Genomic DNA, 56725 nt, shown 5'->3' with positions numbered 1-56725 from the left:
GCGCTTTTCCGGACATAACACCCTATCCACTGAAGGTCTTGGCGGGCAAAAAACAAGCCGGGGATTATACCCGAGCTATGACCTCACACGCCAGTTGAGGTCGGGGTTTGTGCAGGAACTTTGCGATTTAACAGGTTGAGCAGCTGAACTTTTTCTTCTGCGCTCAGGCCTGACTGCCGTTCCTTCCTGATCAATTGCTCCAGATGTCGCTCGCGTTGGCGGGCAGACAAGCTAGTTATAGTGTCGAAAAACTGTTGTTCAAGGTTATCGGCCGAGATCAGCCATTCCTTTTCTGCCAGTTGACGCAATAATCGTCCTTGATCGGTGCCATGCCAGCGGGCAATCAATTGCATCGTTCGCAGCTTCGGGTTTTTCTGTGTGGCGTCAATCAGCGCCACCAGGAGCTGCGAATACACGTTCTCTTCATCGGCGAACGTACTGGCGTTTGCTACCTGTGCTGACAGTTCAGGGTGATGCAGCAACGTTCTGAGTGCTGTCAGCGCCGGCGGCTCAACCGTCGCCGGTGTGCGTGGTCCGCGAGGTTCGAAATCAGGACGCTTGCCGTTCTTGTCCCATTTCTTGCCTTTGTCCCACGGCTTCTTGTCCCATTTCTTCTGCTGACCGCCCGGCGCATTCGGTGTCCATTCCTGTTGCGCCTGGTAATCATGCTGCTGGTAATCGCCGTAATCCGGCACGGCCTCGTAATCGAAGCCGGGATCGTAGCTGGGCTGAGCTTCCGCCGGGGCGGACTGCATCAACTGGTTGACCGCAGCGGTGTCCAGCCCGGTAATTTCTTTGAGGCGTCGACGCATCAGCTCGCGCAAATTGGCGCCCGGCACTTTTTCGATCAGCGGCGCGGCCAGTGTCACCATGTGCGCCTTGCCTTCCAGGGAGCGCGGATCGGCCTCCTTGGTCAGCTGCTCGAAAAAATAGTCAGCCAGCGGTTGAGCGTGCTGGTTGATTCTCGCCTTGAACGCGTCAGTGCCTTCGGCGCGTACAAGGGTGTCGGGATCCTCCCCCTCGGGGAGAAACAGAAACCTCGCGCGCCGGCCGTCCTGTAGACCGGGAATCGTCGCTTCCAGTGCGCGCCAGGCGGCGTTTCGGCCAGCCTGATCACCGTCGAAGCAGAACAGCACGTTCGGTACCACACGAAAAAGCCGCTTCAAATGCTCTTCACTGGTCGCCGTACCCAGCGTCGCAACGGCGTTGCGCAGACCTTGTTGGGCCAGTGCAATAACGTCCATGTAGCCTTCGACGACGATAATCTCGTCCAGGTTACGGTTAAATTTGCGAGCTTCGAATAAACCGTACAACTCCTGACCCTTATGAAACACCGGGGTTTCAGGAGAGTTCAGGTATTTGGGCTTGTCGTCGCCCAGTACCCGCCCGCCAAATGCGATCACACGGCCCCGACTGTCGCGAATGGGGAACATCACCCGGTCGCGAAAACGGTCGTAGCGTTTGCCGGTTTCGGCGTTTTCGATCAGCAGGCCGGCATCGATCATCGCCTTCTGTTGAAGGGTATCGCTGCTAAGGTGTTTGTAGAGGTTGTCCCAGCCAGGAGGGGCGAAGCCCAGTCCGAAGTCGCGGGCAATCTCGCCTGACAGGCCGCGGCCTTTCAGGTATTCCACCGCAGATCTTCGCGTTGGATGGCTCTTCAGCGCAGCCCGGTAAAAATCGGCGGCGGCTGTTAATAGAGGGTAGAGCGGCGAATCGGTAGGCTGCCGGGGCTTTTGCCCTTTTACACCTTGTTCGCGAGGGACTTCCATCCCGGCCGCTTTGGCCAGGTCTTCGACAGCCTGAGGGAAATCCAGGTTGTCGTGGTCCATGATGAAGCCGAGGGCATTGCCACCCGCACCGCAGCCGAAGCAGTAATAGAACTGTTTGTCCGGGCTGACGCTGAACGACGGTGTCTTCTCTTTATGGAAAGGACAACAGGCGCTGAAGTTCTTGCCGGTCTTTTTTAATTGAACGCGTGAGCTGACAACATCGACGATGTCGGTGCGGTTCAGGAGGTCGTCAATAAAACCTTGGGGAATCAGTCCGGCCATGGCGTTCTCATCATCAGGCGCCCCGCCAGGAATATCGTGGCGAATCCAAACCGTAACGACGGTTGCTTGGTCAGTGTAGACGGGCCAACGCGGCCTGAATCAGGCTGGAGGAAATCGACGGGGTGTGTCTCGGTCGCATCTGCGGCGTCAACAGCCTCTGTCTTGTGTTGCTTGATCGGTGTTGCTTGAGGCTAAAACTGCAACTGCCGACAGCCCGGCTTTGAAGGCCGGGCAAGGCAGAAGCTTGCGTCAGACGTCTGTATTAATACAGACGAACGGCGCGGCGCTGTTCGCGCTGTACTTTCTTGGCGTGACGCTTAACAGCAGCTGCTGCTTTACGCTTACGCTCAGAAGTCGGCTTCTCGTAAAATTCGCGGCTACGAACTTCAGCCAGAACACCGGCTTTTTCGCAGGAGCGCTTGAAACGACGCAGAGCTACGTCGAAGGGTTCGTTCTCTTTAACTTTGACGGCTGGCATCCAGAGCTACCTTCATTCATTACCGGGGTCAACGCTTACTGCAACGCTTGCACTAAGTACGTCGGTTTTTAAGGGTTGCGGATGTTAACCCCTTGCTTCGCGGAATGCAAAGCCTCTGATCGAAAAGCACTGGTCGCAGGCATGAGCGGCGACTATTATGCGCGCCTTCGAATTCAGCCCCAACAAGGCGTACCCCATGCTAGTACTGGGAATGGAAACTTCCTGCGATGAGACCGGTGTCGCGCTGTACGACAGCGAACGCGGGCTGCTTGCCGATGCATTATTCAGCCAGATCGACCTGCACCGCGTCTATGGCGGCGTGGTCCCGGAGCTCGCCTCCCGTGACCACGTAAAACGCATGCTGCCCTTGATTCGTCAGGTGTTGGCCGAGGCCGACTGCGACGTGACCGAGATCGATGCCATCGCTTATACCGCAGGCCCGGGGCTGGTAGGGGCTCTGCTGGTGGGGGCCTCATGCGCACAGGCTCTGGCGTTTGCGTGGGACATCCCGGCACTGGGCGTCCACCACATGGAAGGGCATTTGCTGGCACCGATGCTGGAGGGAAATCCTCCTGAGTTTCCGTTCGTCGCTTTGTTGGTTTCAGGCGGCCATACGCAGCTGGTTCGCGTCGATGGCATTGGTCTTTACGAGCTGCTTGGCGAAACCCTGGACGACGCCGCCGGCGAAGCCTTCGACAAAACCGCGAAGATGATGGGCCTGAATTACCCCGGCGGTCCGGAGATTTCACGTCTGGCGCAATCCGGTGTGGCCGGGCGTTTTGTTTTCCCGCGTCCGATGACGGACCGCCCCGGGCTGGATTTCAGCTTCAGCGGCTTGAAAACCTTCTCCCTGAACACCTGGCAGCAGTGCCAGAGCGCCGGGGACGACAGCGAGCAAACCCGTTGCGACATCTCGCTGGCCTTCCAGCAGGCGGTGGTGGACACTTTGACTATCAAGTGCAAACGCGCGCTGAAGCAGACCGGACTCAAGCGTCTGGTCATCGCCGGCGGCGTGAGCGCGAACAAGGCGTTGCGCCTGTCGCTGGAGCAGATGCTCGATGGCCTGGGTGGGAATGTCTATTACGCCAGGCCTGAGTTCTGCACCGACAACGGCGCGATGATCGCCTTTGCCGGCTGCCAGCGTTTGCAGGCAGGGCAGAGGGAAAGTCTGAGCATTACGGTTCAAGCGCGCTGGCCGATGGAGCAGTTGCCAGGTCTTTGATGGCACGGTGGTGCAAGCGGCTGGATAGGGTCGTGACAGTGTGTCGCTTCAGAAATGCCGTTCGCGCCCGGCAAACAGGTCGCGTAGATTGCCCCGATGGCGCCAGACGATGAGTAGCGTTAACACGCTCATCGGCAGCAAGGCGTGGGGCTCCTGCCATGCAAGCAGCGGCAGCGTCAGCGGCGTGGCAATCAACGAGGCCAGTGAACTGGTGCGGGTCAGGTAGAACGTCAGCAGCCAGGCGCCGATGGCGAGCAGGGCGGCTGGCGGATACAACGCCAGCAACATGCCGGCGGCAGTGGCCACGCCCTTGCCGCCACGAAAACGGAAGTACAACGGGAACAGATGCCCCAGTACGGCGCACAGTCCGATCCAGGCTTGCAGCCGCGGGTCCAGGTCCAACCCTCTGGCAATCAGCACCGGAATCATGCCTTTGCAGACGTCGCCAATCAGGGTCAGCACCGCGAGTTTCTTGCCGGCCAGGCGCAGCATGTTGGTGGCGCCGGCGTTGCCCGAGCCACTGGCGCGCGGGTCCGGGCGACCGGTTATGCGGCTGATCAGGATGGCGAAGGACAGTGAGCCGAGCAGGTAGGCGAGGACCGCCAGTAACCAAAACATGGTAACCATTCCGGGCGAGGGTGCCTTGATTCTAACGGCGCATCGCGCCCTTGTCGTGCAGCGGAGAGATAGGCTTGGACAGAGTTTTCATTGAAGGTCTGGAGGTCGATACCGTCATCGGCGCCTACGACTGGGAGCGTGGCATTCGCCAGTGCCTGCGTCTGGACCTGAGTTTTGCCTGGGATAATCGGCCTGCAGCCGCAGGCGATGACCTGAGCAAGGCGCTCGATTACGCCAGTGTGTCCGCGCGTATTCAGGCATTCGCCGAAGCTTCTCAATTCCAGCTGGTCGAGACCTTTGCCGAGCGACTGGCCGAAGTGCTGATGAGCGAGTTCAACATTCCCTGGCTGCACCTCAAATTGACCAAGCCGGGAGCCGTGCCAGCGGCGAAGGGCGTCGGGGTGGAGATCGAGCGCGGATGTCGCTGACACGGATTTTTCTGGGACTGGGCAGCAATATCGAGCGGGAGCGCCATCTGTGCGCCGGCCTCGACGCCCTTGCCGGCTTTCTCACCGACATGACCTGCTCGCCGGTGTTCGAAAGTCATCCGGTGGGGATCAAGAGCGGGCCATTTTTCAATCTTGTGGTTAGCGCGCTGACGGACCTGCCGCTGACTGAACTGGACCGCCGCCTCAAATTCATCGAAGCCGATAACGGCCGCTATGCCCCTGATCGCAAGGGTCTACCGCTGGATATTGACGTCCTTCTGTATGACGAACAGGTCGGCAATTTCGACGGCCTGATTCTGCCCCGCGCCGAAATCCTCAAGAACGCGTTCGTGCTGTGGCCGTTGTCGCTGATCGCGCCGCAGCGTCTGCACCCTGAGGCCGGCGTGTCGTTCGCCCGGCTTTGGACCGACGCGAACATCGATCAAAAACTCTGGCCGGTTGCCTTCAAATGGCGCGGTGAGCAACTCACCCCGGCTCTCCTGCTGGCCGCGGTATAACAGGCCTCCTACAGGTGGCTCCACTAAGCCGCAGCTAACTCGGCGGCTTAAAGCTGATACGACGCCTTGTACACCTTCAGCGTATCCAGCCGCTCCCGCTTGAGCGCTTCGCCCAGTTGCTGGCCCTGAAAACCTTTCTCCAATAGTGGCTGTACCGCCACTTGCCGGGCCGCCTCGGCAGCGCCGCGCAGATATTCGGCTTGCGGGTACGTCCGCTCCTCGAACCCCTTGCGGCCTCGGGCGTCCATTTCGCAGGCGGCGATGAATTCCTCGAAACGCTGCGGCCGGCGATACACGTCAAAGCTCTGCAGCAAATCCAGCAATGTCGACGGCTTCAATTCCAGCGCGCGATGGCCGTGGGTGTGGTATTCGCCCACCAGCAGCGCCAGTTCCTGACAGTCCCTTGGCACCTTAAAACGCTGGTTCATTGCCTTGATCGCTTTGAGCCCTTTGTGCTCATGGGCGATGTGGCGGGGCCATTCCTCTTGCGGCGTGAGTCCCTTACCCAAGTCATGCAGCAGGCACGCCCAACGCACGCTTAGCGGCTGCCGGTGCACGGCAGACTGATGCAGTACGCTGAGGACGTGCACACCGGTGTCGATTTCAGGGTGATGGGCTTCCGGCTGAGGCACGCCAAACAGCGCGTCGACTTCTGGCATCAGCACTTTCAGGGCGCCGCATTCACGCAGGACCTCAATGAACACCTGGGGCTCTTTTTCCATCAGCGCGCGGGAAATTTCCTTCCAGCTGCGTTCCGGTGTCAGTGCTTCCAGTTCACCTGAGCTGCTCAGCTGACGCATGAGATCGAGGGTTTCCGGGGCGATAGTAAAACCATCAGGGGCATAGCGCGCGGCGAAGCGAGCCACGCGCAGGACACGCAGTGGATCTTCGGCGAACGCGGGGGAAACGTGACGCAATACTCGGGCTTCCAGGTCCTGCTGGCCGTGATAAGGATCAGTGAGTTGGCCGTTTTTGTCTTCGGCTATAGCATTGATGGTCAGGTCGCGGCGGATCAGATCTTGCTCCAGCGTGACGTCCGGATGGGCGTGAAAAACAAAGCCGCCGTAGCCTTTGCCGGTCTTGCGCTCGGTGCGGGCCAGCGCGTATTCCTCACCGGTCAGCGGATGCAGGAAGACCGGGAAATCCGTTCCCACCGGGCGGTAGCCCTTGACCAGCATCTCTTCGGTCGACGCACCCACTACTACCCAGTCGATATCAGTGACCGGTTTGCCAAGCAGGCGATCGCGTACTGCGCCGCCAACTTTATAAATCTGCATAAAAAAGCCTCCGTGAGGGCGACAGGATAAACCTTAAGTCGCGATCGCGGAGGCTGGAAACACTCAGGGTTTATAAGTGGACGACCGCCAGGTCCAGCCGGGGATAGTCACTGTCAGCGTGTTCGCTTCTCGGCGGCACATGGTGGACTTTCATCACCTGGTCGCCTTGCAGCGTTTCCAGATGGATATCAAAACCCCACAGCCGATGCAGGTGCTTGAGCACTTCGTCCGTGGAGTCACCGAGGGGTTTGCGGTCGTGCTGCTGATGACGCAGGGTCAGCGAGCGATCGCCGCGGCGGTCAATGCTGTAGATCTGCACGTTGGGTTCGCGGTTGCCGAGGTTGTATTGCGCGGCGAGGGTTTCACGAATGACCTTGTAGCCGGTTTCATCGTGAATGGCAGGCACGAGGAGATCGTCTTTCTGATCATCGTCGAGGATGCTGAACAACTTCAGGTCACGAATCACCTTGGGCGACAGGTACTGCAGGATAAAGCTCTCGTCCTTGAAACTGCTCATCGCAAACTTCACCGCCGTCAGCCAGTCGGTGCCGGCCAGATCAGGAAACCATTGACGGTCTTCCTCAGTCGGGTGCTCGCACATCCGCCGGATGTCCTGATACATCGCAAATCCCAGCGTGTAGGGATTGATACCGCTGTAGTAGGGACTGTCGAACCCCGGCTGGTAGACAACGCTGGTGTGAGAGGTCAGGAATTCCAGCATGAAGCCGTCAGTCACCAGCCCCTCGTCGTACAGATCATTCATAAGCGTGTAATGCCAGAACGTGGCCCAGCCCTCGTTCATCACCTGAGTCTGACGCTGCGGGTAAAAATATTGGGCGATCTTGCGCACGATGCGCACGACTTCACGCTGCCACGGCTCCAGTAACGGTGCGTGCTTTTCGATGAAGTAGAGGATGTTTTCCTGAGGCTCGGCGGGGAAGCGTGAGAAATCCTCCTTGTCATTCTTGCTCGCGCTTTTCGGAATCGTGCGCCACAGGTCGTTGATCTGCTTCTGCAGATGCTCCTCCCGGTCCTTCATGCGGCGGCGTTCTTCTTCCGCCGAAATCGGGTAGGGCCGCTTGTAGCGATCGACGCCGTAATTCATCAGCGCGTGGCAGGAATCCAGCAGATCCTCGACCGCATCGATCCCGTGACGCTCTTCGCACTGCATGATGTACTGCTTGGCGAACACGAGGTAATCGATGATCGAACTGGCGTCGGTCCAGGTACGGAACAGGTAGTTGCCCTTGAAGAAGCTGTTGTGCCCGTAGCAGGCATGGGCCACAACCAGCGCCTGCATGCAGATGGTGTTCTCTTCCATCAGATAGGCGATGCACGGGTCGGAGTTAATGACGATCTCGTAGGCCAGACCCATCTGCCCGCGCGAGTAGGATTTTTCGGTACTAAGGAAGTGCTTGCCGTAGGACCAATGGTGATAACCCAACGGCATGCCGACGGACGCATAGGCGTCCATCATCTGCTCGGCGGTGATCACCTCGATCTGGTTGGGGTAAGTGTCCAGCGCATAACGTTCGGCGATGCGGCTGATCTCCCGGTCGTACGCCTGGATCAGTTCGAACGTCCACTCTGAACCCGTGGAGAGGGGTTGGCGCTTCTGCTCTCTAGCGGTCATGTCACTAACCTGCGCTGGAAGAGTTCACGGAACACCGGATAGATATCACCGGCAGAGACCAGCTGCTGCTGGGCGAACGTGTTGGCGAAGGCTTCGCCGATGCGCTCGTATTCGAACCACAGCGCCTGATGTTCGCGCGGGGTGATTTCGACGTAGGTGTAGTACTGCACGAACGGCATGATCTGTTTGATCAGGATGTCGCGGCAAATGGGTGAGTCATCGTTCCAGTTGTCGCCATCCGAGGCTTGGGCTGCGTAGATATTCCATTCGTTGGTTGGGTAGCGCTCGGCCATGATTTCCTGCATCAGCTTCAATGCGCTGGAGACGATGGTGCCGCCGGTTTCCCGTGAATAGAAAAACTCCTCTTCGTCGACTTCCCGCGCACTGGTGTGGTGGCGGATGAAGACGACCTCGATCTTGTCGTAGTTACGCTTGAGGAACAGGTACAGCAGGATGAAGAAGCGCTTTGCAATGTCCTTGGTCGCCTGGGTCATCGAGCCGGAAACATCCATCAGACAGAACATCACGGCTTTGGAGCTGGGGTTCGGCTGTTTGACAAGCAGGTTGTATTTGAGGTCAAAGGTGTCCAGATACGGGACGCGACGAATGCGCGCTTGAAGCTTCGCCGCCTCGATTTCCAGTTCCTGAATGTCACCGAAGTTGTCGGGCTCCTCGATCCTCAGCCGTTCAAGTTCAGCCTGAACCTGGCGGAGTTTGGCCCGGCTGCTGCCAGACAGCGCGATACGCCGCGCATGTGCCGAGCGCAATGTGCGGATGATGTTGATCCGTGAAGGGTTGCCTTCGTTACTGATGCCCGCGCGAACGGTCTTGAAGGTGTCAGTGCCGCTCAGGTTGCGCTTGACCAGATTGGGCAGCTCCAGGTCCTCGAACATGAATTCGAGAAATTCTTCCTGAGTGATCTGGAACACGAACTCATCCATGCCTTCGCCGGAATTGCCCGCCTTGCCAGGCCCTTTGCCACCGCCACCACCCTGAGGACGTGCGATGTGCTCACCGGTGGTGAACTCTTTGTTGCCCGGATGAACAACCGTTTGTTTGCCGCCGCGACCATGGTGCAACACCGGCTCGTCGATATCCCGCCCCGGAATACTGATCTGTTCGCCGTGTTCCATGTCGGTAATGGAGCGCCGGCTGACGGCTTCTTCAACTGCCTTCTTGATGTGGTCACGATAACGGCGAAGAAAGCGCTGCCGATTCACCGTGCTCTTGTTCTTGCCATTGAGACGTCGGTCGATCACATAGCTCATAGGCCCCTCCGGGGAGCTTCAAGTTGTGAGCCCCAAGCTGCAAGTAGAAGCAGTCATCCGGAAATCAGATTTGATGTGCTTGTCCTTGCAGCTCGTAGCTTGACGCTTGCAGCTGCCTTACTGCGATTTCCGGACCCGTAGGTACCATTCGGAAAGAAGCCTTACCTGTTTATCGGTGTAGCCCCGCTCGACCATTCGTGTGACGAAGTCGTTGTGCTTCTGCTGATCCTCTTTGCTTGCCTTGGCGTTGAAGCTGATGACTGGCAGCAGATCTTCGGTATTCGAGAACATTTTCTTCTCGATCACGACCCGCAGCTTCTCGTAGCTCAGCCATGTCGGGTTCTTGCCGTTGTTGTTGGCGCGGGCACGCAGCACGAAGTTGACGATCTCGTTGCGGAAGTCTTTCGGGTTGCTGATCCCCGCCGGTTTTTCGATCTTCTCCAGTTCTTCGTTCAGGGCAACGCGATTGAGGATCTCGCCGGTTTCCGGGTCGCGATATTCCTGGTCCTGAATCCAGAAGTCCGCGTACAGCACGTAGCGGTCAAAAATGTTCTGACCGTACTCGCTGTAGGACTCGAGGTACGCAGTCTGGATTTCCTTGCCAATGAACTCGATGTACCGCGGCGCCAGATATTCCTTGATGAAGCGCAGATACCGCTCGCGGGTTTCAGCCTGGAACTGCTCCTGCTCAATCTGCTGCTCCAGCACGTACAGCAAGTGAACCGGGTTGGCGGCGATTTCGTGAGGATCGAAGTTGAAGACCTTCGACAGGATCTTGAACGCAAACCGTGTTGAGAGGCCGTTCATGCCTTCGTCGACACCGGCGCTGTCGCGGTACTCCTGAATCGACTTGGCTTTGGGGTCGGTGTCCTTGAGGTTCTCGCCGTCGTAGACCCTCATCTTCGAATAGATGTTGGAGTTGTCCGGCTCTTTAAGCCGCGACAGGACGGTGAACTGCGCGAGCATTTTCAGGGTGTCGGGCGCGCAATGGGCTTTGGCCAGTGAGCTGTTGAAAAGCAACTTGTCGTAAATCTTGATCTCGTCACTGGTCCGCAGGCAGTACGGCACCTTGACGATGTAGATCCGGTCGATGAAGGCTTCGTTGTTCTTGTTGTTGCGGAAGCTGTGCCATTCCGACTCGTTGGAGTGGGCCAGCAGAATACCGGTGAACGGAATCGCGCCCAGGCCTTCGGTACTGTTGTAGTTACCTTCCTGGGTGGCGGTCAGCAGCGGGTGGAGCACCTTGATCGGCGCCTTGAACATTTCCACGAATTCCATCAGGCCCTGATTGGCCCGGCACAGCGCGCCCGAATAGCTGTAAGCGTCGGCGTCGTTCTGTGGGTATTCCTCGAGCTTGCGGATATCGACCTTGCCCACCAGCGCCGAAATGTCCTGGTTGTTCTCGTCCCCGGGCTCGGTTTTGGCGACGGCGATCTGGTTAAGAATGGAGGGGTAAAGCTTCACCACCTTGAATTGACTGATGTCGCCGCCGAACTCGGCCAGCCGTTTGGTCGCCCAAGGCGACATGATTGTGTTCAGGTACCGGCGCGGGATGCCGTAGTCCTCTTCGAGGATCGTCCCGTCTTCGGTGGGTTTGAAGAGGCCCAAAGGAGATTCGAAAACCGGCGACCCTTTGATGGCGTAGAAGGGTACTTTTTCGACCAGCGTTTTTAGTTTTTCAGCCAGGGACGACTTGCCGCCACCTACCGGGCCGAGCAGGTAAAGGATCTGTTTCTTCTCTTCCAGGCCCTGCGCGGCGTGGCGGAAGTACGAGACGATTTGCTCGATGCAGTCCTCCATGCCGTGGAAATCCTCGAACGCCGGATAGCGCCGAATGACCTTGTTGGAGAAGATTCTGGACAGCCTGGAATTGGTCGAAGTGTCGAACAACTCAGGCTCACCGATGGCCATCAGCAAACGTTCTGCGGCGGAAGCGTATGCGCTGCGGTCGGTTTTGCAGAGCTCCAGATACTCCTGTAGCGAGAGCTCTTCCTGCCGTGTCGATTCAAAGCGTTGTTGGAAGTGGCTAAAAATACTCATGACGTCACCTCGCTCGATACGTGGAGCCGGCGGCGGATCGTCAGTCGATGCTGGATGGAAGCCGATCACGCGGCTGCCATTACCCCCCAAACACCATAAAAGTAGCTACCGATGACCCACGCGCCGGTGTACCGGCTCTCCCCTGATTCGGATGGCCTGAGGCTAAGAGTAGTTCGGATTCGGGCACAGAAAGAAGCAATGGGGATGAAGAGGGCATACCCGTTCGTCAGATGAGGGCGCGAGCCCGCGTAGGACGCGGGATAGCGGTCAGCAAAAATATTTTTCGATCAGCCTTGCGCGGTTTCTTCAGGAAATTTGCTTTTCCACAACTCGAAACCGCCATCCATGCTGTAGACCTCGGAGAAGCCCTGACCTACAAGATAGGCTGCTGCACTCTGGCTTGAGTTGCCGTGATAGCAGAGGACGACCAGCGGTTTATCCAGATCGGCCTGGCGAATGAAGTCGGCGATGGAATGGTTGTCGAGGTGATGGGAATCTGGAATGTGCTGGGTCGCATAGGTCTGCGCGTCACGTACGTCCACCAGCACAGCGCCTTGTTCGCGCAGGGCGTGGACTTGTTCGGGTGAGATGCGTTTGAAGTCAGTCATGGCTCGGGCTCCTGGGCCGTCGGGTCCTCGAACGGTCGAGAACGTAGGGAGAATTTACTGCTGCAGTGGAATCGGCGGGATGACGGGGGATGCCACAGGGGCGGGCGCCTTTACGTTGCCACGCTCGTCGCATTCGCAGCGGATCAGCGCGCGGGTGTCGACATTGAGCATCGTCATTGCGCCACCCCAGACACAGCCCGTGTCCAGCGCATACACACCGGGTTCGTCACATCGGCCTTCAAGCGCGGCCCAGTGGCCGAAAATGATACTCACACCTTTGGTCTTGCGCTCTTTGTGCTTGAACCATGGCGCGTAACCGGCCGGCGCGCTGTCGAGGCCTTCCTTGCTCTTGAGATCGAGCTTGCCGTCGCTGGTGCAAAAACGCATGCGCGTGAAGTAATTGGTGATGACGCGCAGTCGGGTGACGCCCTGCAGATCCTTGTCCCACTTCGCAGGCTCGTTGCCGTACATGCCGTCGAGAAAGGGTTCGAACCGATTGTCATCGCGCAACGCCTGTTCCACTTCTTCGGCGCAGCGCAGCGCCTTTTTCAGCGTCCATTGCGGCGGGATCCCGGCATGCACCAGTGCGATGTCGCGCTCGGCATCGTAATGCATCAGCTTCTGCTGGCGCAGCCAGTCGAGCAGCTCGACGGCGTCCGGGGCTTCCAGAATCTCCCGCAGCGTGTCGCCTTTCTTCAGGCGCTCGATATTGCGGCCGGCCGCCAGCAGGTGCAGGTCATGATTGCCCAGCACGCAGACGATCGAATCGCGCATGGCGTAGAGATAACGCAGGGTTTCCAGTGATTGCGGTCCTCGGTTGACGAGGTCGCCGACCAGCCAGAGCGTGTCCTTGCCGGGCTCGAATGCAACGCGCTCGAGCAGGCACTTCAACGGTTCAAGGCAGCCTTGCAGGTCACCGACTGCGTAGACCGCCATCAGTGAAGCGCCCCCGGGACGGCCAGACGGAACGGGGCGATGACGGCGTCGAAGCGCTTGCCGTCTTCTCCGAGCATTTGATAAGTACCTTGCATGTTGCCCACCTTGGTGGTCATCACGGTACCGCTCGTGTAGGTGTGGCTTTGTCCGGGCTGGATCAGCGGCTGCTGGCCTACGACGCCGTCGCCGCGAACCTCTTCAACCTGACCGTCGCCGTCGGTGATCACCCAATGGCGTGACAGCAACTTTGCGGGCAGTTCGCCGTTGTTGTGTACGGTGATGGTGTAGGCGAAGGCGAAGCGATTGTGCTCAGGCTGCGATTGTTCTGCTAGGAAACGGGTCTCGACGCTGACGTCGACCTGGTAACGAGAATCAGACATGCAAGAGGCCTTAAAAGCGAAAGCGGGGAAAGCCGAAAGTGGCCAGGTTGAAAGTCAGTCTAGGACATGTCACGGATAAGCAAGCACTGAGGCTTTGACCGGACATGTCCCGAGAAGGTCAGGCGACGACAGGCTTTTCGGTGAGCTTGTCGGCCAGGCGTACAAACGCCGCGAGGTCCAGCTGCTCCGGACGCAGGCTGCCATCGACACCGGCTTCGGTGATTTCTTCGCTGGTCAGCAGGGCTTTCAATGTATTGCGCAGTGTCTTGCGGCGCTGGTTGAACGCTTCACGGACGACGCGCTCAAGCACGCGGTGATCTTTTGCCGGGTGCGGCAGGGTGTCGTGGGGCACCAGGCGAACGATGGCGGAATCCACTTTCGGCGGCGGATTAAACGCGCCGGGGCCAACGTTGAACAGATGCTCCACGCGGCAGTGGTACTGAACCATGATCGACAGGCGACCCCAATCGCCGCCACCCGGACCTGCTGCCAGTCGCTCGACCACTTCTTTCTGCAGCATGAAGTGCATGTCGCGGATCAGGTGGGCGTTCTGCAGCAGATGGAAAATCAGCGGCGTCGAGATGTTGTACGGCAGGTTACCGACGACACGCAGGCTATTGGGTGCAGCATTCAGGCTGGTGAAGTCGAACTTCAGCGCGTCACCCTGATGCAGGCTGAAGTTCGGTTTGCTGCCGAACTGATGCATGAGGATCGGCACGAGGTCTTTGTCGAGCTCGACGACGTCCAGTTGTGCGCCGCTGCTCAGCAGGCCTGCGGTCAGAGCGCCTTGCCCCGGGCCGATTTCCAGCATGCGGTCTTCGGCCTTGGCGCGAATGGAGCGCAGGATTTTGTCGATCACGCCAGCGTCATGCAGGAAGTTCTGGCCAAAACGCTTGCGCGCCTTGTGTTGGAATTGCTCGTTCATGAATGGGTCTCGGCCATCTGATAGGCGGTTTCCAGAGCGACCCTGAGGCTGCCGGTGTCGATCTTGCCGGTGCCCGCCAGATCCAGCGCGGTGCCGTGATCAACGGAGGTGCGAATGATCGGCAGGCCCAGCGTGATGTTGACCGCGGCGCCGAAGCCTTTGTACTTCAGCACGGGCAGGCCCTGGTCGTGGTACATCGCCAGCACTGCGTCGCAGTGCTCCAGATATTTGGGGGTGAAGAGCGTGTCGGCAGGCAGCGGGCCATGCAAATCCAGGCCCTCGCTGCGCAGACGCGCCAGAGTAGGTTCGATGATGTCGATTTCTTCGCGGCCCAGGTGGCCGCTCTCACCAGCGTGCGGGTTCAGGCCGCAGACCAGAATTCGCGGGCGGGCGATGCCGAACTTGTTGACCAGATCCGCGTGCAGGATGCGCGTCACGCGCTCCAGCCGTTCAACGGTTATTGCGTCGGCAACGTCACGCAGGGGCAGGTGAGTGGTCACCAGCGCTACGCGTAGATCACCGGTTGCCAGCATCATCACCACTTGTTCGGTGTGGGTCAGCTCGGCAAGGAATTCAGTGTGGCCGGAGAACGCGATGCCGCTGTCGTTGATCACGCCCTTATGCACCGGCGCTGTGATCATGCCGGCGAAGTGGCCGTCCAGGCAGCCCTGGCCGGCGCGGGTCAGGGTGTCGAGCACGAAACTGCCGTTGGCTTTGTCGAGCTGGCCGGCAATCACTGGCGCCTGAACCGGAGTGTCCCACACATACAGACTGCCAGCGGGGGCGGGCGAATCGGGCCAGGCGGCGGGGGTGACCGGAATCAGACTGACAGCCACGCCCAACTGGGCGGCCCGCTCGGTGAGCAGGTCGCAGCTGGTAATGGCAATCAGGGGGTGGGGCTGGGACTGCGCGGCGAGCAGCAGGCAAAGGTCAGGACCAATGCCGGCCGGCTCGCCGGGTGTCAGGGCGAAACGCTGGGGTTTCACTTGGCCGCCTGATCAGCTCCGGGGAGCTTGATCTCGACGTAGGCTTCATCACGGATCTGACGCAGCCAGGTTTGCAGTTCTTCGTCGTACTTGCGGTTACGCAGCACGGTCATCGCCTGTTGCTCACGGGCCTGACTGGTGCTGTCAGTCGAGCGACGGCCGAGGACTTCCAGAACGTGCCAGCCGAATTGAGTCTCGAACGGCTTGGACACAACGCCCTGAGGCGTCTCGTTCATGACGTCGCGGAACTCCGGAACCAGCGAGCGCGGGTCCACCCAGTTCATGTCGCCGCCATTCAGCGCTGAACCCGGGTCTTCGGAAAAGCTCTTCGCCAGTTCGCCGAAGTCTTCGCCATTCTGGATGCGGTCATAGATCCGTTGCGCAAGCAGCTTGGTTTCAGCCGGGCTGCGGATTTCGCTTGGCTTGATCAGGATGTGACGAACGTGAACCTCGTCGCGCATCTGGGTCTGAGTCTCGCCGCCGCGTTTCTCCAGCAGTTTCAGGATGATGAAGCCGCCCGGCGTGCGTGCCGGAGGAGTGACCTCTCCCGGACGCATCGATGAAAGCATGTCGCCGAACGGAGGCGGCAGCTGAGCGGCCTTACGCCAGCCCATGTCGCCACCGTCCAGTGCGCTTTCGCTGGCCGATGACGCAATCGCCATCTGCTCGAAGTTCGCACCCTGTTGCAGCTTGCCGTAAAGGTCCTTGGCTTTGGCTGCAGCGGCCTGGATCTGATCCGACGATGCACTGTCCGGCGTCGGGATCAAAATGTTGGCCAGGTGGAATTCTTCGGAAAACTGAGCTTTGCCCATGTCGGAAGCGAGGAAGTTTTTCACTTCCTGCTCCGAGACCTGAATGCGCTCGGCAACCCGGCGCTGACGCACGCGGCTGATGATCATTTCCCGGCGGATCTGCTCACGTGCGCTGGTGTAGGACAGCCCGTCGTGGGTCAGTGCAGCCTTGAACTGATCAACACTCATGTTGTTGCGCTGAGCAATAGTGGCAACCGCCTGGTTCAGCTCTTCATCGCTGATGCGAATGCCGGAGCGTTCGCCGATCTGAATCTGCAGGTTTTCCAGGATCAGACGATCCAGAACCTGAGGCTCCAGTGCGCTGGCCGGCGGAACGCCTTGCCCGCGCTTGGCGATGGTTTGCTGAACCTCACGGGTGCGCTGGTCGAGCTGGCTTTGCATGACCACGTCGTTGTCGACGATGGCAACTACCTTGTCGATGGTGCGCACTTCAGCGTGCGCAACAGTACCGATAAGCAGCGCGCCCAGCATCAGCGGGCGCAGACAATCAGAAAGCTTGGTCTTCACGTTCACGATAACCTTGGATGCCTTTGTCGAGGAAGCTTTCAACTTTTTGGCCAACAACGCCGCCAAGTCCCTTCAACACGATTTGTAGGAAGACGCCGCGGTCGCCTTTTTCGTTTTGCGCAACCTCTTGGGTCGTTTCGTCGTAATCGACCCAGTAACGGTTGATCAGACGCAACTTCCAGCAGCAGTTGTCATATTCAAAACCACCAAAGGCTTCGAGGGTACGGTCGCGGTTGTAATCGAACTGCCAGCGCGCGATTGCACTCCATTGCGGCGCAACCGGCCAGATAACAGAGAAGTCATGCTGCTGGATTTTGTAGTAATCCTTGATGACTGAGCCGTCCGGAAGTACCGCGTCGCCGCCGCCGACTGTCCAGCGACCAGTTGTCTGGTCGTAACGGACCTGATCGTTACGATAGCGATAGCCGGCGTTGATGATCTTGCCCGGCTCGTCTTCAGGCTGGTAATGGAACATCGCGCTGCCCGAACGGGTGGTGCGGCTGTCTGGATCCCAGTTGAAATCGGAGTTCAAGCGCCAGTCGCGGTTGAAACGGTATTCGTATTCAAGTGCGTACGGCGACACGTCGGACTGGGCGTCTTTGCGGTCTTCGTAGCTGATGCCTGGCAGCTGGACCTTGCGATCGGCAAAGTACACCGCCTGACCAATGCTCACGCGCTGACGCTCGAAGCCGTTGTCTTCGATCCAGCGGTTGGTTACGCCCAGCGACAGCTTGTTCTCGTCACCGATACGGTCGGAGCCGACGAAGCGGTTGTCGCGGAACAGCGAGGCGTAGTTGAACGTGGTTTCACCCGAGTCGAAAACCGGAATGTCGGTCTGATCTTTCTCTGGAACGTAGAGGTAGTACGCACGAGGTTCCAGAGTCTGGCGGTAGTTTTTACCGAACCAGTTGGTGTTGCGATCAAAGTACAAGCCGCTGTCGACGCTGAAGATCGGAACGCTGCGGTTCTCGCTACTGCGGTATGTTTCATCGGCCAGCAACGTACGTTTGCCCTGCGCGTCCAGGTCCAGATCGTACTGGGTGTAAACGTATTTAAGCTTAGGCGTTACAAAACCGTAGCTCGCGGTCAGCGGCAGGCTGATCGAAGGCGCCAGGTTCAGACGATCGCCGTTTGCACGCGCCAGCCCGGAAACGTTTGTGTCGAGGCGATTGCTGAGGATGCCGTCTTCGTCGCTGTACTGGCCATTACGCAGATCACGATCAAAGCGAACCAGCTCGGTCTCGTAATCGAACTTGAAGCCTTCGGGACGATACGGCAGCGTACCGTTCAGCGTTAGCTGAGGCAGGCGGGCATAAGGCGTGATTTGTGTAATGGTGGTCAGCTGATACTGCTGGGCATTCAGCGTGGCGGTGTAGCTGTCGCCACGGTAGTAGAGCGCACCTTGCTGATTCAGGAAGTCGTGATTCGTAACGCCTTCCTGACCGCTTTTCAGATCCTTAAAGTAGTAAGGATCACTGACCTTGGTGTAGTCGATCTTGCTGGTCAGACGCGAATCCAAGCCACTTCGATCCTGCCAGTTGATCAACCAGCGGGTGTCTTTGTAGTCCGACTGCAGCTTGCGATCGTCGTTGTCGTCGTTCAGGTAAGCCGCACCGAACTGACCTTCGCTGGTCTTGGTCAGGTAACGGAACTCGCCTTCCAGCAACATGCCACGCTTGGCCATGTAGGTCGGGTACAACGTGGCGTCGTAGTTAGGCGCCAGGTTGAAGTAGTACGGGGTGAGCAACGAGAAGCCCGTGTCGGTATTCGTGCCGATGGTCGGTGGCAGGAAACCGGACTGGCGACGGTCGTCGATCGGGAAGTAGATGTACGGCGTGTACAGGATCGGAATGTCATGAACGCGCAGAGTGGCGTTGGTGGCAGTACCGAAACCGGTGGCCGGGTTCAGGGTGATGTTGTTGCCCTTCACGGTCCACGCGTTGCTGTTCGGTTCGCACGTGGTGTACGTGCCGTCCTTCAAACGGATGATCGCGTTCTCCGCGCGACGCGCATACAGCGCGTTACCGCGAACGTTGTTTTTGTGCAGCACGTACTCGGCGTTGTCGACTTTGGCTTCGCCGGTATCGAGCTGGACTTCAGCGTGGTCGCCGACGATCAGGGCGCCGTTGTCGCGCAAACGGACATCGCCGTTCAGCTCGCCACGGTTCTCGGCCTGATGCAGGCTGGCTTCGTCGGCCTCGACCTGCATGCTGCCCTGGCGCAGGACGACGTCGCCGGCCAGAGTCGCAACCTGTTCTTCCTGCTGATAACGCGAAGCCTTGGCGCCGATGAAAGTCGGTGCGTCGCTCTTCGGCGTCTTGTCGTCCATGCCCGGACGGATCGGTTCGATGTAGGCGCCCGAGCAGTACGGACCGGTCTCAGCCAGTTGGGCTGCGGTCAGCTTCTCGCGCGGAACCCAGTCCAGGTGGCTGTAGTCAGCGCTTCGCGACTTCAGGCCACGGCCCTTGGCCTCGGTGACCAGCATCGTTTTGGGCACGACTTCGCCATCGGAGGTGGTGGTCGTCTGAGCGCCATCTGCCGTGCTGCTGTTGGACGAAACACTGTTGGCGTCGTGCACGGGGCGCGGAGGCAACTGGGCTGCGTTGGTTTTCGGGGAGCAATCCCATGCACCTGTTGCAGACACCGAGCAGTCATACTGTTCGGCGGCTACCACGTACGGGACGGCCAGGGGTTGCATCGCCAGCAGACTGCCGGTTACGAGCAACGGAAATTTTTTACGAAACGCGGGGGATTTCAATGCCATCTTATTAGTCCGGGCTTCCTGCGCGCCATCTGCCCGCGGGGGGGCCGCACGCCTCTCGATGGGCTGAAAAAGATGTCGGATAATAAAGCATGACCCGCTTGACGGCTAGCGCCGTCGGAGACCCTTGCAATGCCAGATCAAGATGTACGCCTTCAACACCTGAAAGTTTGGCTCGATGAGCAGCTCCCACGTTTATTTGAGGCCCAGGGCTGGGGCCCGATACCCCCGGCCACGTTGACTGCCGCCAGCAGCGATGCCAGTTTTCGGCGCTACTTCCGCTGGGAGGGGGAGGGTCGCACTTTTATTGTCATGGACGCGCCGCCCCCACAGGAAAACTGCAAACCCTTCGTGGATATCGCTCATTTATTGAGCGGGTCGGGCATTAATGTTCCGAAAATTTATGCCGAAGACCTGAATCAGGGCTTCCTTTTGTTGAATGACCTGGGTCGTCAGACCTATCTGGATGTCATCGACGAGCGTAACGCCGATCAGCTGTTCAGTGACGCAATCGACGCCTTGCTCGCCTACCAGCAACTGCCGATGGACGCACCGTTGCCCAGTTACGACGTGGCGCTGCTGCGCCGCGAGCTGGAGCTGTTTCCCGAGTGGTACGTGAAGCGTCATCTGGGCGTGGAGTTCGATCAGGCGCAGCAGGCCAGTTGGCAGACGGTCAGCGATCTGCTGATCGAGAGCGCGCTGGCCCAGCCGAAGGTGCTGGTGCACCGCGATTACATGCCGCGCAATCTGATGCTCAGCGAACCGAACCCTGGCGTGCTGGATTTTCAGGACGCTGTATATGGCCCGGTCACCTACGACATTACGTGCCTGTTCAAGGATGCGTTCCTGAGCTGGCCGGAGGAGCGCGTCGCGGGCTGGCTCGAGCTGTATTGGAACAAGGCCGCTGCGGCGGGCATCCCGGTTCAGGACGAGTTCGAAGAATTCCGTCGCGCCAGTGATTTGATGGGCGTGCAGCGGCATTTGAAGGTGATCGGTATTTTCGCCCGCATCTGCCATCGTGACGGCAAGCCACGCTACCTCGCCGACGTACCGCGCTTCTTCTCCTATATAGAAGCAGTGCTGGCGCGACGCCCGGAGCTGGTTGAGTTGAGTAATCTGTTGACCAGCCTTGGCCATACAAAACTGACACAGGCAAAACCGGCATCTGTTGTGTAATGGAATGGACTGCACTTGAAGAGGGACTGCACTTGAAGATTGTCTTGATGAGGGCCGCATGAAAGCGATGATTCTGGCGGCGGGCAAAGGCGAGCGCCTGCGCCCGCTGACCCTGCACACGCCCAAACCGCTGGTGCGTGCCGGCGGCGTTCCATTGATTGAATATCACCTGCGCGCGATCAAATCGGCTGGCGTTGAAGACGTTGTGATCAACCATGCGTGGTTGGGTCAGCAGATCGAGGATCATCTGGGCGACGGTCGCCCGTGGGGTCTGAACATCCGCTACTCCCCTGAGGGCGAGCCGCTGGAGACGGGCGGCGGAATCTTTCGTGCGCTACCGCTGCTGGGAGACGAGCCCTTTCTGGTCGTCAACGGTGATATTTGGGTCGACTTCGATTTCAGCTCATTGATGAAACCGCTCAAGGGGCTTGCCCATCTGGTGCTGGTCGACAATCCGCTGCATCACCCCGGCGGCGATTTCGCGCTGGTTGACGGGCAGGTGCATGACGACGCGGCTCAGCCGCGCCTGACCTACAGCGGTATCGCGGTGCTGCACCCGCAACTCTTCGCGGGCTGCACCGGGGGCGCGTTCAAGCTGGCCCCACTATTACGTGACGCCATGGCGAAAGGCCTGGTGACCGGCGAACGTTTTGCCGGTCGCTGGGTGGATGTCGGTACCCATGAGCGCCTGGCAGAAGTCGAGCAGATGCTTGCGGTGAAGCCTTAGATGTTGTGGCCATTCACGGTAGTCGGCGGTGGCGTCGGGTATCTGATTGCCAGCATTCCAGGTGCCATGCTCGGCGCGCTTCTGGGACAGGCGCTTGATCGGCGGCTGCATTTCCGCAGCTGGGCCGAGATGCGCGAGCGTGCCAATGGCCGCACCGTGCCGCGCGATGACGAGCTTATCTTCATGCTGCTGGGCCGTCTGGCGAAGAGCGAGGGTCGGGTGGTCGACGGGCATATCCAGCAGGCGCGCGTTGAAATGCGCCGACTGGACCTCAGCGAGTCGGCGCAACGGCGGGCGATTCAGGCGTTCAATCGGGGCAAGGACGGGCGCGATAATTTGCGCGTCCACCTTACGCGCCTGAAAAACCAACCCCATGCGGCAGAAGGTGTGTTGCGTGCGTGTTGGCGCATGGCGTGGGCGGATGGCAGAGCGTCGCGCACCGAGCGCGAATTGATTGTGCTGTGGGGCAAATGGCTGGGCTGGCCTGCGGGCAAAGTCGAAGGGTTGTCATCGACGGAAGACGAGCAGCGTTCGCGGGGCGCTCCCGCCAGCAGTGGCGGCGAGTATCAGGACGCGCTGCGTTTGCTGGGCGTGAAAGCGGATGCGGAACCTGCGCAGATCAAGCGCGCCTACCGTCGATTGCTGAGTCGGCACCACCCGGACAAAATCGCCGGCAGTGGCGCCAATCAGATACAGGTTCGTGCCGCCACCGAGAAAACCCGCGAGCTGCACCACGCCTATGGTGTGATTCGCGATCGGCGAGGGTTTCGCTGACGCTTTGGGTTTGGATGCTGCCCGGAGGACGGGCAGCGTCTTAGGCGGTATCGGCTACTTCGCTGCGTCCCCTTCCAGCCAACCCCGTACGCGACGAAACAGTTGATCCTGCTCCATCGCCGAATTACCCGGAATCGCGCTCAACGCCACCTGAGTAAATCGCGCGTTTTTGCTTCGTTTGCTGGCGTCCAGGCGGTCTTGTGCCTGCTGACGTGGTACCGAGCGATCTTTGTTGACGAAGTCTGCCGTCGGGACTTTCAGCGTGGGCAGCAGCTCCATCAGCGACGGCGTTTCCTTGCCGGTATCCACGGCCGTAACCATTACCAGGCGTTGAACGGCCGGCGAGGGCCGCTCGCTCATGTAACGCGCCGCCCAATAAGCGCCGCTGCCGTGGCCGAGGAGGACGATGCTGCGGGCCTTGTTCTGCTGGGCGAACGCCACGGCGCTGTCGATCCGGGCGAAGATTTTTTCGGCGCTGGCCTTGGCCATCTCAGCCTGGGCTGCGGCCTGTTCGGCGGCGGCCGCAGCTTCGGCTTCAGCGGTGGCCGCAGGATCAGGCGCTTTCACTGCTGCGTCCTTGGCTTTGTCGCCAGCACTCGCGGCGGCCGGGGCATCCACCGCGCGGGCAAAAACACCGTCATTGTGGGCGTCCGGCATGCTCAGGCTGAGGCTGGACCACCCGACGTCCGGCAACTTGCGACGCAGCGGCGCTACCGCAGTCGGCCAATCTGCTGACTCATCGGCGCCCGGAACGATGATCACCGCGCCTTTGGGCGCGTCGACGTTCGCCGGTTTCCACAACGCCAGAAACGTCTCGTCGCCCGCCTGCAACTGCTGTTGCTCCGCTTGCGGCACCTGACGTTCCAGCGCCAGCGTGTCTTCTTCAGTGCGCGACGGCAGTGCGGCCCGCTCGACCGGCGCTTCAGCCGGCTTTGCGTCTTTATCCGCCGCCGGGTCCGCGGCCATGACGAGCGGCGAGCAAGGTAGTATCAGCGTCAGGCACAGCGCAGGAAATAGTGCGCGAAGGGTGTAGGACATCGAATATTCCAAAGGCCGGAAACAATTCCGGCAGACTAATGGGTTGACGGCTGTTTGTCAGGCCAGGCAATCGCCGCGCCTCAGCGAGCGACAGGCACAGAGCATGATCGGCATGGGATTCCGGGAAATGGAGACGACAGTTTGAGAATCCGTGCGCTGTGCCTTCGGGTTATCGGCGACAGCCGCGCGGTCTTGATCGGCCTGATGCTGATCGTGTTGCCGATGTCGCACTATGCCTCCGCCTCGCCCACGCAGGCCGACCCCTTGAGCCGCGAGCAGCGGGACTGGCTGACCCAGCGCGGGCAGTTGCGCGTCGGGCTCGTCCTTCAAACGCCTTACGCCCAGCTCGATCGTCGGGCGCAGCAGTTGTCCGGCGCGAACGTCGACCTCATCAATCTCATGGCAAAGACCCTTCAGGTGGAGCTGCTGTGGCGCAGTTATGCCGATCAGGCCGAACTCGAAAAAGCCCTTGCCGACGGCCAGATCGACTTCGCGCCGGGCCTGACCCAGACGCCCGCCGGCTTGCGTTTGTGGCTGTATTCCGATCCGTACATGCGCGTGCCGCAACTGATCGTCGGCGAACGTGACGGCGCCGGCGCGGTGGATCTGGAAAAGCTCGACAGTCAGGTGCGCGTTGCAGTGCGCATGCCCAGCACCACGGCTGACTACCTGCGCAGCAATTACACTCACCTCAATCTGCAAGGCGTGCCGCTGGAACGTCAGGCTTTGCAGCTGTTGCTCAGTCAACAAGCGCGATACGCCGTCATCGATGAGGCGCAGCTCAGCCGTTTGTCCCGCGAGGCCGAGTTTGCCGGGCTCGCCGTAGTCGGGGACATCGGCTTCCCGCAGTTGCTGCGCGTGGCTTCCCGACGGGACACGCCGCAGCTCGCCGAGATTATCAGCCAGGCATTAACCGCCATTCCGGCCCGGGATCTCGAACAGTTGCATACGCAGTGGCTGCAGCCCAAATATCCGCAGATCAGTGAGTCGCCGGGGCTGTGGAAGAACATCGCGCTGCTGCTGCTGGTCCTGCTCCTTGCCAGCGCGGCGATTGTTTACTGGCAGCGCAAACAACAGCAGCAACTGGAGAGACAACTCCTTGCCGCGCGGGATGACATCGCCAGGCGCCTGGCAGGCGAGGAGGCATTGCGGCTGGCGCAGTTCTCCATTGATCAGAGCACCGTCGGCATTCTCTGGGTCAATTGGGACAGCCATGTGCGCTACGCCAATCAGGCCGCCGAGGCCATGCTGGGTTATGCACCCGGTGGAGTGGTGGACCGGCCGCTGATTGATTTCGAGCCGGGGCTGAACATGGATCGCTGGCTCAATCTTTGGAAAACCGCGCGCTCCAGCGAGGAAGGGCCGCAGAACTATGAAAGCAATTGCGTGCGCGCCGATGGCAGCAACCTCCCTGCCGATGTGTCGCTGAGCTTCCTGCGCTTTCGCGACGCCGAGTACCTGGTGGTGTTTATCACCGATGTAACCGAACGGCGCCGATCCCTCGCCGCGCTGCAGGAAAGTGAAGCGCGTTTGCAGGTGCTGGCCGAGCAGTTGCGCGAGCTCTCGGCGCACCTGGAAACCGTGCGCGAAGAAGAAAAGGCCCGAATCGCCCGGGAAGTTCACGACGAGCTGGGTCAGATGCTGACCGTGCTCAAGCTGGAAACCTCCATGTGCGAACTGGCCTACGCCGATCTCGACCCTGGCCTGCGTGATCGGTTGAACAGCATGAAGCGCCTGATCGCGCAGTTGTTCCAGTTGGTGCGGGACGTGGCGACTGCGTTGCGGCCACCGATTCTCGATGCAGGCATCGCCTCGGCCATCGAATGGCAGGCCCGGCGCTTCGAAGCGCGTACGCACATCCCTTGCCTGGTGCAGGTGCCAGAGAACCTGCCCAGCCTGCCGGACGCAACGGCCATCGGGCTCTTCCGCATCCTTCAGGAGTCACTGACCAACGTCATGCGCCACGCCGAGGCGCACACGGTCGAGTTGAGCCTGACGCTGAGCGACGGCGTGCTGTGCATGCGCATCGCCGACGACGGCAAGGGCTTCGATCTGCGCGCCGAACGTCCGGCGTCGTTCGGGCTGGTGGGCATGCGCGAGCGGGTTCTCATAATGGGCGGGCAATTGCATCTGGACACCTTGCCCGGAGAAGGCACAACCTTGCGCATCCACATTCCGCTGGACCCGGTCGCTGAGGAGCACGTGCATTGATTCGCGTATTGGTTGCCGAAGACCACACGATTGTCCGCGAGGGCATCAAACAGCTGATCGGCCTGGCGAAGGATCTGCAAGTGGTCGGGGAGGCCAGCAATGGCGAGCAGTTGCTGGAGGCTTTGCGTCACATCCCGTGCGAGGTCGTGCTGCTGGATATTTCCATGCCGGGGGTCAACGGCCTGGAGGCGATCCCGCGAATCCGCGCGCTGAACAATCCGCCTGCGATTCTGGTGCTGTCGATGCACGACGAGGCGCAAATGGCCGCACGGGCCTTGAAGGTCGGCGCTGCCGGTTACGCGACCAAAGACAGTGACCCCGCGTTGCTGCTGACGGCGATCCGGCGAGTGGCCGCGGGCGGGCGTTATATCGACCCGGACCTGGCCGATCGCATGGTGTTTGAGGTCGGTCTGACGGACAGCCGGCCTTTGCACTCATTGTTGTCAGAGCGCGAGTTTTCAGTGTTCGAGCGCCTGGCCCAGGGCGCCAACGTCAACGACATCGCCCAGCAGCTGGCGCTGAGCAGCAAGACCATCAGTACCCACAAGGCGCGCCTGATGCAGAAGCTGAAAATCAATTCGCTGGCCGAGCTGGTCAAGTATGCGATGGAGCACAAGCTGGTCTGAGCCCAGAAGTCTGAAAACGACCCCTCCCAACGTTTTTATTGACGCCCTCGCGGACAGGCGCGCTCCCACAGATTGACCGCAATCCCCTGTAGGAGTGAGCTTGCTCGCGAAAGCGTCAGTGAAGGCAACAAAATCCCTCGGATAAGTCATACCTATCCCCGCCATCCCTGTAGGGCAATCCCTACCCTAAACTTTCCACCCCGCCTAGGCCATTCTCTCTCACGCCCCGATTTGCGCGGCCTTCAGGCTCATCTAGGCTTGATCCCTACGGTGGATCAAACAAAGGTGTGGGCAATGAGCAACGTCGATTCAAGCGCTGGGGCGAGTGATGTTCTGGTCAGCTTTCGCGGTGTGCAAAAGAGCTACGACGGCGAAGCCCTGATCGTCAAAGACCTCAACCTGGATATTTGCAAAGGCGAATTTCTCACCCTGCTCGGGCCGTCCGGCTCCGGTAAAACCACCAGCCTGATGATGCTCGCCGGCTTCGAGACGCCCACTGCGGGGGAGATCCTGCTGGCCGGACGTTCGATCAACAACGTGCCGCCGCACAAGCGCGACATCGGCATGGTGTTCCAGAACTACGCGCTGTTCCCGCACATGACCGTCGCTGAAAACCTCGCGTTCCCGCTGTCGGTGCGCGGCATGAGCAAGACCGACGTCGCCGAAAAGGTCAAACGCGCCCTCGACATGGTGCAGCTCGGCACCTTCGCCCATCGTTACCCCGCGCAGTTGTCGGGTGGTCAGCAACAACGTGTCGCGCTGGCCCGGGCGCTGGTGTTCGAACCGCAGCTGGTGCTGATGGACGAACCCCTCGGGGCGCTCGACAAACAACTGCGCGAACACATGCAGATGGAAATCAAGCATCTGCATCAGCGCCTGGGCGTGACCGTCGTCTACGTCACCCACGATCAGGGCGAAGCGCTGACCATGTCGGACCGCGTCGCGGTGTTCCATCAGGGCGAGATCCAGCAGATCGCCCCACCGCGCACCCTTTATGAAGAGCCGAAAAACACCTTCGTTGCCAACTTCATCGGCGAGAACAACCGCATCAGCGGCACCTTGCTCAGCCAGAGCGGCGATCGATGCGTGGTCGGCCTGGCGCGCGGCGAGAAAGTCGAAGCGCTGGCGATCAATATCGGTGCCACCGGGAGCCCGGTCACGCTGTCGATTCGTCCCGAACGCGTGAACCTCAACGGCCGCAGCGAGAGTTGCGTCAATCGCTTCTCCGGTCGCGTTGCCGAATTCATCTACTTGGGCGACCACGTGCGGGTGCGTCTGGAAGTGGCCGGGAAAACCGATTTCTTCGTCAAGCAGCCCATCGCCGAGCTGGATCCGGCGCTGAGTGTTGGCGATGTAGTGCCCATTGGATGGCAGGTCGAGCACGCCCGCGCGCTAGACCCGTTGCTGGATGCGCATTGATACATCTGCGGTACGCGTCAACCGAAGAACCCAGAGGCGAGCCAATCGCCCCATCGCTTAACCAACATTGTTCGTGGAGAGAAAAACTGATGCTCAAGACATTGAAGCTCACCGCCTTATCGGTCGGCATGATGTGCGCCGCGCAAGCCATGGCAGCGGACCTGACGGTCATTTCCTTCGGCGGCGCGAACAAGGCGGCCCAGGAAAAAGCCTTCTATGCGCCGTGGGAAAAAGCAGGCAACGGCAAGATCATCGCGGGCGAATACAACGGTGAGATGGCCAAGGTCAAAGCCATGGTCGACACCAAAAGCGTGACCTGGGATCTGGTGGAAGTGGAATCGCCGGAGCTGTCCCGAGGCTGTGACGAAGACATGTTCGAGTCGCTGGCGTCGGTCGATCTCGGCACCAAAGACAACTACGTCAAGGGCGCAATTTCCGAGTGCGGCGTGGGCTTTTTCGTCTGGTCCACCGTGCTGGCCTACAACGCCGACAAGCTGAAATCCGCACCGACCGGTTGGGCTGATTTCTGGGACACCGAGAAATTCCCGGGCAAGCGTGGCCTGCGCAAGGGCGCTAAATACACCCTGGAATTCGCATTGATGGCTGACGGCGTTGCGCCGAAAGACGTCTACAAAGTGCTGGCGACCAAGGAAGGCCAGGACCGCGCCTTCAAGATGCTCGACAAGCTCAAGCCTAGCATTCAGTGGTGGGAAGCGGGCGCACAGCCTCCGCAGTATCTGCAATCGGGCGACGTCGTGATGAGCTCGGCCTACAACGGCCGCATCGCAGCCGTGCAGAAAGAGAGCAACCTGAAAGTGGTCTGGACCGGCGGCGTGTATGACTTCGACGCATGGGCCATTCCGAAAGGCGCGAAAAACGCCGAAGAAGCGAAGAAGTTCATCGCTTACTCCCTCAAGCCAGAGCAGCAGAAGACCTATTCCGAAAACATCGCTTACGGCCCGGCCAACACCGGCGCGGTCCCGTTGTTGAGTGCTGAAACCCTCAAAAACATGCCGACCACCCCTGAGAACATCAAGGATCAGGTGCAGATCGACGTGAAATTCTGGGCTGACTTCGGTGAGTCGCTGGAACAGCGCTTCAACTCCTGGGCGGCTAAATAAGATCGCATCCATTTAAGCGCTTCGTTGTGAGTTAGATCCGGGTGCGTCGTCTGAACTGGCTGAAAGCAGGGCAGGGGACGCGCTCTTTGTTAAAAGATTTCGGAGTTCACTATGGCCATCGCCGTGCCCCTGACTGAAGGCGCCAGCCCGACCCTGAAGCAACGCCTGGCCCGTGCCGAGCGCGTCAATCGCTGGAAGGCTCAGGCGTTGATCGCGCCATTGGTGATCTTCCTGCTGCTGGTGTTTCTCGTGCCGATTGCGGCGTTGCTCTACAAAAGCGTCAGCAACCCGGAAGTGGTGGGTGGCATGCCGCTCACTGTGGTGGAAGTGGCGAAATGGGACGGCAAGGGGCTGCCGCCGGACGCGGTGTACAAAGCCGCGAGCCAGGATTTGGCCGAAGCGCGCAAGAATCAGACGCTGGGCGATCTGTCCAAACGCTTGAACCAGGAGTTGGCGGGCTACCGCAGCCTGTTGGCGAAAACCGCCCGCGCCATGCCATTCAAGGAAGAGCCGGCTTCTTATAAGGAAGCGCTGGAAGCCATTGATGAACGCTGGGGCGATCCCGCGTATTGGCAGGCCATCCGCCGCAACACCTCAAGCTTCACTCCCTATTATTTGCTGGCCGCTGTCGACCACCGCATCGATGACCTCGGTGAACTGGCACCGGCCACGCCCGATCAGGCGATTTACATCGACATCTTTGCCCGCACCTTCTGGATGGGCCTGGTGATCACCGTGATCTGCCTGCTGCTGGCGTATCCGCTGGCGTACCTGTTGGCCAATCTGCCTGCACGTCAGAGTAACCTGTTGATGATTCTGGTCCTGCTGCCGTTCTGGACGTCGATCCTGGTTCGCGTCGCCGCCTGGATCGTGTTGCTGCAATCGAGCGGCCTGATCAATGGCGCGCTGATGGCCATGGGCATCATCGATAAACCGCTGGAGCTGGTGTTCAACCGGGTCGGCGTTTACATCTCGATGGTGCACATCATGTTGCCGTTCATGATCCTGCCCATCTACAGCGTGATGAAAGGCATCTCGCCGACCTACATGCGCGCCGCGATCTCCCTGGGCTGCAACCCGTTCGCGAGTTTCTGGCGCGTGTATTTCCCGCAGACCTACGCCGGTGTGGGCGCGGGCTGTCTGTTGGTGTTCATCCTCGCCATCGGCTACTACATCACCCCGGCGCTGCTCGGCAGCCCTAACGATCAGATGGTCAGCTATTTCGTGGCGTTCTACACCAACACCAGCATCAACTGGGGCATGGCGACGGCGCTGGGCGGTTTGTTGCTGCTGGCGACCGTCGTGCTGTACCTGATCTATAACTGGCTGGTCGGCGCCAGCCGTCTGCGTCTGAGCTGAGGAGAACGACCATGTTGAGCCCTTATTCCTCGCCCATCGAGCGGGTCTGGCATTACACCCTGCGCACACTGTGCGGGTTGATTCTGTTGTTTCTGGTGCTGCCAGTGCTGGTGATCGTGCCGCTGTCGTTCAACTCCGGCAGCTTTCTGGTCTACCCGCTGCAGGGCTTTTCGCTGCACTGGTATCAGGACTTTTTTGGCTCGGCGGAGTGGATGCGCGCGCTGAAAAACAGCCTGATCGTCGCGCCGGCTGCCACGGTGCTGGCGATGGGTTTCGGGACGTTGGCGGCCATCGGTCTGACCCGCAGCAACTTCCCCGGCAAGGCGCTGGTGATGGCGCTGGTGATTTCGCCGATGGTGGTGCCGGTGGTGATTGTCGGGGTGGCGAGTTACCTGTTTTTTGCGCCGCTGGGTCTGGGCAACAGCTACATCTCGCTGATCCTGGTGCACGCCGTCTTGGGTGTGCCGTTTGTGATCATCACCGTGTCGGCCACGTTGCAGGGTTTCAATTACAACCTGGTGCGCGCAGCGGCGAGTCTGGGCGCTTCGCCGACGACGGCGTTTCGACGTGTGACCCTGCCGCTGATTGCGCCGGGCGTGATCTCCGGAGCGCTGTTTGCGTTCGCGACCTCGTTCGATGAAGTAGTGGTCACGCTGTTCCTCGCAGGCCCGGGCCAGGCGACCTTGCCGCGGCAGATGTTCAGCGGCATCCGCGAAAACCTCAGCCCGACGATTGCCGCCGCAGCGACCTTGCTTATCGGCTTCTCGGTGTTGCTGTTGCTGGTGCTCGAATGGCTGCGCGGCCGCAGCGAGAAACTGCGCACGGCGGTGGAGTGATCAACACCCATTGGGGCACTGGCTGTAACGTGAATGGTAGGACCGGTTTTAGCCGGGAAAGCGGCCTGCGTCACACTGCAAAATGGACGGTGTCCACGCAGGCCTCTTCCCGGCTGAAGCCGGTCCTACACATGCACTGCTTTCATCCAGCGGTTCTCGCTGACACACCGCCTGCTTTTAGTGGGACCGGCTTTAGCCGGGAAAGCGTCAGGTGCCACGCCGAAAAATTGATAGCGCACCCAAGGGCCTCTTCCCGGCTGAAGCCGGTCCTACACATGCACTGCGTTCATCCAGCGGATCTCTTCGGCACACCGCCTGCTTTTAGTGGGACCGGCTTTAGCCGGGAAAGCGGCCTGCGTCACACTGCAAAATGGACGGTGTACACGCGGGCCTCTTCCCGGCTGAAGCCGGTCCCACTGAAAGCAGCGCGTTCATCCAGTGAGTCTTGCTGACACACCGCAGTCTCTTTGTGGGACCGGCTTTAGCCGGGAAGGCGTCAGGTGCCACGCCGCAAGATTAATAGCGCACACCGAGGGCTCTTCCCGCACCACAAAACTGACGCATCCCACGATCCGGTCTATGTTTCACTCAGCGCATGCCAACCCTGCCTTGTAAAAGAGCCACGGCTCCAACAGCAACGTAAAGGACGAGCCCGATGAGTGTTTCTGCTTTCAAGATCGCCAACAAACTGATCACTGGCCCCGCCGCGATTGAGCAGTTGTCCACCGAGCTGACCCGGCTCAACGTTCAAAACCCGCTGATCGTCACCGACGCGATACTGGTCAAATCCGGGACCGTCGATCTCGCGCTGGCGCAATTGGGCGGTCGTCGTTATGGCCTGTTTGATCAGGTCAAACCCGAACCCGAAATTACTATTGTTGAGGGCTGCACGCGCGCCTTCCGAGAGGGCGGTCACGACGGCCTGATCGGCGTGGGCGGCGGCAGTGCCATCGACATCGCCAAGGGCGTCGCGGCGTTCGCCAATCACGAAGGGCCGCTGACCGAGTTGTTCGGGGTTGATCTGGTCAAGCGCAAAGGCCCTCCGCTGATTGCCATCCCGACCACCGCTGGCACGGGATCGGAGGTCACCAACGTGGCGATCTTTTCAGATAAACAGGCACAACTGAAAAAAGGCATTGTCAGCGATTACCTGTTGCCCGACGTCGCGCTGGTCAGCCCCTTGATGACCCTGACCTGTCCGCGCAGTGTCACGGCGGCCAGCGGAGTCGACGCGCTGGTGCACGCCATCGAAGCCTATCTATCAGTCAATGCTTCGCCGATCACCGACGCCATCGCACTGGGTGCCATCAAGCTGATCGTCAAGGCGCTGCCCAAGGCCTACGCCAATCCGTCCAGCCTGCAAGCGCGAGAAGACATGGCCACCGCCAGCCTCATGGCCGGCATGGCATTCGGTAATGCCGGGGTTGGCGCGGTGCATGCGCTGGCGTATCCGTTAGGCGGGCGTTTCAACATTGCCCACGGCGTCAGCAACGCGCTGTTGCTGCCGTATGTGATGGAGTGGAACAAGCTGGCTTGCGTCGAGCGGATGCGCGACATCGCCGACGCAATGGGCGTACGCGTCGCGCACTTGAGCGACAACGACGCCGCCGACCTGGCGGTGAAAGCCATGGCCGACTTGTGCGCCGCGGTGGAAATCCCGTCCGGCCTGCGCAGCTTCAACGTGCCTGAAGACGCCATTCCCGCGATGGCCGAGGAGGCCAGCAAGATCGAGCGCCTGATGCGCAACAACCCACGGAAACTGACCGCTGCCGACATCGAGAAAATCTACCGCGCGGCGTATTGATCGGTCAGTCGGCGCGCAGATGTATTGCCGGTAAGTGCCTCTTCGCGGGCAAGCGCGCTCCTACAGTTTCGGGGTGATCCAACCATCGGTGAGCTGCCGTGATCACGTGTAGGAGCGCGCTTGCCCGCGATGGCGTTTGCTCAAGCGCTGATCATCTCTGCCAGATTCGCAACGACATGCTTCAACCGCGACGACGAGCCAGCAACCAGCCGACGGTCAGCGTCAGGCCGGCGAGGACCATCAATGTGGTGCGCGGCCGTTGCTGGGTGAAGGTCGCCACTTCGTCCAGCAGATCGCCGTAACGTTCCTGCAATTCACCCGCCGCTTGCCGCGCTTTGCCTTCCATTTGCGTACGCTCGTCACCAGTCAGGTTGCCGAAGACGTCTTGGGCCTTGCCGGCTGCCTGCTCCAGTACGCCTTTCACTTGTTCGGTTTTCATGTCTTGACTCCAGGAAGTGAGTATCGGTGATGGATATCTCGCTGATCCAAACGGGTCAGCCACACCCATAGCGTAGAGCCCTGGCGTCACCTGCTGAAGGTGACTATGCACCAGACGCACTGGCGCATTTGCATCACTCAGCGTTTGCTTTTGCCCTGATTGGCGAACAGGTTCCGCTCCCTCGCCCAGACGATGGCTTCCGCCCGGCTGTGCACGTCGAGCTTGGAATACACCGTCGCGACGTGGTTGCGAATGGTGTTGAGCGCCAGGTTCAACCGCGCCGCAATCTCCTTGTCCGCCAGCCCTTCACAGATCAACCCCAGGACATCCCGCTCGCGAGCGGTCAGGTCTGTGAATGAGGCGCTGGGAAGATGCCGGGTGTTGACGCGCTTGGCATTGGCCAGCTTTTCGATCAGCGTCTGGCTGAACCACGAGGCGTCCTGCATCACCGTCTCGATGGCCTCGACCAGCTCAAGCTCGGATCGCTTGCGCTCGGTGATGTCCATCAGCACGAACAGATAACAGGCATTGTCCTGAATCGTCACGGTGTCAGCGGCCAGCACGCAATCCATCGACTCGCTGCCTTTCTTGCGGACCTTCAGATCCAGCCCTTCAACACGCCCGGTGGTTTCCAGAACGTTGAACAGCTCGTCCATCACCGCGCCATCTTCGATGAAACCCAGCTCGGCAACGGTCCGGCCGATCAGCTCCTGGGGCGTGTAACCCAAGGTGTTGAAGAACGCTTCGTTGGCTTCGACGATCTGCTGCCGGTCCGCCGTGCACACCAATGTCGGCACCGGTGTCAGCTTGAATGCCTTGGCAAACCGCTCTTCGCTCTGGCGCAGGGCGGTCTCGGCCTTGCGTCTGGGCTCAAGGTCGGTGAACGAAAACAGCATGCAATCTTCTTCGTTCATGTCCAGCGGCTGCCCGGCGACGATGACCAGTTTGGTGCCGCCCTCCGGTAGCTTCAGCTCGGCCTGCATCTGCGGAATGGTCGCGCCCTGGTTCAGGCGCTCGATGGCGAGGTCCTTGCGCTCGGCGTTCTCAAGCACGTCCACCTCGTACACAGAGCGGCCGATAACGTTCTCCCTCGAGTGCCCGGTCATTTCCAGAAAGCCCTGATTGACCTTGATGAAGCGCAGGTCGCTCAGGCGGCAGATCACCGCGGGAGCAGGGTTGGCGTTGAAGGTCTTTTCGAAACGCTGCTCGGCGCCGGCCCATTCCGTGGCGTCGGCCAGAATCAGCACCAGGGATTCAGGTGTGCCAGTGCTGTCTTCGAGCACCATGCTGCGAACGCGATGCACCCAGCTGCGCTCGTCTTCTTCACCTTCACCGATCTTGCTGACCTCGATGAGCACATCGCTGAACACCTCGCCTGCCGACACACGGCTGATCGGATATTGATCAACGTCCAACGGATGGTTGTTGCGATAACGCAGGGAGAACTTCTCCCGATAGGCCTCGCCGTTGGCGCCCAGTTCGCTGATCTCCTCGACCCCGTGCATCAGCAGCGCCGCTTCGTTGGCCCAGATGATGGTCTGATCGACCTCCACCAGAATTACCCCGTCCGACAGCCCTGAGATGATCTTCTGCAACTGGCGGCGGTTGGTTTCTCTGGCGAGGATGGCCTCTGACATGCTTGCTCTCCTGACGTCTTAATGCGGTCGGGCTTCGGTCAGCCGGGCGCTCCACGCTATCCGACCGGCTGGCAAAAGCTTAGTGCTGCAGCTTAGTGCAGCCGTGTCCGCGAGGGTCGGTGCGAATGCACCAGACGAAGCGGTGCAAATGCGCCATCACAGACCTCCACGGGCTGATCAAACTGGTTCCACGTCGCATAAGACGCGGTGCGCCTGCCCCACGCGGGCTCGCCCTCATCAACGCAGGTGGTGCATTTGCACTGATACCTCGGCTGCACGCTTGATCTGCATCCCCTGCACCAGAGGAAATTTTCATGGCTTCGACCTACGCAACATCTGCTGTCCTGGGCAGCGCTTCGCCATTCCGTGTGTCTTGGGGATCGGTGTTTGCCGGTGCAGCAATCACGCTGGTGACGTATCTGGTGCTGAGCGTACTTGGCACGGCAATCGGTGCTGGCGCCCTGGACCCGATGGCCCAAGGCAACCCGCTGAGCGGTTTCGGCAGGGGCGCCGGCGCCTGGTTGTTCATCAGTACGTTGGTGGCCATTGCCGCCGGTGCCTGGGTGTCGGGCCGTACCGCGCCGGACCGTGGCGGTCTGCATGGTCTGTTGAGCTGGACGGTCAGCACGTTGCTGACCACCTGGCTCCTCGCGTCGCTGGCCGGATCGCTGGTCGGCACTGCCGGCAACATCGCCGGCAAGGGCCTTTCTCTGGCGGCGGATGGCGTGGCTGCTGCCGCACCGGGTGTGGGCCAGAGCATTAAGCAGCAGCTGGATAAAAACGGCATCAGCCTGGATTGGGACAGCCTGAAATCGCAGCTTGACACCACCTTGAAGCAGTCCGGCAAGCCAGAGCTGGATCCTTCAAAGCTGGATCAGAAAGCCGACGTGGCTGGCGCCGATGCCAAGCAGACTGCAGAGCAGGCCTCCACCGATCCAGCCCAGGCCGGCGATCAGTTGAAGCAATGGTTCGATCGCGTCCAGAAAGCGGGCGACCCGGCCTTGAATGCCGCCGACAAAGACGCGCTGGTCAACATCGTGGCCGCTCGCACAGGCAAGAGCAAAGCGGAAGCGCAGCAGATCGTCGACAACTATGCCCAGGCCTATCAGCAAGCAGCGGCGAAAGTCGCAGAGCTGAAGGCCCAGGCCGAGCAACAGGCCCGTGAAGCGGCGGATGTCGCGGCCAAGCAGGTCTCCAAAGCAGCATGGGGCACGTTCTTCATGCTGATCATCGGCGCTGCGTTGAGCTTTGGTCTGGCCCGTTACGCCCTGAGCTCGCGTCCTCGTCTGCTGGTCGAGACTGTTTAAGGGTTTCAGCAATCAGATGGCGTTGCCGATTCTGAATCGCTGAATCAAGCCAAGGCCCGGTGCGCAATGCTGTCGCACCGGGCCTTGCGCTGTTTGCGCCCCCTGAATCAAGCCTCTCGGCGCACTCGCACGCGACCCAACGCACGTTTCAAACTCTTGGAGTACAATGCGCGCCACCGTGATTTCGCTCATAAAAGGTGCGTCATGCAGCCCTTCGCTATTGCTCCTTCGATTCTGTCCGCCGATTTCGCCCGTCTGGGAGAGGAAGTCGACAACGTCCTGGCCGCTGGCGCCGACATTGTCCACTTCGACGTCATGGACAACCACTACGTCCCCAATCTGACGATCGGACCGATGGTCTGCGCGGCACTGCGCAAATACGGCATCACCGCGCCCATCGATGTTCATCTGATGGTCAGCCCGGTGGATCGCATCATCGGCGACTTCATCGAAGCCGGGGCCACCTACATCACCTTCCACCCGGAAGCGACTCAGCACATCGACCGTTCCCTGCAACTGATCCGCGAAGGTGGCTGCAAGGCGGGTCTGGTGTTCAACCCGGCGACTCCGCTGAACCTGCTCGAGTACGTCATGGACAAGGTCGACATGATCCTGCTCATGAGCGTCAACCCGGGCTTCGGCGGTCAGAAATTTATTCCCGGTACGATCAACAAGCTGCGTGAAGCCCGCGCGCTCATTGACGCATCCGGTCGCGACATCCGTCTGGAGATCGACGGCGGCGTCAACGTCAATAACATCCGTGAGATCGCCGCAGCCGGTGCCGACACGTTCGTCGCGGGCTCGGCCATTTTCAATGCGCCTGATTACCGCGAAGTCATTGCGAAGATGCACGCAGAACTGGCGTTGGCCCGTTGAACAGCGGCTTCGAGCAGCTGTTTCCGGGCCGTCTGCCCAGGCTGATCATGTTCGACCTCGACGGCACCCTGATCGACTCGGTGCCGGATTTGGCAGCAGCGGTGGACAAGACCCTGATCCAGCTCGGCCGGCCGCCGGCGGGCATCGAGCGGGTCCGTGACTGGATCGGCAACGGGGTGCGCGTGCTGGTACGCCGCGCGTTGGCGAACGACATGGATCACACCGCCGTCGATGAAGAGTCCACCGAGGCTGCGCTGGCGATTTTCATGGAGGCCTACAGCGGCAGCCACGCCCTGACCAAGGTCTACCCCGGCGTGCGCGAAACCCTGAAGTGGCTGCAGAAGATGGGCGTCGAGATGGCGCTGATCACCAACAAGCCGGAACGCTTTGTCGCGCCCTTGCTGGATGACCTCAAGCTCGGCCGGTTCTTTCGCTGGATCGTGGGTGGCGACACGCTGCCGCAGCAGAAGCCCGACCCGGCGGCGCTGTTCTTCGTCATGAAAATGGCTGGCATACCAGGGTCGCAGTCGCTGTTCGTGGGTGACTCGCGCAACGATGTGCTGGCGGCGAAAGCGGCGGGTGTCGCCTGTGTGGCATTGAGTTACGGCTACAACCATGGCCGCCCGATCGCAGAAGAGTCGCCGGCACTGGTCATCGACGATTTGCGCATGCTGATTCCGGGCAGTTCTGCCGGTTGCTTAGCGCAGGGCGCTGAGATAACGTTGCCCGACATCAAGTCTCCCTCCTTTAGAGAATCCATCGTGGTGGTCACTCGCAAACTCTGGATGAAAGTCATCAAGGCCCTGGCCCGCTGGCGTTGGCGCGCCTGACTTGAATCTGGCCGGAGCTCCGGCGCGTTTGCATCCCTGACCGTTTTCCCTCAGACCACGAGGCTGATATGACCCGCGAAGAATTCCTGCGTTTGGCCGCTGAAGGCTACAACCGCATTCCCCTTGCCTACGAAACCCTGGCCGACTTCGATACCCCGCTGTCGATCTATCTGAAGCTCGCTGACGAGCCCAACTCCTACCTGCTTGAGTCGGTGCAGGGCGGGGAGAAGTGGGGGCGGTATTCGATCATCGGCCTGCCGTGCCGCACGGTCATGCGCGTGCATGACCACACCGTCAGCGTGACCCACGACGGCGTCGAGATCGAGCGCCTCGAAGCCGAAGACCCGCTGGACTTCGTCGAGACTTTCAAGGCCCGCTACAACGTTCCGACCATCGCGGGGCTGCCACGCTTCAACGGCGGTCTGGTGGGCTATTTCGGTTATGACTGCGTGCGTTATGTGGAGCCGCGTCTGGGCGCATGCCCGAATCCCGATCCGCTGGGCGTGCCGGATATTTTGCTGATGGTGTCCGATGCCGTCGTGGTGTTCGATAACCTGGCCGGCAAGATGCACGCGATTGTGCTGGTTGATCCGGCTCAGTCTGAAGCCTATGAAGGTGGCCTGGCGCGACTCGAAGCGTTGATGGAGAAACTGCGTCAGCCGATCACGCCCCGTCGTGGTCTGGACCTGACCCGTCCGCAGGCGGCGGACCCGGTGTTCCGTTCCAGCTTCACCCAGTCGGATTACGAAAAAGCCGTCGACACGATCAAGGAATACATCCTCGCCGGCGACTGCATGCAGGTCGTGCCGTCCCAGCGGATGTCCATCGACTTCAAGGCCGCACCGATCGATCTGTATCGCGCGCTGCGGTGTTTCAATCCGACCCCCTACATGTACTTCTTCAACTTCGGCGACTTCCACGTCGTCGGCAGTTCCCCGGAAGTGCTGGTGCGGGTCGAAGACAATCTGATCACCGTACGGCCGATTGCCGGGACGCGTCCTCGCGGCGCTACCGAGGAAGAGGATTACGCGCTGGAAGTCGACTTGCTGTCCGACGACAAAGAGATCGCCGAGCACCTGATGCTCATCGATCTGGGGCGCAACGACACGGGGCGCGTTTCGGAAGTCGGCTCGGTGAAGCTCACCGAGAAGATGGTCATCGAGCGTTATTCGAACGTCATGCACATCGTGTCGAACGTCACTGGTCAGCTGAAGAACGGCCTGACGGCGATGGATGCGCTACGGGCTATCTTGCCGGCGGGCACGTTGTCGGGCGCGCCGAAGATTCGTGCGATGGAAATCATCGACGAGCTGGAGCCGGTCAAGCGTGGTGTGTACGGCGGCGCAGTGGGCTACTTTGCCTGGAACGGCAACATGGATACCGCGATTGCCATCCGCACCGCCGTGATCAAAAACGGTGAGCTGCACGTGCAGGCCGGTGGCGGCATCGTTGCGGATTCTGTGCCAGCGCTGGAGTGGGAAGAAACCCTCAACAAGCGCCGCGCGATGTTCCGCGCCGTGGCCCTGGCGCAGCAGACGCCCGAAGCTTGATGGTTGGTTTGCACATGAAAAACGGCGCCAGGGGCGCCGTTTTTTTGTGGCCGATACAAACCACTTGTAGGAGTGAGCTTGCTCGCGATCACCATTTACCCGACAACACTTGCAGCGTCTACACGGACGTAATCGCGAGCAAGGTGGAGCGCCACCCCGGCGCTTCTACAGGACCATGGCGTCAGAAATCCAGACTCACCGCCAGGTTCAACCCTTGCTGCGTCACGTCATCATTCTTGCGCCAGTTGTAGCCCGCACGCAGTGTCAGGTCGGGCGCCAGCTTCTGGCTCAGGCCCACACTGGCGCGATTCAAGCTGCGCTGGGGGTCATAGCCTTTCAGGTCAAAGTCCACGCCTGGCACGCTGTTCAGCGCGATGGTCACGTCCTGCTGATCGGTATCGAACTCACGCTCATGGGCCACTTCGCCAAACAGTTGAGTCTGTGGCGTGACGTCGAACTTGCCTTGCAGCCCCGCGCCGAGCCGCTTCGACTTGCGCGTCTGGTCGTCGTAATTGAGTGCGGTTGCGCGAGCACTGTTCTCCGAATAGCCATCGACGTTGACGTGGGAATAGTCGGCGCTAATGAACGGCGAGAAATGCCAGCGACTGCTCTGCTCGGCCAGATCGAAGCCCACGCGACCACTGACCGCCCACAGATCGCCGTCGGTGTCGCCTTTCTCTGCGCCTTCGCTGATGCCCAGCGCAAACTTGCGCTTGAGGTTGTCGTAGTCGAGTTTTCCGCCCGAGGCCGCCAGGTCTGCCCACCAGTGTTGCGCCTGATACTGCACGAACGCGGTCGCGATATAGCTATTGAGTTTGTAGTCCGAATCCTTGGCCCCGGCTTCGAGGGTTTGCCGGTATGCGCCCGCAACCAGGCCCGCTCTCCAGTCTTCAGCGAAGCGATAGCTGCCGCCCACCGTGAGGTTGTAGCCATGACCGTCGCCGCTGGCGGAATTGCCTTGCGCGTCGAAATCCATTTTCTGACCGCCACCGGCGACGATGGCTCGCCATTCACCAACGTTCTGCCAGTTGCCCCAGTCCGCCAGCCATTGACTGCGCAGTTCATCCTGCTGCGCGCGCAACGTACCGTTGGCCATTTCCGGCAGCAGGGTAATTTCCCACGGTGCGGACAAAATCGAATACCCGTAGTCGGCGATCAGGCGCTGACCCGCGACGGTCGGGTGCACGCCGTCATTGAACAGCAGTTTGGTCGGATCAGGCGTCAGGCCGCCAATCCCGTAAACGCTATTGGCGGTGCAGTTGTTGCCGTTGAAACAGGTGCCGACCAGATTCTGATCGGCCGCCAACCCGTAGCGCGCCGGCTCGGTCAGTACATCGCGTATGAGCCCCGGCACATTAAGTGGAATGATCTCGGCATCGATTTGCCCCAGCCGATTGACCAACTGCTGGTTGAACACCCCGCTCAGCAACGTCGATGGCACCTGTAATGGCGTGCCGAATACAGCAGGCGTGCGGCCGATGTCAGGCAGCAGCCAGACCATGATGTAACGCGCACCGGCCTGGGACAGGATTTGCGCGCCGTTGGCCAGGTTGTTCGCCGCGTTGACGGCCTGTCCCGCGCTCAGCACCCGGCCCTGAAGGAAGTCATTGCCGCCCCCGGTCAGGTAGTAAAGGGCGTTGGGGTCAGCCCGCGAGCTGTTTTCAACCAGATAGCCGGGTCGCGTCCGGAACACTGTCGTGACGCCAGTGGTGGCATCGGTGTTGGCAATCCGGGATTGGGTGGTGATCGCCGAGAGGATCTGATCCGTCCGGTCGCCGCCCACGGCCCAATTGTTACCATCCGCCAACCCTTGCGCCGCGCGAACGGGGGAGGTGGATGCCTGCAAGTCTCCGGGCGCCACGCCAAGCATTCCGCCCAGCAACGTCGATGAGTTCAGACCGAATGCCTCACCGCTCCCGTTCAGGTACGTCGGGCCGGTGCGGTTGGTGAAGCGCAAGGTGGCGCCGGGTGGTCCGCCCGCATCGGGGAATTGCCCGGCGTCGGCCAGGCTGTCGCCAAACACGATCATCGTTGAATAGGGGGAAGAGGCGGCCAGGGCCGAGGAGCAGGCGAGCGAGAGCAGGCAAGCCGCGAACGGCCAGCGCAGTGTGGCTTTGAGCATGGGGGCATCCCTTATTGTTTTCAGTGCTGTACGAGAAGGTAGCAGCAGCGACACAAATCGCCCACGATGCCGTGGCATTCACGGCAAATATTCTGTACTGGCCTTCAAGCTGCGATCTGCATCTTGCAGGCGCCCAGTTCCTGCCAGTCGGCCTCTGGGTCGCGCCATCCGGGCACTGCGATATTGCACGCCCTGCGGCGGTACGCTACTGTGCGGCAACGTATGAACGAGACCTTTCCTGTGTCGATTGTCAGCAGCTTCTTGATGCGCGTTATCAAGGGCCACGCCCGCTGGCGTTGGCGCGCCTGACTATGTCCCCCGCCGGCCCCGCCGGATCTGTATTGATATGCCTTCTGATGCCTCGGTTTTGCAGTGCCTCGCCGGAACCCTTCCTGCGACACCTCTGCGGGCAACTGCGGTCCGAAAACAGAAGGCCACGTTAGAAGTCAGTAATTCAAAAGGTTAAGCACCATGCTGCTGATGATCGATAACTACGACTCCTTCACCTACAACGTCGTGCAGTACCTGGGCGAACTGGGTGCCGACGTCAAAGTGATTCGCAACGACGAAATGACCGTCGCCGAAATCGAAGCCCTGAACCCTGAGCGCATCGTCGTTTCCCCCGGCCCGTGCACGCCGAACGAAGCGGGCGTGTCCATTGACGTGATCAAGCACTTTGCCGGCAAGCTGCCTGTGCTCGGCGTCTGCCTGGGTCATCAGTCGATTGGCCAGGCGTTTGGCGGCGACGTGGTGCGTGCGCGCCAGGTCATGCACGGCAAGACCAGCGAGCTGATCCACGAAGACAAAGGCGTGTTCGAAGGGCTGAAGCATCCGCTGACCGTGACCCGCTATCACTCGCTGGTGGTCAAGCGCGAGACCCTTCCTGAGTGTCTCGAATTGACCGCCTGGACCCAGCGCGAAGACGGCTCCGTTGATGAAATCATGGGCCTGCGTCACAAAACCCTTAACGTCGAGGGCGTACAGTTTCACCCTGAATCGATTCTTTCCGAGCAGGGCCACGAGCTGTTCGCCAACTTCCTCAAGCAGACCGGCGGCACCCGTCAGGGTTAAGGGCACTTCGACATGGCAATGGATATCAAAACGGCGCTGGGCCGGGTTGTGAATCAACTGGACCTGAGCACCGATGAAATGCGCGAGGTCATGCGCGAAATCATGACCGGTCAGTGCACCCAGGCACAGATCGGCGCATTTCTGATGGGCATGCGCATGAAGAGCGAAAGCATCGACGAGATCGTCGGTGCGGTGTCTGTGATGCGCGAGTTGGCGGATCAGGTTCAGCTCAAAAACCTCGACGGCGTAGTCGACATCGTCGGTACCGGTGGCGATGGCGCGAACATTTTCAACGTATCGACCGCGGCCTCCTTCGTGATCGCGGCGGCCGGTTGCACAGTCGCCAAGCACGGTAATCGCGCGGTCTCCGGCAAGAGCGGCAGCGCCGATTTACTGGAGGCCGCAGGCGTTTACCTGAACTTGACTCCGGTGCAAGTGGCGCGTTGCATTGACAGCGTCGGCATCGGCTTCATGTTCGCGCAAACCCATCACGGCGCAATGAAACACGCCGCCGGACCACGCAAGGAACTGGGCCTGCGGACCCTGTTCAATATGCTCGGTCCACTGACCAACCCGGCCGGCGTCAAGCATCAGGTGGTCGGCGTGTTCAGTCAGGCGCTGTGCCGGCCTTTGGCCGAAGTGCTGCTGCGCATGGGCAGCAAACATGTGCTGGTGGTGCACTCCCAGGATGGCTTGGACGAATTCAGCATCGCCGCGCCGACGTTTGTCGCGGAACTCAAGAACGGCGAAGTAAACGAATACTGGGTGCAGCCGGAAGACCTCGGCATGAAAAGCCAGAGCCTGTTCGGTCTGGTGGTCGAGAGCCCGGCGCAGTCGCTGGAATTGATTCGCGACGCGCTGGGGCGGCGTAAATCGGAGCACGGGCAGAAAGCGGCTGAAATGATCGTGCTCAATGCCGGCGCCGCGCTTTACGCGGCTGACCATGCGTCATCATTGAAAGAAGGCGTGGCTTTGGCCCACGACGCATTGCACACGGGTCTGGCCCGCGAAAAGCTGGAAGAACTCGGTGCCTTTACGGCGGTATTCAAGCAGGAGAATGAAGCATGAGCGTACCGACGGTATTGCAAAAGATTCTGGCCCGAAAGGTCGAGGAAGTCGCTGCGCGTCGTGCCAGTGTCAGCCTGGCCGAATTGGAAGCGCTGGCCGCCGCAGCCGATGCGCCGCGTGGGTTCGCCAAAGCGATGATGGCCCAGGCCAAGCGCAAGCAGCCGGCCGTCATCGCAGAGATCAAGAAAGCTTCGCCGAGCAAAGGTGTGATCCGCGAAAACTTCCAGCCCGCAGAGATCGCCAATAGCTACGAAGCGGGCGGAGCCACGTGCCTTTCTGTGCTGACGGACATCGATTTCTTTCAGGGCTCTGATGATTACTTGAAGCAAGCCCGGGCGGCGTGTTCGCTACCGGTGATACGCAAGGACTTCATGATCGACCCGTACCAGATTGTCGAGGCGCGGGCATTGGGCGCCGATTGCATTTTGCTGATCGTTTCGGCACTGGACGATGTGAAAATGGCCGAGCTGGCCTCCGTTGCCAAAGGTGTCGGCCTCGACGTGCTGGTTGAAGTCCACGATGGCGACGAGCTTGAGCGGGCGTTGAAAATCCTCGACACCCCGCTGGTGGGCGTCAACAACCGCAATCTGCACACGTTCGACGTCAGTCTGGAAACCACCCTCGACCTGCTTCCACGTATTCCGCGTGATCGTCTGGTCGTCACCGAAAGCGGCATTTCTCACAGGGCCGACGTTGAGCTGATGGAAATCAGCGACGTTTATTCCTTTCTGGTGGGCGAGGCGTTCATGCGCGCCGAGAAGCCAGGTGTGGAATTGCAGCGGCTGTTCTTCCCGGAGAAAGGCACTGCGGTCAAATCCGGCGGCCTGGACTGATCCAATCTTTCAGGCCTGAAAGCCATCGCCACTCGCGTCAGGAGGCAGCATGACCCTTCAGCTCTTGGAATCCTGCGTTGAAGTCGGCCTCAAGGCCGAGCAGGATCTGCTGGCGTCGGTGTGTGATGGCCACGCCGACAGCGGATTGTTGTTCTGGCGGCCTACGGATCGTGCGTTGGTCATGCCGCGGCGGTTGAGCCGTCTTCCCGGCTTCACTGAAGCCAGCGAAACGCTTGCCGACAGTGGCTGGCCGGTGCTGTTGCGTGAAAGTGGTGGCGAGCCTGTGCCGCAATCGCCTTCGACGGTCAATGTGGCGCTTGTGTATGTGCAGCCGGACACCGATCTGGACCGCGATCGCATCGAAAACGCTTACATGCGCCTGTGTCAGCCGATCCTGGATACGCTGGGTGAGCTGGGGGGCGCTGCCTCTCTGGGCGAAGTTGAAGGTGCATTCTGCGATGGCCGCTTCAACGTCAACCTCAACGCTCGCAAGATGGTCGGTACCGCGCAGCGCTGGCGCCAGAGTCAGGGTGGCAAGCGGCCGGTGGTGCTGGCCCACGCCGCGATGCTGCTGGATGACGAGCGCGTCGAAATGGTTAATGCGGTCAATCGCTTCAATGAAACCTGCGAACTCGATCCACGGTGCGAAGCAGAAAGCCATATCGCCTTGCATGAGCTGTTCGGCGCGCCGGATTTTCTGCACCGCCTAAGCGAACGCTACACACGTCTGCTGGCCGGGATCTGATTCACCTGTACGTAACGGTCCTCCGTTAACGGGTGCCGAAAACCACCATGGTTTTGCCCCGGACATGCACCAGGTTCTGCTCTTCCAGTGCCTTCAGCACGCGCCCGACCATCTCTCGCGAACACCCCACGATACGGCCAATCTCCTGGCGGGTGATCTTGATCTGCATGCCATCCGGATGGGTCATCGCGTCAGGCTGTTTGCATAGATCGAGCAGGCTACGGGCCACGCGGCCAGTAACGTCCAGAAAGGCCAGATCGCCGACCTTGCGCGTGGTATTGCGCAGGCGCTCGGCGATCTGGGCACCGATGGCGTACATCAATTCGGGATCATGCAAACTGAGCTCGCGAAACTTGGCGTAGCTGATCTCGGCCACTTCACATTCGGTTTTGGCGCGCACCCAGGCACTTCGGTGTGCGCTGGCGGCCGTCTGCTCAAATAGCCCCAGTTCGCCGAAGAAATCCCCGGTATTGAGGTAGGCCACGATCATCTCGCGGCCTTCGTTGTCTTCGATCAGGATCGTCACCGAGCCTTTGATGATCAGGTACAGCGAGTCCGATTCTTCGCCTGCGCAGAGGATGTTGGTCTTCGCCGGGCATCGTCGCCGCTGGGCGTGCGGCAGCAGTTTGTCGGCGATTTTCATCTTGTTCGTAGGCGGCACGGCGAGCATGGCTGTATCCCGTAAAAAACTGCGCCCTGAGGCATTCCTAGAGGTATCGGCAGTGTTTCCGGTTTGACGCAGCTCAAGAGCGGCATTTAGCCATTTTTTCAGAAAAATCCTACATTTCCGTCGTTTTCGGACACGCCCGGTCCTCTCAGCGACGGTAGGGCCCTGTGCTAAGCTGGCCGCCATTTTTCAAGCATTGGAGTCCGGTGATGAAGGCACGTATTCAATGGGCGGGTGAGGCGATGTTCCTCGGTGAGTCCGGCAGCGGCCATGTGGTTGTGATGGATGGCCCTCCGGAAAGTGGCGGTCGCAACCTCGGTGTTCGCCCGATGGAGATGGTGCTGATTGGGCTGGGTGGCTGCAGCAACTACGACGTGGTCAGTATCCTCAAGAAAGCCCGTCAGCCGATCGAAAGCTGCGAGGCGTTTCTGGAAGCCGAGCGCGCCAACGAAGATCCCAAGGTGTTCACCAAGATCCACTTGCATTTCGTGGTTAAAGGGCGCGGCCTGAAAGAGACGCAGGTCAAGCGTGCGATCGAGCTGTCCGCTGAGAAATACTGCTCGGCGTCGATCATGCTGGGTAACGCAGGCGTTGAAATCACCCACGACTACGAGATCATCGAACTGGGCTGAACGACGCTCAATTTTCACAAAAGCGGTGCAGGCTATGGCATGCGACTTCTGACGTCTGCATAATGCGCCCCTTTTTCAGGGCGCGACCGCCGGATAACCGGCTCGCCTCCGACCAGACAACCAAAATCGCCAACGCGAAGAGGTGTTAACCGTCCTACGCAGCTGAGCCGGGCTCAGTTGACGGGCATGCTTGATCACGCGGCCAGCGCCGCACCCATATAGAGAGTTTTTAACGGTGAAAAGCAAACTCAAGCTCCACGGGTTCAATAACCTGACCAAGACCTTGAGCTTCAACATCTATGACATCTGCTATGCGGAAACCCCGCAGGACCAGCAGGCCTACGTCGAGTACATCAACAGTGTGTACGATGCCGAACGCCTGACGCGGATTCTCACCGATGTCGTCGACATCATTGGCGCGAACATCCTGAACATCGCTCGTCAGGACTACGATCCACAAGGCGCCAGTGTGACCATTCTGATCTCCGAGCAGCCGGTCACGCCGACCGACAGCCAGATCGAAGAATCGCCGGGTCCGCTGCCGGAAACCATCCTCGCGCACCTGGACAAGAGCCATATCACGGTTCACACCTATCCTGAAATTCACCCTGTTGACGGCATCGCCACCTTCCGTGTGGACATCGACGTGTCGACCTGCGGCGTGATCTCTCCGTTGAAAGCGCTGAATTACCTGATCCACAAGTTCGAGTCCGACATCGTGACCGTTGACTATCGCGTGCGCGGCTTCACCCGTGATGTCGAAGGCAAGAAGCACTTCATCGATCACGAGATCAACTCGATCCAGAATTACCTTTCCGATGACACGCGCGACAGTTACCAGATGACTGACGTGAACGTGTACCAGGAAAACCTGTTCCACACCAAAATGCTGCTCAAGCAGTTCGAGCTGGACAACTACCTGTTCGGCGACGCCACCAGCAATCTCTCCGCTGAACAGCGCGAGCAGGTCACTGGCCGCGTGAAGCACGAGATGCTCGAAATATTCTACGGCCGCAACATGCCGGTCTAAGATTTCAGCGGTATAAAAAAGGCGCCTCTTCAGGCGCCTTTTTTGTTTCCAGCTTTTAGCGGCAGCTCTTTTTTGATAGAGACCGGCCTACCGCGGATCCGATCAGATCCTGTAGGTGGTCTTGGTCATGATTTTGGCCATCAGGCTCATGCCGAATTTCACCGGCGCCGGGAAGCGGAAACCGCCGGCCTCGAGCGCGCTTTCTGCATGATGCTCCTCGTCGGCGCGCATCTGTTCGAGAATCGCCCGGGACTTCTCGTCCTCGACCGGCAATTGCTCCAGATGCTCATTCAAGTGTTTGCACACCTGATCTTCCGTTGCGGCAACGAAGCCCAGGCTGATTCGATCGCTGATCAAGCCAGCCACTGCACCGATGCCAAACGAAGCGCCGTAGAACAGCGGGTTGAGCACGCTGGTGTGACTGCCCAACTGATGAATGCGTTGCTCGCACCACACCAGATGGTCGATTTCTTCCTCGGCGGCGTGCTCCATGGCTTTGCGCACCTGAGGCAGTTTCGCGGTGAGCGCCTGCCCCTGGTACAACGCCTGGGCACAGACTTCGCCGGTGTGATTGATGCGCATGAGACCTGCGACATGCCGAGTGTCGGGCTCATTCATCTTGACGTCGGGTTTAACGATGGCAGGCGAAGGACGATGTGCGTGCGCGCTGACGGGCAGCAGCGTCTTCATCGCAGCGTCGGCTTGAAGCAGAAAACGGTCGATAGGGGAGTAGTGACGTTCGGTAGCCATGGGCGCCTCCGGGTAAATCCACGGCGGCCAGTCTACCTCAAACGGTGTAACCGGGCTTGTCCAGTGTCAGCCCGCCGGGGCGTGGACGCGCACCCGGCAGGTCGACGAGGACCGGAGACGATGACTCAGCCCGGCGGCCAGTTCATCTGCCGCTGACCCAGCACATGCATGTGAATGTGATAAACGGTCTGTCCGCCTTTCTCGTTGGTGTTCATGACTACGCGGAAGCCGTCTTCGCAACCCAGCTCTTTCGCCAGGCGTTGAGCGGTGAACAGGATATGGCCCAGCAGGCCCTTATCGTCTTCAGTCACGTCGTTGAGGGTGGCAATCGGCTTCTTCGGGATAACCAGAAAATGCACAGGCGCCTGGGGGGCGATGTCGTGAAAGGCCAGCACTTGATCATCTTCGTAGATGATCTTCGCCGGGATTTCCCGGTTGATGATCTTGGTGAACAAAGTATCCACAGCCTTCTTGCTCCGTTTCGAGGGGGATGAAGGCAGTGTACTGAGCGCCCCGGGTCACGCCCAGCCGTTTGTTGCGATGGGCCGCGTCAGGCTGACGTACGAGATTTGAGAATCGAGCCCCAGAGCTTTCGCGTCATCCAGCGACTGGCAAAGCGCGGCAGGCGCGTCAGTAGCCTGTTACGCCAACCCGGGATGATCACCGCACGGTTCTTGTCCAGCGCGCGGACCGTGTACAGCGCGACCTCTTCAGCGGTCATGTGGTTGTCGTGCGTAAACTTGCCGGCATCCAGCTGTGCGGTGCGGAAAAACGCTGTGCGCGTCGGCCCGGGGCACAACACCGAAATCTTCACGCCGGTTTTGTGCAGCTCCTCGCGAAGCCCTTCGGAAAAATGCAGTACATACGCTTTGCTCGCGGCGTAGGTGCTCATCCACGGCCCGGGTTGAAAGCCCATGATCGAGGCAACGTTAAGGATCTGACCGCCGCCTTGGACCGCCATCAGATTGCCAACCGTGTGACAGAGGCGCGTTAGCGCGAGCACGTTAAGGTCGAGCAGGTCCTGCTCCTGCGCCCATTCCTGAGCGAGAAACGGGCCGCTGTTGCCGATGCCGGCGCAGTTGACCAGCAAATCGATGCTTCGCGAGCCTTCTTCGAGCTCTAGCAGAAAGCCCGAGAGGCGCAGCGGTTCGCCCAGATCGCAGGCGCGGAACAGCACCTCGACGCCAAACCGTTGGGTGAACTCAAGCGCAATGCTTTCGAGCATCTCCCGGTGCCTGGCCACCAGAATAAGGTTGCGACCCCGGCGGGCGAGGGCTTCGGCCATCGCCAGGCCAATACCGCTGGATGCACCTGTGACCATGGCGTAACGGGTCATGCAATTCTCCAGTGTTTGCAGCTCGTATTGAGACAGCGTCCTTGCTGCCAGATAGTTATTGGTCGTCGTTGCTGTCGGACGAGTCACCAATATCTACGGGATCAACCGGAACGGTCGGTTGTTCCGTGTCACTGGAGTCATCATCGTAAGGCAGCGCTTGCTCATATTCGCTGGTGGTGGCTTCGACCTGTTCCTGAACCGTTTCCAGGCCACCCATCATCCCGGCGACTAACGCCAGTGCGAGCACCGCGAGCCAGAAAATGGCGAGGACCTTGACCCGCGGCGTGTTGCCAGGCGGTGGCGGACCGTACTGATTAGGGCCCGTGCTGCCGGGGACGGCCATCATCACGATCGGAAAGAAGCTGCCCACCACCGGCACCAGATTGAGTAACAGCAACCAGGCTGACCAACCGGCGTCATGTAAACGCTGGGCGCCGATCTGGATGCTGACAACCACGAACGCGACGAGGGCAACGGTGCCGAGCAGTCCGCCCGCGACCAGAGAAACGCTGAGGACGCCGACACACAGGGCGGCGACCAGCATCGCGACCCCCACCAGCGCCAGGCTCCACGCCAGGTAGCGCAGACGGCCGATACGCCCCTGAATGGAAAACACCTTCAATTCGCCCACGGCAGGCCAGTCTTGTGCGACCGGGGTGCGCGGCGGTGCGTAAGGGGATGCCGCAGGTTCGAAAGCCGGACGGGGAGCGTCTTCGACCACTTCTTCAAGGCGCAATGACACTGGCTCCTCGGGCTCGATGCGGCCCTCGACACCTGCATCGTTCAACGCGGCGAGATAACGCTGCGCGTCGTCCCGCGTCAGGCTGCGCTTGATGGTCACGGGATTGCCGGTGAAGAGACGATCAACGCCGGACACGTCGGTCTTGAATAGCTGCGCCAGGTTCAGGCGTGCTGTTTCCAGCTCGACGCCTGGTCGCAGCTGTCCCTCGAAAACGATCTTGAAATGCTCCGCCATGCTGGCTTCCTTGTCTTGAGTTCATACGATGTTAGCAATGCGCGTCAGAACGGTTTGACGACGACCAGAATGACCACGGCCAGCAAGATCAACACGGGTACTTCGTTGAACCAGCGATAGAACACATGGCTGCGACCAGGTTCGCCGCGTGCGAAGCGTTTAACCTGGGCGCCGCACACGTGGTGATAGCCAATCAGCAGGACGACGAGGGTGAGCTTGGCATGCAACCAGCCTTGCTGCAGGAAGCCCGGTGCGAGAACAATCAGCCAGATACCAAACACCAGGGTGGCGATCATTGAGGGCACCATGATGCCGCGGTACAACTTGCGCTCCATGGTGCAGAAGCGCTCGCGGCTTACTGAGTCTTCACTCATGGCGTGATAGACGAACAATCGCGGCAGATAGAACAAGGCGGCGAACCAGCACACCATCGCAACGATATGCAGCGCTTTAATCCAGAGATAGAGCATTTTGGTTTGTTTCCAGGAACACGGTGCCAAATAGTAGTGGCTTACGCGCCCGTACGTCACGTTCGCGGTTGTCCCATCGGCAATCGACCCATATGATCAGCGGCTTTCCACTGGTTTGGTAGAGGGGCAGGTTATGGTCAAGGTCGGTATCGTCGGCGGTACGGGTTACACCGGCGTCGAGTTGCTGCGTCTTCTGGCGCAACACCCAGAGGCTGAAGTGGTTGCGATCACCTCGCGCTCCGAGGCAGGTCTGCCTGTCGCTGATATGTACCCAAACCTGCGCGGTCACTATGACGGCCTGGCGTTCAGCGTGCCGGACTCCAAAGTGCTGGGCGCGTGCGATGTAGTGTTCTTCGCCACGCCTCACGGTGTCGCACATGCGCTGGCGGGCGAGTTACTCGCCGCTGGCACCAAGGTCATCGACCTCTCCGCCGACTTCCGTCTGCAAGACCCGGTCGAATGGGCCAAGTGGTACAACCAGCCCCACGGTGCGCCGGAACTGCTCGACGAGGCGGTTTACGGCTTGCCGGAGGTCAATCGCGAGCACATCAAGGGCGCACGCCTCATCGCGGTGCCGGGTTGCTATCCGACCGCCACTCAGCTGGGTTTCCTGCCACTGCTCGAAGCGGGACTTGCCGATCCGTCGCGCCTGATCGCGGACTGCAAATCGGGCGTCAGCGGTGCAGGTCGCGGCGCCAGTGTGGGCTCGCTGTATTCCGAAACCAGCGAAAGCTTCAAGGCCTATGCCGTTAAAGGGCATCGCCATCTTCCCGAAATCACCCAAGGGCTGCGCCGAGCTGCCGGCGGCGATATCGGGCTGACGTTCGTGCCGCACCTGACGCCGATGATCCGTGGTATTCACGCCACGTTGTACGCAACAGTCGTCGACAGGTCGGTCGATCTGCAGGCGTTGTTCGAAAAGCGCTACGCCAATGAGCCTTTCGTCGACGTTATGCCGGCCGGAAGTCATCCCGAAACCCGGAGCGTACGCGGCGCAAACGTGTGTCGCATGGCGGTGCATCGTCCGCAGGATGGCGATCTGGTGGTGGTGCTGTCGGTCATCGACAACTTGGTCAAAGGGGCTTCGGGGCAGGCCGTGCAGAACATGAACATCATGTTTGGCCTTGATGAACGGCTGGGCCTGTCCCACGCAGGGATGTTGCCGTAGTAGCGGCTTCGAGCTTCGAGCTTCGAGCTTCAAGCTTCAAGCTTCAAGTCTCAACTCGATGGCTGATAGCGGGCTGTTTTTTGCGGCTTGTCGCTTGCGACTTGTACCTGCCGTCACAATAGTTGACCAATTTTCTAGGAGAAGCGGATAATGCGCGTCATTACGCATTATGACGGCTTAGCGCCGGGAGATTTTTAGCATGAGCGTTGAATCCTTTACCCCTGTGGCTTTGGAATTCACCCACGGTGCCGCGCACAAGGTGAAAACTCTGGTCGACGAAGAGGGCAATGACCGCCTGAAGCTCCGCGTCTTCGTGACCGGCGGCGGTTGTTCCGGTTTCCAGTACGGCTTCACCTTTGACGAAGATGTTGCCGATGATGACACCATCGTCGAGCGCGAAGGCGTCAGTCTGGTGGTCGACCCCATGAGCTTCCAGTACCTGGCAGGTGCGGAGGTGGACTATCAGGAAGGTCTGGAAGGCTCTCGCTTCGTGATCAAGAACCCTAACGCCGCGACTACTTGTGGCTGTGGCTCTTCGTTCTCGATCTGATCTGACCGCTCTGACCGTTGCACACAAAAACGCCGCGCATTTGCGCGGCGTTTTGCATGGCGAGCCTGGCGCTTAAGCCGGGTAGATCGCGCCCAGAACACGCAAGCCTTTGGCCCCGGTCACGCTCGGACGGTTGGCAGGTACACTTTCGAGTGCGCAGTGCGCAAGCCAGGCGAATGCCATTGCTTCGACCCAGTCAGGATCAACCCCGAATTCCGCAGTGCTCGTGACCTTTGTTGCTGGCAGCAGCGCTGCCAGTCGATCCATCAACGCCTTGTTGTGAGCACCGCCGCCGCAGACCAGCAGTTCTTTAGTCTGCGCCTGTGCCGATTGCAGCGACTCTGTGATGCTCAATGCGGTAACTTCCAGCAGCGTCGCCTGCACATCCTCGGGTCTCAGCGTGGGCATCTGGAACAGGTGGTGGTGAACCCAGCCGAGGTTAAACACCTCACGGCCGGTGCTCTTGGGACCCTTGGTCTGAAAGAACTGATCACTGAGCATGGACTTCAGCAGCGCATCATTGACTGTCCCGCTCGCGCCCCAAGCGCCATCGCGGTCATAGCTCACTCCGCGCTGTGCTTGAATCCAGGCGTCGAGCAACACATTGCCCGGGCCCGAGTCGAAGCCGGAAACCGGTTTGTCGATCTCTATCAGGCTCAGGTTGCTGAAACCACCGACGTTGAGTACTGCGCGGTAGTCCTTGTTATCGTCGAACAACGCTTCGTGGAATGCCGGAACCAGCGGCGCGCCCTGTCCACCGGCAGCGATATCACGCTTGCGGAAGTCGCTCACCACGGTGATGCCCGTCAGCTCGGCGAGCAGTGCAGGGTTGCCAATCTGAATGGTGAAGCCGCGGGCGGGCTCGTGACGAATCGTCTGGCCGTGGCTGCCGATAGCGCGGATTTCACCGGCTGACACATTCTGCTGGTCCAGCAAAGCCAGTACACCTTGAGCCGCGAGATGAACCCACTTCTGCTCTGCGATGCCAGCACGCGCCAATTCGTCCGGGCCGCTGGCGCAGAGCCCCAGCAGTTCGGCGCGAAGATCGTCGGGCATAGGAATGTAGTAGGTGCCGAGCAAACGTGGTCGGTCATCCTGTTCTACCAGCGCGAAGTCGAGTCCATCCAGACTGCTTCCGGACATTACACCTACATATAAAGTCATGGGTCAGCGCTTACTCGAGGCCAGCATGGTGGCCTTTTCCTGGTCCATGCGAGCCATCAAAGGTTGGCTTTCCTGCATGAACCGCTGTTTTTCGGACTTGGCGATCGGATCAGCCATTGGCAGCTTCTGCCCCAATGGATCGACATGAACGCCATTTACCTGGAACTCGTAGTGAACATGAGGACCCGTAGACAGACCGGTGGTTCCAATATAGCCAATGACCTGGCCCTGCTTGACGCTGGATCCGGACTGAATGCCCTTGGCAAAACCTTGCATGTGGCCGTACAGCGTTCGGTAGGTTTCACCGTGCTGAATGATCACGGTATTGCCGTAACCGCCGCGCCGCCCGGCAAGAATGACTTTGCCATCGCCGGTCGCCTTGATTGGTGTGCCACGAGGTGCAGCGTAGTCGATGCCTTGGTGGGCGCGAATCTTGTTCAGGATCGGGTGTTTGCGACCGGATGAGAACAGCGAACTGATGCGGGCGAATTCGACCGGCGTACGGATGAATGCTTTACGCATGCTATTGCCGTCCGCGGTGTAGTAGTTGGTATTGCCCTGCTTATTCGTGTAACGCACTGCGGTGTAAGTCTTGCCACGGTTTACGAAGCGCGCCGAGAGAATATTGCCTGTACTGACCGTCTTGCCGTTGACGACCTTCTGCTCGTAAATCACATCGAATTCGTCACCCTTGCGGATATCCTGGGTGAAGTCGACGTCATAGCCGAAGATGTTTGCCATCTCCATGGTCATGGTATGGCTGAGGCCTGCACGCTGGGCAGATTGTGACAGCGAGTTGTTGATCGTTCCGTGAACGTAGGCAGTCCGGACATTGGGTTTGGTCACGTCACGGGTAAACGTGTAGCCCTTGTCTGTGCGGGACATGCTGATGCTTTCCGTCTCGCTCAGCTTGCTGTGCAATTGCTTGAGGTCGCCCTCGGGGGAGAGTTCGAATTGCAGCACCTGGCCGTTTTTCAGTTGGCTGAACTGCTTGGCTTTTTTGTCACTGGCAATAACGTCGTGCACTGCAGTTGCAGGCAACCCTACCTTTTCGAACAACGTAGACAACGTATCGCCTTTCGATACCACTATTTCCCGGTGAGTCGGGCCTTTAGCAGTAGCAACGTCTTTCTGTGCAGCCTTCGTATCGCTGGTGTTTTTCGCCGTTGCGGCCGGCTCGGTCGAATCACCTTCGATCTGGGCGAAAGGAGAATCTACGGGCGCCTCTGTGGCTTGAGTCTGTTCGTGAGCGTCTTGTTCTTGCTCGATCTGATCAGCAGGTGTGTCCAGTTCTAGAGCAAGGTTTGTTCGTTTGGCTTCGACGTCGCTGGATGGGAATACGAGGAGAGCCAGGCTAAGCAGTGCGGCGATACCGCTGGCTGCGAGCAGGTGGCTCTTCGGATAAAGCGGTGGCGCTTTAGGCGGAGTGTCGGTCATAGGTAATTTTGACTTTGAAAAAAGATGAAATGGAAAAGATGAATGACATGATGAAGATGAAATAACTGTATAAAATATAACCAAATCTCGCCTGAGGCAAGCTTGCGATCGGCTCGCTAGCCGATTCGTTGCGCACCTATTGCTGGAACTTGTATTTGGGCGCTGATCTTGTATGGTTGTTTCCCTTTGAAATAAGGCACTACGGGGCGGTTATGAAGTCGGTTGAAGAGCAGCTAGCGCTGATCAAGCGCGGTGCAGATGAACTCCTGGTTGAGGCCGAGCTGATCACAAAGCTCAAGCGTGGGCAGCCGCTTCGCATCAAGGCCGGTTTTGATCCAACCGCGCCCGACCTGCACCTCGGACATACGGTGCTTATTAATAAGCTGCGTCAATTCCAGGATCTCGGGCATCAGGTGATTTTCCTGATCGGCGACTTCACCGGCATGATTGGCGATCCGAGTGGCAAGAGCGCCACCCGTCCCCCGCTTACCCGCGAGCAAGTGCTGGACTACGCCGAGACCTATAAGGCTCAGGTCTTCAAGATTCTGGATCCGGCCAAAACCGAGGTCGCATTCAATTCCACGTGGATGGATCAACTGAGTCCTGCAGACTTCATACGGCTCTCTTCCCAGTACACCGTGGCACGGATGCTGGAGCGTGATGACTTCGACAAGCGTTACAAGTCGAATCAGTCGATTGCCATCCACGAATTCCTTTATCCGCTGGTGCAGGGCTACGACTCGGTTGCTTTGCGTGCCGACGTCGAGCTGGGCGGCACCGATCAGAAATTCAATTTGCTGATGGGGCGTGAGCTGCAGCGCGCCTACGGTCAGGAAGCGCAGTGCGTTCTGACGATGCCGTTGCTGGAAGGGCTGGATGGCGTCAAGAAGATGTCCAAGTCGCTGGGTAACTATGTAGGTATCCAGGAAGCGCCCGGCATTATGTACAGCAAGCTCGTCTCCATTCCCGATGCATTGATGTGGCGTTACTTTGAGCTGCTGAGCTTCCGCTCCATGGAAGAGATTGCCGCCTTTAAAGCGGATTGCGAAACGGGTGCCAATCCACGTGACATCAAGATCAAGCTGGCTGAAGAGATTGTCGCGCGCTTCCATGGTGAGGAGGCTGCGGCTTCCGCCCACCGTTCTGCTGGCAACCGTATGAAGGATGGGGAGCTTCCGGAAGATCTCCCGGAGATTGACCTGGCTGCACCCGAAGATATGCCGATTGCTGCCGTCCTTAATAAGGCGGGGCTGGTAAAGAACTCTGCGGTAGCTCGCGACCTGCTTGCATCCGGCGGCGTGCGTATAGATGGTGAAGTTGTAGATCGCGGGTTCGTGTTCAAGCTCGGCGCGACCCACGTGTGCCAGGCGGGCAAGAAGGCATTCGGGCGGATTACACTTCGTTTGGAATAAAGTTCAAATAAGTGCTTGACGCCCCTCTGGATCTGTCTATAATTCGCCCCACTTCCGGCGCAGACGAAACGGAAAACTCCTTGATAATCAAAGAGTTGGACGAAGTAAGCAGCGAG

Annotated in this window: 52 protein-coding genes and 2 pseudogenes (1 of these 54 cut by a window edge); 26 read left to right on the top strand and 28 right to left on the bottom strand. The window is 59.8% G+C overall.

From position 1 onward, the window contains the following. From rpoD to rpsU, 3 genes are all read right to left on the bottom strand, one after another. Window positions 1–16 carry the start of an RNA polymerase sigma factor RpoD gene (gene rpoD / locus ACYAR8_RS06210; RefSeq protein ID WP_074886946.1) on the bottom strand. The gene continues 1829 nt to the left of window position 1, outside the view, so only the first 16 of its 1845 coding nucleotides appear in the window; the start codon lies at window positions 14–16; its stop codon lies beyond the left edge, outside the window. 67 nt (window positions 17–83) lie between these two features. Further along, window positions 84–2051 carry a DNA primase gene (gene dnaG, locus ACYAR8_RS06205; protein WP_463579378.1) on the bottom strand — a complete coding sequence of 656 codons (1968 nt, stop codon included), beginning with the start codon at window positions 2049–2051 and terminating at the stop codon, window positions 84–86. A 262-nt stretch (window positions 2052–2313) separates the two neighbouring features. Next, window positions 2314–2529, bottom strand: a complete 216-nt coding sequence (gene rpsU / locus ACYAR8_RS06200; protein ID WP_002551877.1) for a 30S ribosomal protein S21 — start codon at window positions 2527–2529, stop codon at window positions 2314–2316. Between the two features lie 196 nt (window positions 2530–2725). On the opposite strand from rpsU, the gene tsaD reads away from it, so the two are divergent. Beyond that, the gene (tsaD, locus tag ACYAR8_RS06195; RefSeq protein ID WP_463579377.1) at window positions 2726–3751 is read left to right on the top strand and encodes a tRNA (adenosine(37)-N6)-threonylcarbamoyltransferase complex transferase subunit TsaD; all 1026 of its coding nucleotides are present in this window, start codon (window positions 2726–2728) and stop codon (window positions 3749–3751) included. A gap of 48 nt (window positions 3752–3799) precedes the next feature. On the opposite strand, the gene plsY is transcribed toward tsaD, so the two are convergent. Next, the gene (gene plsY / locus ACYAR8_RS06190) at window positions 3800–4369 is read right to left on the bottom strand and encodes a glycerol-3-phosphate 1-O-acyltransferase PlsY (RefSeq protein WP_074886952.1); all 570 of its coding nucleotides are present in this window, start codon (window positions 4367–4369) and stop codon (window positions 3800–3802) included. 74 nt (window positions 4370–4443) lie between these two features. On the opposite strand from plsY, the gene folB reads away from it, so the two are divergent. Next, window positions 4444–4797: a dihydroneopterin aldolase gene (gene folB, locus ACYAR8_RS06185; protein ID WP_074886956.1), complete on the top strand. Its 354-nt coding sequence runs from the start codon at window positions 4444–4446 to the stop codon at window positions 4795–4797. Further along, window positions 4788–5315: a 2-amino-4-hydroxy-6-hydroxymethyldihydropteridine diphosphokinase gene (gene folK, locus ACYAR8_RS06180; RefSeq protein ID WP_463579376.1), complete on the top strand. Its 528-nt coding sequence runs from the start codon at window positions 4788–4790 to the stop codon at window positions 5313–5315. Before folB ends, folK begins: the two co-directional genes overlap by 10 nt. A 47-nt stretch (window positions 5316–5362) precedes the next feature. Here folK and ACYAR8_RS06175 read toward each other — a convergent pair whose 3' ends face one another. The 11 genes from ACYAR8_RS06175 to ACYAR8_RS06125 form a co-directional block, all read right to left on the bottom strand. Beyond that, window positions 5363–6592: a multifunctional CCA addition/repair protein gene (locus ACYAR8_RS06175; protein WP_074886962.1), complete on the bottom strand. Its 1230-nt coding sequence runs from the start codon at window positions 6590–6592 to the stop codon at window positions 5363–5365. Between the two features lie 70 nt (window positions 6593–6662). After that, window positions 6663–8225 (bottom strand): SpoVR family protein, encoded by a 1563-nt coding sequence (locus tag ACYAR8_RS06170; RefSeq protein WP_108121120.1) that lies wholly within the window; start codon window positions 8223–8225, stop codon window positions 6663–6665. After that, the gene (locus ACYAR8_RS06165; protein ID WP_463579375.1) at window positions 8222–9493 is read right to left on the bottom strand and encodes a YeaH/YhbH family protein; all 1272 of its coding nucleotides are present in this window, start codon (window positions 9491–9493) and stop codon (window positions 8222–8224) included. The genes ACYAR8_RS06170 and ACYAR8_RS06165 overlap by 4 nt, the downstream gene beginning before the upstream one ends. Before the next feature lie 117 nt (window positions 9494–9610). After that, a complete protein-coding gene (locus ACYAR8_RS06160) occupies window positions 9611–11533 on the bottom strand; it encodes a PrkA family serine protein kinase (RefSeq protein ID WP_074886971.1) in 1923 nt (640 codons plus the stop codon). A 287-nt stretch (window positions 11534–11820) separates the two neighbouring features. Then, window positions 11821–12141 (bottom strand): thiosulfate sulfurtransferase GlpE, encoded by a 321-nt coding sequence (gene glpE, locus ACYAR8_RS06155; protein WP_074886975.1) that lies wholly within the window; start codon window positions 12139–12141, stop codon window positions 11821–11823. A 54-nt stretch (window positions 12142–12195) separates the two neighbouring features. After that, the gene (locus ACYAR8_RS06150) at window positions 12196–13077 is read right to left on the bottom strand and encodes a symmetrical bis(5'-nucleosyl)-tetraphosphatase (RefSeq protein ID WP_463579374.1); all 882 of its coding nucleotides are present in this window, start codon (window positions 13075–13077) and stop codon (window positions 12196–12198) included. Beyond that, window positions 13077–13457, bottom strand: coding sequence for a Co2+/Mg2+ efflux protein ApaG (gene apaG, locus ACYAR8_RS06145; protein WP_065991335.1), 381 nt, complete (start codon window positions 13455–13457; stop codon window positions 13077–13079). Before apaG ends, ACYAR8_RS06150 begins: the two co-directional genes overlap by 1 nt. A gap of 118 nt (window positions 13458–13575) precedes the next feature. Further along, on the bottom strand, window positions 13576–14382 hold the full coding sequence (gene rsmA, locus ACYAR8_RS06140; protein ID WP_463579373.1) for a 16S rRNA (adenine(1518)-N(6)/adenine(1519)-N(6))-dimethyltransferase RsmA: 807 nt from the start codon (window positions 14380–14382) through the stop codon (window positions 13576–13578). After that, window positions 14379–15368: a 4-hydroxythreonine-4-phosphate dehydrogenase PdxA gene (gene pdxA, locus ACYAR8_RS06135; RefSeq protein WP_463579372.1), complete on the bottom strand. Its 990-nt coding sequence runs from the start codon at window positions 15366–15368 to the stop codon at window positions 14379–14381. The genes rsmA and pdxA overlap by 4 nt, the downstream gene beginning before the upstream one ends. Further along, the gene (locus ACYAR8_RS06130) at window positions 15365–16687 is read right to left on the bottom strand and encodes a peptidylprolyl isomerase (protein ID WP_178086343.1); all 1323 of its coding nucleotides are present in this window, start codon (window positions 16685–16687) and stop codon (window positions 15365–15367) included. Before ACYAR8_RS06130 ends, pdxA begins: the two co-directional genes overlap by 4 nt. Further along, window positions 16668–19451 (bottom strand): LPS-assembly protein LptD, encoded by a 2784-nt coding sequence (locus ACYAR8_RS06125; RefSeq protein WP_463579371.1) that lies wholly within the window; start codon window positions 19449–19451, stop codon window positions 16668–16670. The genes ACYAR8_RS06130 and ACYAR8_RS06125 overlap by 20 nt, the downstream gene beginning before the upstream one ends. A 129-nt stretch (window positions 19452–19580) precedes the next feature. Between ACYAR8_RS06125 and ACYAR8_RS06120 the strand changes: the two genes are divergently transcribed. The 3 genes from ACYAR8_RS06120 to ACYAR8_RS06110 are packed head-to-tail and all read left to right on the top strand — an operon-like array spanning window position 19581 to window position 22125. Continuing rightward, window positions 19581–20624 (top strand): aminoglycoside phosphotransferase family protein, encoded by a 1044-nt coding sequence (locus ACYAR8_RS06120; RefSeq protein WP_463579370.1) that lies wholly within the window; start codon window positions 19581–19583, stop codon window positions 20622–20624. 58 nt (window positions 20625–20682) lie between these two features. Continuing rightward, window positions 20683–21351, top strand: a complete 669-nt coding sequence (gene murU / locus ACYAR8_RS06115; RefSeq protein ID WP_463579369.1) for an N-acetylmuramate alpha-1-phosphate uridylyltransferase MurU — start codon at window positions 20683–20685, stop codon at window positions 21349–21351. After that, window positions 21352–22125, top strand: coding sequence for a DnaJ domain-containing protein (locus tag ACYAR8_RS06110; RefSeq protein WP_108121128.1), 774 nt, complete (start codon window positions 21352–21354; stop codon window positions 22123–22125). 54 nt (window positions 22126–22179) lie between these two features. Here the strand turns inward: ACYAR8_RS06110 and ACYAR8_RS06105 are convergent, their stop codons facing one another. Continuing rightward, the gene (locus tag ACYAR8_RS06105) at window positions 22180–23163 is read right to left on the bottom strand and encodes an alpha/beta hydrolase family protein (protein ID WP_463579368.1); all 984 of its coding nucleotides are present in this window, start codon (window positions 23161–23163) and stop codon (window positions 22180–22182) included. Window positions 23164–23367: 204 nt separating this feature from the next. Here ACYAR8_RS06105 and ACYAR8_RS06100 point away from each other — a divergent pair, with 204 nt between their 5' ends. The 7 genes from ACYAR8_RS06100 (at window position 23368) to ACYAR8_RS06070 (ending at window position 32539) form a co-directional block, all read left to right on the top strand. Beyond that, window positions 23368–25374 (top strand): sensor histidine kinase, encoded by a 2007-nt coding sequence (locus tag ACYAR8_RS06100; protein WP_108121151.1) that lies wholly within the window; start codon window positions 23368–23370, stop codon window positions 25372–25374. Next, window positions 25371–26000 carry a response regulator gene (locus ACYAR8_RS06095; RefSeq protein WP_122536572.1) on the top strand — a complete coding sequence of 210 codons (630 nt, stop codon included), beginning with the start codon at window positions 25371–25373 and terminating at the stop codon, window positions 25998–26000. The genes ACYAR8_RS06100 and ACYAR8_RS06095 overlap by 4 nt, the downstream gene beginning before the upstream one ends. Before the next feature lie 294 nt (window positions 26001–26294). Further along, window positions 26295–27419: an ABC transporter ATP-binding protein gene (locus ACYAR8_RS06090; RefSeq protein ID WP_074887008.1), complete on the top strand. Its 1125-nt coding sequence runs from the start codon at window positions 26295–26297 to the stop codon at window positions 27417–27419. A gap of 89 nt (window positions 27420–27508) precedes the next feature. After that, window positions 27509–28540 (top strand): ABC transporter substrate-binding protein, encoded by a 1032-nt coding sequence (locus tag ACYAR8_RS06085; RefSeq protein WP_463579367.1) that lies wholly within the window; start codon window positions 27509–27511, stop codon window positions 28538–28540. 111 nt (window positions 28541–28651) lie between these two features. Next, window positions 28652–29899 carry an ABC transporter permease gene (locus ACYAR8_RS06080; protein ID WP_463579366.1) on the top strand — a complete coding sequence of 416 codons (1248 nt, stop codon included), beginning with the start codon at window positions 28652–28654 and terminating at the stop codon, window positions 29897–29899. Between the two features lie 11 nt (window positions 29900–29910). Further along, window positions 29911–30735 (top strand): ABC transporter permease, encoded by an 825-nt coding sequence (locus tag ACYAR8_RS06075; protein ID WP_463579365.1) that lies wholly within the window; start codon window positions 29911–29913, stop codon window positions 30733–30735. Window positions 30736–31390: 655 nt separating this feature from the next. Next, a complete protein-coding gene (locus tag ACYAR8_RS06070; protein ID WP_463579364.1) occupies window positions 31391–32539 on the top strand; it encodes an iron-containing alcohol dehydrogenase in 1149 nt (382 codons plus the stop codon). A gap of 181 nt (window positions 32540–32720) precedes the next feature. Here ACYAR8_RS06070 and ACYAR8_RS06065 read toward each other — a convergent pair whose 3' ends face one another. Together ACYAR8_RS06065 and ACYAR8_RS06060 are read right to left on the bottom strand one after the other, a co-directional pair. Beyond that, window positions 32721–32978: a CsbD family protein gene (locus ACYAR8_RS06065; protein ID WP_074887024.1), complete on the bottom strand. Its 258-nt coding sequence runs from the start codon at window positions 32976–32978 to the stop codon at window positions 32721–32723. Window positions 32979–33115: 137 nt separating this feature from the next. Then, entirely contained in the window at window positions 33116–34615 is a 1500-nt protein-coding gene (locus ACYAR8_RS06060; protein WP_463579363.1) for a helix-turn-helix transcriptional regulator, read from the bottom strand. Between the two features lie 314 nt (window positions 34616–34929). Between ACYAR8_RS06060 and ACYAR8_RS06055 the strand changes: the two genes are divergently transcribed. The 4 genes from ACYAR8_RS06055 to trpE all read left to right on the top strand — a co-directional run bounded on the left by ACYAR8_RS06055 (window position 34930) and on the right by trpE (window position 39178). Further along, window positions 34930–35922 carry a hypothetical protein gene (locus ACYAR8_RS06055; RefSeq protein ID WP_463579362.1) on the top strand — a complete coding sequence of 331 codons (993 nt, stop codon included), beginning with the start codon at window positions 34930–34932 and terminating at the stop codon, window positions 35920–35922. 204 nt (window positions 35923–36126) lie between these two features. After that, the gene (gene rpe / locus ACYAR8_RS06050) at window positions 36127–36798 is read left to right on the top strand and encodes a ribulose-phosphate 3-epimerase (RefSeq protein WP_074887036.1); all 672 of its coding nucleotides are present in this window, start codon (window positions 36127–36129) and stop codon (window positions 36796–36798) included. Window positions 36799–36845: 47 nt separating this feature from the next. Next, complete coding sequence (locus tag ACYAR8_RS06045) at window positions 36846–37628, top strand: phosphoglycolate phosphatase (RefSeq protein ID WP_455913711.1); 783 nt, start codon at window positions 36846–36848, stop codon at window positions 37626–37628. A gap of 68 nt (window positions 37629–37696) precedes the next feature. Continuing rightward, a complete protein-coding gene (trpE, locus tag ACYAR8_RS06040; protein WP_463579361.1) occupies window positions 37697–39178 on the top strand; it encodes an anthranilate synthase component I in 1482 nt (493 codons plus the stop codon). 181 nt (window positions 39179–39359) lie between these two features. Here the strand turns inward: trpE and estP are convergent, their stop codons facing one another. Then, window positions 39360–41300: an esterase EstP gene (gene estP, locus ACYAR8_RS06035; RefSeq protein WP_463579360.1), complete on the bottom strand. Its 1941-nt coding sequence runs from the start codon at window positions 41298–41300 to the stop codon at window positions 39360–39362. A gap of 471 nt (window positions 41301–41771) precedes the next feature. Between estP and ACYAR8_RS06030 the strand changes: the two genes are divergently transcribed. The 4 genes from ACYAR8_RS06030 to ACYAR8_RS06015 are packed head-to-tail and all read left to right on the top strand — an operon-like array spanning window position 41772 to window position 45017. Beyond that, on the top strand, window positions 41772–42371 hold the full coding sequence (locus tag ACYAR8_RS06030) for an aminodeoxychorismate/anthranilate synthase component II (RefSeq protein WP_074887043.1): 600 nt from the start codon (window positions 41772–41774) through the stop codon (window positions 42369–42371). Window positions 42372–42389: 18 nt separating this feature from the next. Next, on the top strand, window positions 42390–43439 hold the full coding sequence (trpD, locus tag ACYAR8_RS06025; protein WP_463579413.1) for an anthranilate phosphoribosyltransferase: 1050 nt from the start codon (window positions 42390–42392) through the stop codon (window positions 43437–43439). Continuing rightward, window positions 43436–44272, top strand: coding sequence for an indole-3-glycerol phosphate synthase TrpC (trpC, locus tag ACYAR8_RS06020; RefSeq protein WP_463579359.1), 837 nt, complete (start codon window positions 43436–43438; stop codon window positions 44270–44272). Before trpD ends, trpC begins: the two co-directional genes overlap by 4 nt. A 49-nt stretch (window positions 44273–44321) precedes the next feature. Beyond that, window positions 44322–45017 carry a lipoyl protein ligase domain-containing protein gene (locus ACYAR8_RS06015; RefSeq protein ID WP_108121138.1) on the top strand — a complete coding sequence of 232 codons (696 nt, stop codon included), beginning with the start codon at window positions 44322–44324 and terminating at the stop codon, window positions 45015–45017. A 25-nt stretch (window positions 45018–45042) separates the two neighbouring features. On the opposite strand, the gene crp is transcribed toward ACYAR8_RS06015, so the two are convergent. After that, window positions 45043–45687, bottom strand: a complete 645-nt coding sequence (crp, locus tag ACYAR8_RS06010) for a cAMP-activated global transcriptional regulator CRP (RefSeq protein ID WP_108121139.1) — start codon at window positions 45685–45687, stop codon at window positions 45043–45045. Window positions 45688–45893: 206 nt separating this feature from the next. Here crp and ACYAR8_RS06005 point away from each other — a divergent pair, with 206 nt between their 5' ends. After that, complete coding sequence (locus ACYAR8_RS06005) at window positions 45894–46316, top strand: OsmC family protein (RefSeq protein WP_037019202.1); 423 nt, start codon at window positions 45894–45896, stop codon at window positions 46314–46316. Window positions 46317–46551: 235 nt separating this feature from the next. Further along, window positions 46552–47346 (top strand): adenosylmethionine decarboxylase, encoded by a 795-nt coding sequence (gene speD, locus ACYAR8_RS06000; protein WP_037019204.1) that lies wholly within the window; start codon window positions 46552–46554, stop codon window positions 47344–47346. Between the two features lie 102 nt (window positions 47347–47448). Here speD and coq7 read toward each other — a convergent pair whose 3' ends face one another. From coq7 to hemJ, 5 genes are all read right to left on the bottom strand, one after another. Then, entirely contained in the window at window positions 47449–48096 is a 648-nt protein-coding gene (coq7, locus tag ACYAR8_RS05995; RefSeq protein ID WP_074887049.1) for a 2-polyprenyl-3-methyl-6-methoxy-1,4-benzoquinone monooxygenase, read from the bottom strand. Window positions 48097–48221: 125 nt separating this feature from the next. Further along, window positions 48222–48560 (bottom strand): histidine triad nucleotide-binding protein, encoded by a 339-nt coding sequence (locus ACYAR8_RS05990; RefSeq protein ID WP_065991361.1) that lies wholly within the window; start codon window positions 48558–48560, stop codon window positions 48222–48224. Between the two features lie 86 nt (window positions 48561–48646). Next, window positions 48647–49432, bottom strand: coding sequence for an SDR family NAD(P)-dependent oxidoreductase (locus tag ACYAR8_RS05985; RefSeq protein WP_074887055.1), 786 nt, complete (start codon window positions 49430–49432; stop codon window positions 48647–48649). 55 nt (window positions 49433–49487) lie between these two features. Further along, entirely contained in the window at window positions 49488–50408 is a 921-nt protein-coding gene (locus ACYAR8_RS05980; RefSeq protein ID WP_463579358.1) for a DUF805 domain-containing protein, read from the bottom strand. A 44-nt stretch (window positions 50409–50452) separates the two neighbouring features. Beyond that, window positions 50453–50878 (bottom strand): protoporphyrinogen oxidase HemJ, encoded by a 426-nt coding sequence (hemJ, locus tag ACYAR8_RS05975; protein ID WP_074887061.1) that lies wholly within the window; start codon window positions 50876–50878, stop codon window positions 50453–50455. 133 nt (window positions 50879–51011) lie between these two features. Between hemJ and argC the strand changes: the two genes are divergently transcribed. After that, window positions 51012–52046: an N-acetyl-gamma-glutamyl-phosphate reductase gene (argC, locus tag ACYAR8_RS05970; RefSeq protein WP_463579357.1), complete on the top strand. Its 1035-nt coding sequence runs from the start codon at window positions 51012–51014 to the stop codon at window positions 52044–52046. Window positions 52047–52245: 199 nt separating this feature from the next. Beyond that, window positions 52246–52596 (top strand): iron-sulfur cluster insertion protein ErpA, encoded by a 351-nt coding sequence (erpA, locus tag ACYAR8_RS05965; protein WP_065991366.1) that lies wholly within the window; start codon window positions 52246–52248, stop codon window positions 52594–52596. Between the two features lie 72 nt (window positions 52597–52668). Here the strand turns inward: erpA and ACYAR8_RS05960 are convergent, their stop codons facing one another. The 3 genes and pseudogenes from ACYAR8_RS05960 to ACYAR8_RS05950 form a co-directional block, all read right to left on the bottom strand. Next, window positions 52669–53760, bottom strand: coding sequence for an anhydro-N-acetylmuramic acid kinase (locus ACYAR8_RS05960; protein WP_237251496.1), 1092 nt, complete (start codon window positions 53758–53760; stop codon window positions 52669–52671). Between the two features lie 3 nt (window positions 53761–53763). Further along, window positions 53764–54876: pseudogene (locus ACYAR8_RS05955) on the bottom strand (peptidoglycan DD-metalloendopeptidase family protein); the annotation flags it as partial. Window positions 54877–54950: 74 nt separating this feature from the next. Continuing rightward, window positions 54951–55197: pseudogene (locus tag ACYAR8_RS05950) on the bottom strand (peptidase M23); the annotation flags it as partial. Between the two features lie 212 nt (window positions 55198–55409). Here ACYAR8_RS05950 and tyrS point away from each other — a divergent pair. Beyond that, on the top strand, window positions 55410–56609 hold the full coding sequence (gene tyrS, locus ACYAR8_RS05945) for a tyrosine--tRNA ligase (protein ID WP_108121141.1): 1200 nt from the start codon (window positions 55410–55412) through the stop codon (window positions 56607–56609). Window positions 56610–56725: the final 116 nt, after the last annotated feature.

The sequence above is a fragment of the Pseudomonas sp. HP_01 genome (assembly GCF_055284355.1).
This window is presented reverse-complemented; position numbering and strand designations above follow the sequence as displayed.

Bases quoted from the DNA above. Each gene is read 5' to 3' on its own strand.
- estP (WP_463579360.1), bottom strand. From the start codon at position 41,300: ATGCTCAAAGCCACACTGCGCTGGCCGTTCGCGGCTTGCCTGCTCTCG.
- glpE (WP_074886975.1), bottom strand. From the start codon at position 12,141: ATGACTGACTTCAAACGCATCTCACCCGAACAAGTCCACGCCCTGCGC.
- ACYAR8_RS06090 (WP_074887008.1), top strand. From the start codon at position 26,295: ATGAGCAACGTCGATTCAAGCGCTGGGGCGAGTGATGTTCTGGTCAGC.
- argC (WP_463579357.1), top strand. From the start codon at position 51,012: ATGGTCAAGGTCGGTATCGTCGGCGGTACGGGTTACACCGGCGTCGAG.
- rsmA (WP_463579373.1), bottom strand. From the start codon at position 14,382: ATGAACGAGCAATTCCAACACAAGGCGCGCAAGCGTTTTGGCCAGAAC.
- ACYAR8_RS06060 (WP_463579363.1), bottom strand. From the start codon at position 34,615: ATGTCAGAGGCCATCCTCGCCAGAGAAACCAACCGCCGCCAGTTGCAG.
- apaG (WP_065991335.1), bottom strand. From the start codon at position 13,457: ATGTCTGATTCTCGTTACCAGGTCGACGTCAGCGTCGAGACCCGTTTC.
- dnaG (WP_463579378.1), bottom strand. From the start codon at position 2,051: ATGGCCGGACTGATTCCCCAAGGTTTTATTGACGACCTCCTGAACCGC.
- ACYAR8_RS06120 (WP_463579370.1), top strand. From the start codon at position 19,581: ATGCCAGATCAAGATGTACGCCTTCAACACCTGAAAGTTTGGCTCGAT.
- ACYAR8_RS06080 (WP_463579366.1), top strand. From the start codon at position 28,652: ATGGCCATCGCCGTGCCCCTGACTGAAGGCGCCAGCCCGACCCTGAAG.
- ACYAR8_RS05960 (WP_237251496.1), bottom strand. From the start codon at position 53,760: ATGACTTTATATGTAGGTGTAATGTCCGGAAGCAGTCTGGATGGACTC.
- crp (WP_108121139.1), bottom strand. From the start codon at position 45,687: ATGCTCGCCGTGCCGCCTACGAACAAGATGAAAATCGCCGACAAACTG.
- ACYAR8_RS06055 (WP_463579362.1), top strand. From the start codon at position 34,930: ATGGCTTCGACCTACGCAACATCTGCTGTCCTGGGCAGCGCTTCGCCA.
- ACYAR8_RS06005 (WP_037019202.1), top strand. From the start codon at position 45,894: ATGAAGGCACGTATTCAATGGGCGGGTGAGGCGATGTTCCTCGGTGAG.
- rpsU (WP_002551877.1), bottom strand. From the start codon at position 2,529: ATGCCAGCCGTCAAAGTTAAAGAGAACGAACCCTTCGACGTAGCTCTG.
- plsY (WP_074886952.1), bottom strand. From the start codon at position 4,369: ATGTTTTGGTTACTGGCGGTCCTCGCCTACCTGCTCGGCTCACTGTCC.
- rpe (WP_074887036.1), top strand. From the start codon at position 36,127: ATGCAGCCCTTCGCTATTGCTCCTTCGATTCTGTCCGCCGATTTCGCC.
- ACYAR8_RS06085 (WP_463579367.1), top strand. From the start codon at position 27,509: ATGCTCAAGACATTGAAGCTCACCGCCTTATCGGTCGGCATGATGTGC.
- murU (WP_463579369.1), top strand. From the start codon at position 20,683: ATGAAAGCGATGATTCTGGCGGCGGGCAAAGGCGAGCGCCTGCGCCCG.
- ACYAR8_RS06125 (WP_463579371.1), bottom strand. From the start codon at position 19,451: ATGGCATTGAAATCCCCCGCGTTTCGTAAAAAATTTCCGTTGCTCGTA.
- hemJ (WP_074887061.1), bottom strand. From the start codon at position 50,878: ATGCTCTATCTCTGGATTAAAGCGCTGCATATCGTTGCGATGGTGTGC.
- ACYAR8_RS05980 (WP_463579358.1), bottom strand. From the start codon at position 50,408: ATGGCGGAGCATTTCAAGATCGTTTTCGAGGGACAGCTGCGACCAGGC.
- ACYAR8_RS05985 (WP_074887055.1), bottom strand. From the start codon at position 49,432: ATGACCCGTTACGCCATGGTCACAGGTGCATCCAGCGGTATTGGCCTG.
- ACYAR8_RS06100 (WP_108121151.1), top strand. From the start codon at position 23,368: ATGCTGATCGTGTTGCCGATGTCGCACTATGCCTCCGCCTCGCCCACG.
- trpE (WP_463579361.1), top strand. From the start codon at position 37,697: ATGACCCGCGAAGAATTCCTGCGTTTGGCCGCTGAAGGCTACAACCGC.
- erpA (WP_065991366.1), top strand. From the start codon at position 52,246: ATGAGCGTTGAATCCTTTACCCCTGTGGCTTTGGAATTCACCCACGGT.
- ACYAR8_RS06045 (WP_455913711.1), top strand. From the start codon at position 36,846: ATGTTCGACCTCGACGGCACCCTGATCGACTCGGTGCCGGATTTGGCA.
- folK (WP_463579376.1), top strand. From the start codon at position 4,788: ATGTCGCTGACACGGATTTTTCTGGGACTGGGCAGCAATATCGAGCGG.
- ACYAR8_RS06015 (WP_108121138.1), top strand. From the start codon at position 44,322: ATGACCCTTCAGCTCTTGGAATCCTGCGTTGAAGTCGGCCTCAAGGCC.
- ACYAR8_RS06160 (WP_074886971.1), bottom strand. From the start codon at position 11,533: ATGAGTATTTTTAGCCACTTCCAACAACGCTTTGAATCGACACGGCAG.
- tsaD (WP_463579377.1), top strand. From the start codon at position 2,726: ATGCTAGTACTGGGAATGGAAACTTCCTGCGATGAGACCGGTGTCGCG.
- ACYAR8_RS06030 (WP_074887043.1), top strand. From the start codon at position 41,772: ATGCTGCTGATGATCGATAACTACGACTCCTTCACCTACAACGTCGTG.
- ACYAR8_RS06150 (WP_463579374.1), bottom strand. From the start codon at position 13,077: ATGGCGGTCTACGCAGTCGGTGACCTGCAAGGCTGCCTTGAACCGTTG.
- ACYAR8_RS06070 (WP_463579364.1), top strand. From the start codon at position 31,391: ATGAGTGTTTCTGCTTTCAAGATCGCCAACAAACTGATCACTGGCCCC.
- trpD (WP_463579413.1), top strand. From the start codon at position 42,390: ATGGATATCAAAACGGCGCTGGGCCGGGTTGTGAATCAACTGGACCTG.
- tyrS (WP_108121141.1), top strand. From the start codon at position 55,410: ATGAAGTCGGTTGAAGAGCAGCTAGCGCTGATCAAGCGCGGTGCAGAT.
- trpC (WP_463579359.1), top strand. From the start codon at position 43,436: ATGAGCGTACCGACGGTATTGCAAAAGATTCTGGCCCGAAAGGTCGAG.
- ACYAR8_RS06175 (WP_074886962.1), bottom strand. From the start codon at position 6,592: ATGCAGATTTATAAAGTTGGCGGCGCAGTACGCGATCGCCTGCTTGGC.
- ACYAR8_RS06075 (WP_463579365.1), top strand. From the start codon at position 29,911: ATGTTGAGCCCTTATTCCTCGCCCATCGAGCGGGTCTGGCATTACACC.
- ACYAR8_RS06165 (WP_463579375.1), bottom strand. From the start codon at position 9,493: ATGAGCTATGTGATCGACCGACGTCTCAATGGCAAGAACAAGAGCACG.
- ACYAR8_RS06065 (WP_074887024.1), bottom strand. From the start codon at position 32,978: ATGAAAACCGAACAAGTGAAAGGCGTACTGGAGCAGGCAGCCGGCAAG.
- ACYAR8_RS06170 (WP_108121120.1), bottom strand. From the start codon at position 8,225: ATGACCGCTAGAGAGCAGAAGCGCCAACCCCTCTCCACGGGTTCAGAG.
- ACYAR8_RS06105 (WP_463579368.1), bottom strand. From the start codon at position 23,163: ATGTCCTACACCCTTCGCGCACTATTTCCTGCGCTGTGCCTGACGCTG.
- coq7 (WP_074887049.1), bottom strand. From the start codon at position 48,096: ATGGCTACCGAACGTCACTACTCCCCTATCGACCGTTTTCTGCTTCAA.
- ACYAR8_RS06110 (WP_108121128.1), top strand. From the start codon at position 21,352: ATGTTGTGGCCATTCACGGTAGTCGGCGGTGGCGTCGGGTATCTGATT.